The organism is Burkholderia sp. BKH01, assembly GCF_025685725.1.
Classification (GTDB): Bacteria; Pseudomonadota; Gammaproteobacteria; order Burkholderiales; family Burkholderiaceae; genus Burkholderia; species Burkholderia pyrrocinia_C.
In genome coordinates this window covers 1-56,645 of the sequence record NZ_JAOTQT010000013.1, presented here as the reverse complement: position 1 = coordinate 56,645, position 56,645 = coordinate 1, and the positions used below count along the sequence as shown (strand labels likewise).

Sequence of the window (56,645 nt, the reverse complement as noted above, 5' to 3'; positions counted from 1 at the left end):
GCGCTTCTCGGAGATGAACGGCGGCGCGAGCTGGATCGTGTCGCCGCCGTAGCGCACGTAGAAGCCCTTCGCCCAGCAGCGCATCGCGATCTCGTACGGGCGCCGTGCCGGTTCGCCCGGCAGCGCCGCGATCGTCAGGCCGGCCGCGAGGCCGTAGTTGCGGATGTCCGCGATGTGGCGCTGGCCCTTCAGACCATGCACGGCCGCCTCGAAATGCGGCGCGAGATCGCGCACGCGGGCCACCGCGTCTTCCTTCACGAGCAGGTCGAGCGCCGCGACGCCGGCCGCGCACGCGACCGGATGCGCCGAATACGTGTAGCCGTGCGGGAACTCGAGCATGTACTCGGGGCCGCCTGCCGCCATGAACGTGTCGTAGATTTCCTTCGTCGCGACCACGCCGCCGAGCGGTTGAACGCCGTTCGTCACCTGCTTCGCGAAGTTCAGGATGTCCGGCGTCACACCGAACGCGTCGGCGCCCGTCATCGCGCCGGCACGGCCGAAGCCCGTGATGACCTCGTCGAAAATCAGCAGGATGTCGTGCGCGGTACAGATGTCGCGCAGCCGCTTCAAATAGCCCTTCGGCGGCACGACCACGCCCGCCGAACCGGAGAACGGCTCGACGATCACGGCCGCGATGTTCGATGCGTCGTGCAGCGCGATCAGGTCGAGCAAGCGGTCGGCCAGCTCCGCGCCGTGTTCGGGCATCCCGCGCGAGAACTTGTTCTCGGCGAGTTGCGTGTGCGGCAGGAAATCGGCGTCGAGGCCCTGGCCGAACAGCTTGCGGTTCGGCCCGATCCCGCCGACCGAGATACCGCCGAAGTTCACGCCGTGGTAGCCCTTCTCGCGGCCGATCAGGCGCGTCTTCGTGCCCTTGCCCTTCGCCCGCCAGTACGCGCGGGCCAGCTTCAGCGACGTGTCGGCCGCTTCCGAGCCCGAACCCGTGAAGAACACGTAGTCGAGGCCGGCCGGCGTCAGGTCCTTGATCTTGTTCGCAAGCTCGAACGACTTCGGGTGGCCGAACTGGAACGCCGGCGCGTAGTCGAGCTGCGCGACCTGGCGGCTCACGGCCTCGACGATTTCCGTGCGGCCGTGACCGAGGCCCGTGCACCACAGACCCGACAGGCCGTCGAAGATCTTGCGGCCTTCGGCATCCGTGTAATACGCGCCCTGGCCCGACACGATCATGCGCGGATCGGCCTTGAACTGGCGGTTGGCGGTGAACGGCATCCAGTGCGCGTCGAGCCACGCGGCGTCGGTGCGGATGGTCGTTTCGTCCTGCTGCGCGGTGGTGATGTCGGTCATGTCGGTCGGCGCGGCGCGCCCCTCCTTCTTGTGATGATGTTGCGCATTGTCGGGAGGCCAATTAGTCTCTTCAATATCGCAATATCAATGTTCACTTGCGCAACTATGCAAGCAAAGAAACCGAAGAGCCGCGCGCTGCTCGGGCAGCTCAGCGACATGGATCTCCGCCTGCTGCGGGTCTTCAAGGGCGTCGTGCAGTGCGGCGGGATGGCGGCGGCCGAACTGGAACTGAATATCGGCATCTCGACGATCAGCCGGCACGTGAAGGATCTGGAAACGCGCGTCGGCCTCGTACTGTGTCGGCGCGGCCGCGCGGGCTTCACGCTGACGCCCGAGGGACAGACCGTGTACGAGGAGACGCTGCGGCTGCTCGCGTCGATGGAGGCCTTTCGCAGCAGGATAGACGGTATTCACGAGCGGATGGGCGGAGAACTGCACGTCGCCGTGTTCGACAAGACGGCCACCAACGCAAACGCGCGGCTCGGCGACGCGATCCGCCAGTTCACGGACGAGGCCCCCGACGTCGCGCTGAACCTGCATGTCGCGTCGATCAACGAGGTCGAGCGCGGGATCATCGACGGCAGCTACCAGGTCGGGATCATTCCCGCGCACCGCAATTCGGGCAGCCTCGTGTATTCGGAGCTGTTCGACGAACGGATGCTGCTCTATTGCGGCCGCCAGCATCCGCTTTACGATGCGCCGCACGGCAAGCTCACGTGGACGACGATCCGCAACCATGCATTCGCAGGGCTCGGCTTCCATTCGCCGAACATGGAACTGAGCCATCGCGCGAAGCTCACGCGCAGCGCGACCGCGTCGGACCAGGAATCGATCGCGACGCTGATCCTGTCCGGCCGTTATCTCGGCTTCCTGCCCGACCATTACGCGGAAAGCTTCGAAAACAAGGGGCTGATGCAGCCGATCGCGCCGCACCGGTTCAACTATCGGTGCCGGTTCGTGAGCCTGCTGCGGCGCTCGCCGCGGCCGTCGCGGGCCGCGCTGCTGTTCCAGTCGTGCCTGGAAGCCGCGCATGCGGCGGCCCGTCCGGCGGCGTAGGCGGCTCATTCGGGGAATCTGGTTCCCGGCGGCGCGCCGTGCAGCATCGCGCGAGCGAAATGCTCGACAGGATGATCGGCCGGCCTGCACGCGCGCCTGATATGCGACGGGCTGGCGCAGCCGCGCCTTCGTCTCCGCCCTGTCACGTCACGCGCCGTCGCCCTGATCGACCGCTCCGCCCGCGCGAAGCTTGTCCCGGTTGCGCCGCACGAAATGCGTCGCGACGAGCGCTGCCGCGAAACCGGACGCGGCACCGACGCCGAGCGCCCAGCGCGGGCCGAGATGGTTCGCGACCCAGCCCGCCACCGGCGCGCCGATCGGCGTGCCGCCGAGCGCGACCGCGAGGCGCAGCGCCATCACGCGGCCGCGCATCGCCGGCTCGGTGGACAGTTGCATCAGGCTGTTGGTCGAGTTCATAAAGGTGATCGCGGCGATCCCGGTCAGCACGAGCGCGGCCCCAAACAGCCAGTAACCCGGCGCCAGCGCGGCGAGCGTGCAGCCGAGCCCGAACAGCGCCGCGCCGAACCACAGATGCCGGAAGTGCGGCCGTTCGCGGCGTGCCGCAAGCAGCGCGCCGGAAACCGTGCCGACTGCCATCAACGACGACAGCACGCCGAAGCCGCGAGCGTCGACGTGGAACACGCTGGCCGCCATCGTCGAAATGAACAGCTGGAAATTGAGCCCGAACGTGCCGATCAGGAACAGCATCACGAGGATCGCCTTCAGGTCGTCGCGCTGCCACACGTAGCGGAACCCGTCGAGCAGGCCGCTGCGCGAGCGGCTCGCCCGCACATTCGTGCGCAATTCGCCTTCCCGGAGCAGCGACAGCGACGCCAGCACCGCGAAGAAGCTGAGCCCGTTGGCGAGAAACGCCCAGCCCGTGCCGATCGACGCGATCAGGAACCCGGCCGCTGCCGGGCCGATCATCCGCGCCGCATTGAACGACGTCGAATTGAGCGCAACCGCGTTCGCCAGCTCGCCGTCGCCGACCAGTTCCGCGACGAAGGTCTGCCGCACGGGCGCGTCGAACGCCGACGCGCAGCCGAACAGGAACGCGAACACGTACACATGCTCGAGCCGCGCGACGCCCGTGACGGTCAGCGCGCCGAGCGCCAGCGCCAGCACGCCCATCAGCCCCTGCGTCACCATCAGCAGCTTGCGCTGGTCGAAGCGATCGGCCGCGTAGCCGGTCCACGGCAACAGCAGGAGCTGCGGCCCGAACTGCAGCGCCATCACCGTGCCGACCGCCGACGCGTCGTGATGCGTGAGCTGCGTGAGGACGAGCCAGTCCTGCGCGGTGCGCTGGATCCACGTGCCGATGTTCGACACCAGCGCGCCGATCGCCCACACGCGATAGTTGAAACTGCGAAGCGAGCGGAACACCCCTGCCGCCGGCACGCTCATGGCCGCTCCCGGTCAGGCTCGTTGCCGCCGTGCAGCGCGCCGAAGTGCCGCGCGAGAAACAGGCCGAGCGCGAGGATGCCGAGGCCGAAAGCGGCCGCGTCGGCCGTGACCTTCAGGTCGAAAGCACCGACCCGGACGACCAGCGCATAGCCGATCGCGAGATTCACGACGCCCCACACGACATTCACGGTGGACGACGACAGCCCGCGGCCCGGCGGATTCGCGAACGGCGTCTGGAACGGCTCGCCGCGCAGCCCGCTGACGAGATGGGGCACGGCGTTCGCGAGAAACGCGCCGCCGAAGAAGTACGACACGAGATGAAGCATGTTCATGTTCGGGCTGTCCTTTCGGCGGGCGGGTCGATGCGGTTCACGGGCGCGCCGGGTCCTGGAATTCGGCGAGCCGCTGCAGCAGCTTCACGGCCGCGGCGAGTTCGGCCTGCTCCGGTTCCGACAACTTCGCGTGCAGCGCGCGAAACAGCCAATCGTCCTTGGCCGCGCGGTTGGCCTGCAGCACCTTGCGGAAACCGGGCGTGAGCGCGATCAGCGTCTGCCGGCCGTCGGTCGGATCGGGAGCGCCGCTGACGGCGCCCAACGCCTCGAGCGTCGCGACCGTCACGCGCATCGACTGCGGTCGCACGCTTTCGGCACGCGCGAGCGCCGACACGGTCGCGGGGCCGTCGCGGTCGAGCCGCAGCAATACCGATTTCTGGGATGACGTGAGGTCGTTCGGGTGGGTCTGCTCCCGCATGCGCCGCATCAGCTTGCCGACCGAGATGCGGAGTTCGCCGGCGAGACCGGCCAGTGGGAGCGCTTCGGCGGGTGACGGTGGCGTGTTCATGAAATCCACGATAGCACATATGCAGAAAAACTGTACAGTTTAACTGTATATATAGACGCACGACGGCTACACGCCTGCGGAGGCGCGCGAATCGGAAACGAACGCGAACCGCCGCCGTTCAGCCGCGCGATCCGGCTCTGCGATAATGCGGGCTGCCCATTTCCGCTCCGCCTCCCGCCATGACGCAGCCGTCCGCCCCGCTTTCCACCGACCTGCCGCCGATCTCATGCCTGCCCGGCGACGCGCTGCCGTGGCTGCCGATGAGCGCCGACCTGCCGGGGTTGGCGATCAAGTACCTGCACATCAATGCGGCCGAGGACACGCTGACCGCGCTGCTGAAGATGCCGGCCGGTGGCACGCTGCCGCGCCATCGCCACGACGGCGAGGTGTTCGTCCATACGCTGCAGGGCGCGTGGCGCTACCTGGAGTACGACTGGATCGCGCAGGCCGGCTCGACGGTGCTCGAACCGGCCGGCTCGGTGCACACGCCGGAAACGCTCGGCGCGCCGGGCGAGGATGTGATCACGCTCAACGTGATGCGCGGCGATCTCGTGCTGCTCGACGACGACGGCCGCGAGACCGCGCGCGAGAATTGCCGCGTCGCGCTGCTGCGCCAGCGCAAGCATGCACGGACGGCGCCAGACGACGCGGTGGCGTTCGTCACGCGCTGACGTCGGGCGAGGTCGGATTCGGCGATTGGGCCATGCACGCTCGGCTCGGCATCAAAATGTCGGGGCGGCGCCGCATCGCCGGACGGGCTCAGTCAGCGGACCGTCGGATCAACTGGCGCAGCGACAGTGCGTGCAGCAGGATCGAGGTCGGCACCACGAACGCCGGGGTCAACACATCCGGATAAACACCGGCACCGATGCTTGGCACATTCGGCACGATCAGCTGGAACCGGCCGGGCGACGTGATCATTCCCAACGTGATCGCGATAGCGAAATCCGCGAGGCCGAAGAGGTTCCACATGATCGCCGCCTTCCGCCCCTCGGCCGTGCCGGTCGCGACGGCAATTGCCGCCGGTACGGCGAACACGCCGGTCAGCACGTCGCCGATTCCCGCCGGCAACGCGAACACGCCGGGCAACCCTCCATGCAGCCACGCGGCAAGCGCCCAACCGCCGAATACGCGATAAAGCTGAATCGCGACGAGCCACGTCGCCGGCATTGCATCGAGCACCTGCCCGACCCGCCTCGACAACAGCAACAGTGGCGCCCCGATCAGCACCGGAAGAACAATCGCCAACGGCAGCAAAGGCGGCGAGTCTGGCGAGCCCGCGCGGAACGTGCCATCGATGGCCGCGCTCCACGCGACAGCGAACCAGAGCGTGTACGGAATCATGACTGCAAGCCAGGTCGTGCTGCGTTGGCCCGGCTTCAGGCCGGTGCGTTCGAGGCCGAGCCATAAACCGATCGCGACGACCGCATGGACCGCCAGTTGGTGAGCGGTGACTGCAACGCCGCTCGCCGGGATGGCCGGCTGCCAGTAGATCAGGCCGATCCACAAGGCCGTCAACGGTACGATCCAGAGCAGGCCGCGCCAGGCGGCACGCGACGGGACGATACCGGCAGGAAAAGGAGCGGCTGTCATCAGCGGGCCTCCATGCGGTTCCGGGTATTCGTCGCATCGGCCTCGAACACCGCAGTGAGAATGCCGACCCGGCCTTCGACGAGATTGCGTCCCAGGTTCGCGAACAGTTGCGCGAAGTCCGGCCCCAGCACGATGCCGAGATTCGGCGACGGCGGCGGCCCGGACGTGCGCCGTTCGGCGGTCCACGCTTTTGCCGCCTCCGTGTCGTCTTGCCAAGTCAGCGTGCGGAAACCTGCTGCCTCGATTGCCTCGCGTGTTGCATCGGCCGTCATCAGGAAGCTCGTGGCCGGGGTTCGCGCCCACGGCACAGGATAGTGCAGTTCGCTGCCGTTTGCGACGACGTCGTACGTCGCGAATTTGCCGTCCGGCTTCAGCACGCGCCGGATCTCCCGGTAAAGCCGTGCGCGATCGGCGATGTTCATCGCCACATGCTGCAGCAACACGACATCGAAACAGCCGTCGTCGAACGGAAGGTCCAGCGCGCTGGCGGTACGAAACGACACCTGCCCGCTCTGCCCGGTGCGCTGCGCGAGATAGCGCGCGGCATCCACGAACGGCTCGCTGAGGTCGATGCCCGTCACCCGGCAGCCGCGGGTTGCAGCCAGAACGCGAGCCGGCCCGCCGATGCCCGAACCGACGTCCAGCACCGCCATGTCGGCGGTGATCCCGGCCAATTCGGCAAGCTCGTCGGTGGCAGCCAGCCCGCGGGTGTGAAACTGGTCGAGGGCGTCCAGGTGCCGCGGCGCGAACGGTTGATCTTCCGGTCCAAGCGCCGCGAGTGCGGCTTTCAGCCGCTCGGTCAGGCCGGTCGCGCGATAGTGCTCGCGCACGCCATCAAGCGCATCGTTCATGGTGAGGTTTCTCCACGGTTTCGAGCAGACCGTTCCGGGCTTGCGTACCGAAATCGGCGCGACGCCTCGTCTGCATGCGTAGGTGTACCATGGCCGCTGGCGAGCGACTATTCATCACAATGTTGATGGGCCATGAAGCAAAACTTCACAGTCAGGCAAGGCGCACTCGACGGTGTGGAAGCGTTCCTCAGCGTTGCCCAGCATCGCAGTTTTCGCCGCGCCGCCGCCGAACTCGGCGTCACGCCGTCGGCCGTCAGCCAGGCAGTGCGAGTGCTTGAAGAACGCATTGGCGCCGCACTCTTCATCCGCACCACGCGCAGTGTCGGCCTGACGGAAGCCGGCGAACGGTTTCTGTCGCGTGCAAAGCCGGCGTTCGAAGAGCTCGTCGCCGCCAGCGAGGTAGCCCGCGATCTCGGCCAGCGGCCCGCCGGACTGTTGCGCCTTTCGGTGCCGCGCGCGGTGGTGCCGATCCTGCTGGAACCGCTGATTGCATCCTTCTGCCGCGCGTATCCCGAGATCGAAGTCGAAATTGCCGCGAACGAGGCGCTGGTCGATCTCGCGGCGGAAGGGTTCGACGCCGGCATCCGCCTGGGCCAGTTCGTCGATGCCGACATGGTTGCGGTGCCGCTCACGCCCCCGTTCCGTCTCGTCATCGTCGGCAGTCCGACCTACTTCGCAGGCCGCAGCCGTCCCGAACGCGTGGACGATCTGCGCGAACATGCGTGCTTGCGGTGGCGGAGATCCAACGGTGCGCTCGCGCCGTGGTCATTCAACGACAACGACCACGAGATCGAGGTCGCCGTATCGGGCCCGTTTATCGCGCATGATTTTCCCACCCTGCTGGGTGCGGCCGTCGAAGGTCTGGGCCTCGCGCAGCTACCTGAGCCCCTGGTCGCGGAAGCGCTGAAAGCGGGCACCCTGGTGCACGTGCTGGAGCCGTTCGCGCCGGTCAGGCCGGGCGTGTTTCTCTACTATCCAGGCCGCCGGCAGATCATGCCGAAGCTGCGCGCATTCATCGATCACGTGAAGAACCACCCGCCAGGTCCCGGCAAAGTTTCGGCGCATCATGCGTCGGGGCGTGCAGGACCGACGAAAAAAGGATGATGTTTTCTTTCGTGTCGCCGACTAGCGAATCGGATGGTCGGGATTGACCGTGTTGATGCGCGACGGTCATCGCGTCGTTCGCTCAAGCCCCTTCTTGCGCAACACCGCGGTCGCATCGGCGGATGTCAGAAAGCGGATTTCTCGGTCGCATCGGGCGATGCGATCGTGCTGCAGGTCCACTTCCCGCGCGAGCGACTCTGCGGGCTGGTGATTGCAAGGCCATTCGCTGCGGCTCCCGATCCGGACCAGGCGATCGGCGCGGCTCCGCCGACCGCCCGCGTGCTGACCGGATCGCTGAACCTGCGGCGCACGTTGCTTCGCACCGGGCGTTTCGTGACGGTCATGCCGCACTCGCTGCCGCGCTTCGGCCCCGATCAGGAATGGGTCAAGGTGCTGCCGATCGACCTGCCGACCTGGACTGTCCCGACGATGCTGATCACGCTGAGGAACCGGACACTGAGCCCCGTTGCCGAGCGGCTCGCCGAGCACACGCGCGTGCTGGCCAGATCGCTCGCTGCGGGTTGATCGATGTCATTGCCTCAGGCGGTGTCGATGCGCTGTATCGGCGATTGCGCGGCGTCGGATGGGTCGTTGTTTCGGGGCCTGATATTCGCGCAACGCTCGGGGAATTTCGTCCGGCGGATTGCGGCCCGGAGCTGCCATAGATAGTAGTGAGCCGGCGACGGCCGCTTTCAATGCACGACACGCCGTTCAATTGCTACTGCGAAACCAGTGGCCCGAACCAATAGGAAGCGGTAACGCCTCCATCCATCAGGAAGTCACTGCCGGTTATGAAACCGCCGTCCGGCCCCATGAGCATCGCCGCGACATTGCCGACTTCGTCGGGTGTGCCGGCGCGCTTTGCCGAGCAGCCGTCAATCATGCGGCGATACCCTTCTCCGCGCGGGCCGGACAATTCATCTTTCGCAAGCGGCGTAATGATGATCCCGGGGCTGATCGTGTTGACGCGCGCACCCCTCTTGCCCCAACGAACGGCCTCGTACATCACGCGCAGCGCGTTGCCGCGCTTCGACAGTTGGTAGGCGTGCAGCGAATCTTTGACCTGATCGAGCTGAAGCAAAGGCAGCTTTAGCAAGTCCTCGACGGGCGTTGTCGCCAGCGCCTTGTTATCGTCGGTCGATAGCGGCGGCAGCCGGTGTCCTGACTGTGATGCAATGACAACCCCGGAACCGCCCTCGGCGATCACCTTACCGAACTCTTCAAGAATGACCGCGGTGCCGTAGAGATCGACCTTCAGAATCGTTTCGACTGAGGCTTGCGACGGCGAGACGCCCGCCGCATGGATAAGGCCGTGAACTTCTCCGAGCGACGTTGCTTTTGAAACGAGGGTTTCGATGGACGCGCGCGATGAGATATCGACGGATGTCGTGGTTACCTCGAACCCGGCTTCGCTCAATGTCTTTGCCGCCGCTTCCGCGTTTTCCTGTCGCAGATCAGCGAGCAGAAGATGCTTGCCGGCACCGACCCGGCGCGCGATCGCTTGCCCAATTGATCCAGGCCCGATTACAACGATGACTTTCTGCATGATGTCCTTCTTTCTGTTTAGCGATCGCTGACGCCGATGCTGTTGCGAATGTAGAGGCAGGGCGTGGTCGCGATCTTTACGATCAACCCTGACAGGCTGTCGAGCGAAATAGCGTGACCCCGGAACGGCTCACCCTTGTGCGTGATGGTGTACGGCCCTTGCGGCTCTCGGGTGAACCAGCCTGGCCGAAAGATCGTATAGTCGAGATCGGATACCTCGATCAACGCAGCCGAATCCCGGTAAGGGTCGAGAATGCTGCGATATCGAAGAACGTCACGCCGCGTTCAAACGCGGTGCGGATCAGCTTGCTTGCTTCAGTCTTGGACGACGGGACCATAGCGATAGCTAAGACCCAAGCAGCTGGGACCGATAGCGGACGCTTCGAGCATGCTCTTTTCAACAGTGCGTGTCCTCATCATTCAAGCGCATCATTTGTCCAGCGTGGCCGGGCCAACCTGGTATTGCTTGTCGGTGACCTTCTCCATCCACGTGACGGGACCGCCGTTCTGCGATTCAGCGATGGCGATGTGCGTCATGGCCGTCGTCGCCGTCGCACCGTGCCAGTGCTTTTCACCTGGGGCGATCCAGACGATGTCACCCGGTCGGATCGTTTCGACGGGACCGCCGTCGCGCTGCACCCAGCCAAGGCCGGCAATTACGATCAGCGTCTGACCCAGCGGATGCGTATGCCATGCAGTCCGTGCGCCTGGCTCGAAGGTGACGGTCGCCCCGCCGATTCGGGCCGGCTCCTCGCCTGAAAACGGCGTATCGATCCTGACCGTTCCTGTGAAGTATTCAGCCGGCCCCTTCGCGGACGGCTGCGATCCGCATTTCCTGATCTGCACGAGCGTTCCTTTGCGGTAATTGCCTTGGCTTTCAATGTAGCAGCGCGGCTTCATGCTATTAAGAGCTAAAATCCGCATGAAGCTAGAAGGTAGGCTTATAAATGACGCGCTCTAATCTTTCCGATATCACCGCATTCCTGGCTGTCGCACGTGAGGGCAGCTTCACGAAAGCAGCCGCAAAGCTCTGCGTCTCGCAGTCGGCGCTCAGTCAGACTGTGCGCAATCTGGAGTCGCGGCTCGGCCTGCGGCTTTTAACCAGGACCACTCGCAAGATCTCGCCGACGCAAGCTGGCGAACGGCTGATACAGTCGGTCGGTCCCCACCTGGACGAGATCGAGGCCGAACTGAGCGCGCTCACCGCTTTGCGTGATACGCCTGCGGGCGTCGTCCGCATCGCCGCGGGAGAGCATGCAGCGGAACTGCTTTTGTGGCCGGTGATCTTGCGGCTGTTGCCTAACTACCCGGACATCACGATAGAAATCGTCATCGACAATGGACTCACCGACATCGTCGAGGAGAGGCTCGATGCAGGTGTACGCCTTGGTGAACAGGTTGCCAAAGATATGGTCGCCGTTCGCATCGGGCCCGATGTGCGAATGGCGGTGGTCGGTACGCCGGAGTATTTCGCAACGCACATGAAGCCCAAGACGCCGCAGGACTTGACCGCGCACAACTGCATCAACATCCGGCTACCGACGGCCGGTGGAATATATGCGTGGGAGTTCAGAAAAGGCGGACGCGAACTGAACGTGCGCGTCGAAGGGCAACTCGTGTTCAACACGGCAACGATGGCAGTGAAAGCCGCGCTCGCAGGCGTCGGTCTTGCCTTCGTTCCGGAGCAACGTGTGTTATCGCAACTCGAAAACGGACAGCTTCTACGGGTGCTGTCTGACTGGTGCCCATCATTTTCGGGCTTCCATCTGTACTATCCGAGCCGCCGACAACCCACTCCGGCTTTCGTCGTCGTTGCGAATGCGCTTCGTCAAGGCGCGACGGACCCCGGCATGAAATGAAACATATAGGCTGTCGTCGCTGACTGCTTGGCAGTCCGCTATCGGTGGTCGAGCTGCCTCTCGGATGTCTTGTCGTTGTTGTACGCTGACGGCGGCTAATGGCCGCAAGCGACCGCTCGTCGGCCTACGCACCATCGAACTTCGGGCTGCTCCGCCATCTCAGCGATAGCCTTCAATAAGTATCTTGATAAGGCGATGAGGCACATCGGCAAAACGTACTGAACAGGTACGCTTAACGGATTCCGCCTGCATCTCAATTGTGCAGCAGTGCGGGGCGTGAGGGTTGTCCACGTCCGGCACGGCATGGTGAGCACCTATGCAAACCGATCCTCGTTCTGTTTAGGCCACGGCTGAGTGTAATCGAAGGGGTGCGGCAAACCGCAGGGGGGTCCTGGCGACTGACAGCCATTGGCTGCGGATTCAACCGTCAACAGCCCTCGCCCCCACCCAAGCCAAGCCCATTCGCCCACCCACCCCTACCCGCGCCGACCACCGCCCTACCGACCTCCCCGATCATCCGCGCGCATCGCGCCGCATCGCCTGCGGCGGCACACCAAACCCGCGCACGAACGCCTCGCGCATGTGTCGGCGATCGCGAAACCCATTCTCCTTCGCGATCACGTCGAGCGGATGCCGGCTCTGTTCGATCATCAGCCGCGCGGCTTCGAGCCGCAGCCGCTCGATCGCCTTCGCGGGCGACTGCCCCGTTTCGAGCGTAAACACGCGGCTGAACTGCCGAGGGCTCAGGTGGACGGCATCGGCCAGATCCTCGACGGTCAGCGCGCGGCCGAGGTTCTGCCGCGCGTAGTTCAGCGCGTTCTGGATCCGGTCGGATTTCGGCGCGAGATCCAGCATTTCCGAATGCTGCGACTGCCCGCCGGCCCGGCGCTGGTGCATCACGAGCTTGTGCGCGACCGAGCGCGCGGCATCGGCGCCGAGATCCTTTTCCACCATCGCGAGCGCGAGGTCGAGGCCGGCCGTCATCCCGGCCGACGTCCAGATCGGACCGTCGACGATGTAGATCCGGTCTTCCTCGACACGAATCTCCGGGTAGTGCCGCTGCATGTCGCGGCCGAACGCCCAGTGCGTCGTCGCGCGGCGCTGCGCGAGCAGCCCGGCCTCCGCCAGCACGAACGCGCCCGTGCAGATGCCGGCGATCCGCCGTGCGCGCGCGTTCGTGCGGCGCAGGAACGCAACCACGCCGGCCGGCGCCGGCGCAGCGAGCGGATCGTTGACGCCCGCGACGATCCACGTATCGACGGCGATCCGCCCGCGCAGCGCGCGCGTGGCGACCGACAGCCCGAGCGACGAGCGCACGTCGCCGCCATCGACCGAATAGTTGTCCATCACGTAGAACGGCTCGCCCGCGCCCATGTTCGCGTACTCGAACACCGACTGCGCGGCGAGCGCCATGATCTGAAAACCGTCGCTGATCAGAAAGCCGATTCGGTGCATGCGTGCTCTCCAGTCCGGGCGGGCGTGTGGCCCGATGTCCTGAATCATACCCATCTACGTCATTTGTGTCGCAGCGATTCGAAGCCAGAATGCATTCACGCCATTCGGCCAACTTCATCGACACGGAGCGACATCATGACTCAAGCACATCGCGGTACCGCCCTCATTACCGGCGCGTCGTCGGGCATCGGCGCGATCTACGCGGACCGGCTCGCGCGCCGCGGCTACGACCTGATCCTGGTCGCGCGCAATCGCGACCGGCTGGCCGCCCTCGCCGAGCGCATCACGAATGACACGCGGCGCAGCGTCGAGATCGTCGACGCGGACCTCAACGACCGCGCGGCGCTCGCCGCCGTCGAAACGAAGCTGAAGCAGGACGCGAGCATCACGCTGCTCGTGAACAACGCGGGTGTCGGCACGCACGCCCCGCTGCTCGACAGCGACGCCGACGCGATGACGCGGATGATCGACCTGAACGTGACCGCGCTCACGCGCCTCACCTATGCAGCCGTGCCCGGCTTCGTCGCCCGTGGCCGCGGCGCGGTGATCAACATTTCGTCGATCGTCGCGATCTCGCCGGAAACACTGAACGGCGTGTACGGCGGCAGCAAGGCATTCGTGCTCGCGTTCAGCCAGTCGCTGCACCACGAGCTCGCCGGCAAGGGCGTGCAGGTGCAGGCCGTGCTGCCCGGCGCGACGGCCACCGATTTCTGGCAGACGGGCGGCCTGCCGCTCGAGCACCTGCCGAAGGAAATCGTGATGCCGGCGCCCGACATGGTCGACGCGGCGTTGGTCGGCTTCGATCGCGGCGAACTCGTGACGATTCCGTCGCTGCACGCGGCCGACGAATGGGATGCGTACGAGGCCGCGCGCCAGACGATGGCGCCGCACCTGTCGACCGATACGCCGGCGCCGCGCTACGCGGCGCGCTGATTCCTGTTTTCGCTTCTCCCCGATCCGATCAGACAAATGGAGCACCCATCATGAAACTCAGCGGCAATACCGTTTTCATCACCGGCGGCACCTCCGGCATCGGCCGCGCGCTCGCGATCGCGCTCGAGCGGCGCGGCAACCAGGTGATCGTCGCCGGCCGGCGCAAGGCGCTGCTCGACGAGATCGCGCGGCAGCACCCGAATATCGACACGGTCGAACTCGATGTCGGCGACGGCGCGCAGATTCGCGCGGTCGCCGCCCGGTTGATCGCCAGCTATCCGGCGCTGAACGTCGTGATCAACAACGCGGGCATCATGCCGTTCGACGATGCGAGCGGCCCGCTCGACGACGCACAAGCCGTTCGCCTCGTCGATACCAACCTGCTTGGCCCGGTGCGCGTCAGCGCGGCGTTCGTCGAGCACCTGAAGCGGCAACCCGATGCGACGATCATCAACAACAGCTCGGTGCTCGCGTATGTGCCGCTCGCGGCGACGGCGCTCTATTCGGCAACGAAGGCCGCGATTCACTCCTACACGCTGTCGCAGCGCTTCGCGCTGCGCGACACCAGCGTGCGCGTGCTCGAAATCGCGCCGCCGTGGGTCGACACCGATCTCGTGCACAAGAGCGGCGACCCGCGCGCGATGCCGGTCGACGCGTTCGTCGCCGAAACGCTGGTGCTGCTCGAAACCGCGACGACGGAAGTCGTCGTCGACGCGGCCAGGCCGTTGCGCGACAACGCCGGGCCGAACGAGCACGCATTCGTCGAACAATTCAACCAATTCATCGTGGACAACCCGATTCCGGTCGAATGACGTCGCCCGGGAAACCCGTCATCGGAGCACACATCATGACGACCGCACTGGAAGAGAAAAACACGGCCTTCGTCCTCGAAGCGCTGGATACGCTGTTCAACCGGAAAGACTACGAGCGCGCCGCGCAATTCTGGGCCAACGATTACGTGCAGCACAGCCGGCTCGTTCCGGCCGGCCGCGACGGGCTGTTCGGCCTCGTCGATTCGATGCCCGACCTGCGTTTCGAATTCGACAGGGTCGCCGCCAACGGCGACTTCGTGTGGGTGCACAGCCGGTACACGAACTCGGCAAGCCCCGTCGCGCTGATCGCAATCGATATCCTGCGGATCGAGGGCGGCAAGCTGGTCGAGCACTGGGACGTGCTGCAGAACGAGGCGACGCGCGCCGAATCGGCCGGCGGCCATCCGATGTTCGGCGACGCATTTCCGGACGCGGATTGATGCGATCGTTCGTCTGACGAAAAGCCCGGCGCCGGCGCGCCGGGATGCCGCCGGGGATTCTTTCCCCAGCGGCGTAAATAGGTGACATGGAACGCCGATTCCCGCCCGCTTGCCTTGGATTTTGCTCAACAGTAAGCTCTACCGCTGCAGTTTCCGAAGCAGCGCCATATCGGGCGCAATCCGTCCGATCATCCGGGCAATCGACCGTTGCGGAATTCGACCATGCGGTTTCGTATGTTCACCACCGAGACCGGCAGCATGCCCGTCTCCCCGCCTGTTTCCCCGCGCATATCGGCCGACCATCCGCCGGATCTTCCGCCGCTCCCCGAACTCGAAACCGTATGCCGCGTGGCGCGCGCGCATTTCGGCACGGCCGGCGCGTTCGTCGCACGCGCGCAAGCCGGCGCGCAATGCTTGCTGGCGTCCGATGGGACGCTCCCCGAAACGCTTCCGCCGGATACCTTCGCGCCAAGCGTCGAGCGAGATTCGCCTGCCGGTGGACGACTCGTCGTGCCCGACGTGGGCAACGGCCCGTTTCACACGCCGCAGGTCGTCGCAGCCTGCGAACTGGCCGCGCCCGACGGCACCGCGCCAGGCTCGCTGTGCCTCGCCGCCTACACCGGCCTGGCACTCGACGCCAACCAACGCGCATTCCTGCACGACCTCGCGTCGCTCGCGGAACGCGCGTTCGCCCGCGCCATCGCGGAAGCCGCGTTGCGCGAACGGCTCGGCATCGTCGAGGAACACAGCACGCTGACGACGCTCGCGCTGACCGAAAGCGGCACCGGCGTGTGGGATCGCAACGTGGAAACGGGCGAGATCCATTACTCGCCGACCTGGAAGGCGATGCTCGGCTACGCGCCGCATGAGCTGAGCTGCCGGATCGAGGATGCGTACGAACGGCTGCATCCGGACGATACCGACGACGTGAAGGCGGCCATGCTCGCGCACTTCGAGCGCCGGACCGACAGCTACGAGGTCGAGCACCGCATCCGCTGCAAGGACGGCACGTACAAATGGATCCGCAGCCGCGGCAAGGTGATCAGCCGCGACGGCAACGGCCGCGCGCTGCGCATGGTCGGCACGACCACCGACATCACGGCGCTGCGCGAACTCGCCGCGCGGCTGCGCGACTCGGCCGCGCTCGTCACGAATCTCACCGACCAGGTTCCCGGGCTCGTGTTCCAGCTACGGCAGGCGGCCGACGGGCGCCGCACCTTTACCTATGCGAGTGCGGGTATCCGCGACATCTACGAACTCACGCCCGAGCAGATCGCCCGCAACGCGGGGGCGGTCGAGATGCGGATCCATCCGGCCGACCTGATTGCGTATCGGCGATCGCTGCATGAATCGTCCGCGCGACTGACGCCGTGGCGCCTCGAATATCGCGTGCTGCTGCCCGGCCAGGGCCTGCGTTGGCGCGAAGGCGATGCGCGCCCGCAACGCATGGCCGACGGCGGCACCGTGTGGCACGGCTTCATCACCGATGCGACCGAGCGCAAGCGCATCGAGGCCGAACTGCAGCGGATGGCGACGACCGACCACCTGACGCAACTGTCGAACCGCCACGCGTTCATGCGGCAAAGCGAAGCCGCGCTGCGCGGCGTGCGCGCGACCGGCCGGGCCGCCGCGGTGCTGATGCTCGATCTCGATCACTTCAAGGCGCTGAACGACCGCTGGGGCCATCCGCTCGGCGACCGCGCGCTCCGGCATTTCGCGCGGCTGCTGCTCGCGGAAACCGGGCCGGACGGCATCGTCGGCCGGATCGGCGGCGAGGAATTCGCGATCGTGCTGCCGGGATCGGACCTCGATACGGCGATCGCGTTTGCGCGGCGCCTGCAGCAACGCGCGATGCTGGCGCGGCTCATGCATGAGAACCAACTGGTCGAATTGACCGTCAGCATCGGTATCGACGCGATGCGCGAGTCCGACTTCGGCGCGTACCAGTCGCTGTCGCGCGCCGACAAGGCGCTCTATCTCGCGAAGGATCGCGGCCGCAACCGGATCGAGGTGTATCGGGCGTAGCCGAAGCGGTGCTGACCACCCGCGCCGAACCGGACGGCGACAACACCAGCCACCCGATCGCCCGACCTCACGATCAATGTTGCGCTTCCGCTCGTACGAGCGCGTCGCCGCCCTTCACGCCGAGCATCAGCGCGATGCCGCTGGCGACCAGCAGCGCGGCCAGCAGGTACACGGCGAGATCCATGCTGCCCGTGCGCGTGCGAATGATCCCGATCACCCACGGGCTGACGATACCGCTCGTGATCCCGATGCTGCTGATCAGCGCAATGCCGGCCGCGGCCGCGTTGCCCGACAGGTAGCGGGTCGGCACGGCCCAGAAGATCGGCAGCGCGGCGAAGATCAGCGTCGCCGCGATCGACAGGCACGCGAGCATCGCCGCAAAGCTGTGCAGGTGCAGCGTCAGCGCCGCGAGCGCGAGCCCGCCGCCGATCGTGCAGCACGCGAAGTGCTTGCGGCGCTCGCCGGTGCGGTCCGAGCGGCGCGCGATCAGGATCAGCCCGACCGCACCGACCGCATTCGGCACGACCGTGTAGAGGCTCACGGCGACGACGTCGGTCACGCCGAAGTCGCGGATCATCAGCGGCATCCAGAAGTTGAGCGTCAGCGATGCGCAGGTCAGCGAGAAATAGATGAACGCGAACAGGTACACGCGCGGGTTCGCGAGCGCGGCCGCCAGGCTGCGCCCGTCGTGCGCGCCGCCGTGCCCGCGGCCGTCCGCGCACAGCGCGGCGACGCGCGCCTTTTCATCGGACGTGAGCCATGCGGCGTCCTGCGGCCGGTCGACGAGGAACGTGAATGCGGCGAACGCGAGCAGGATCGCCGGCGCGCCTTCGATCGCGAACATCCATTGCCAGCCGTGCAGCCCGAGCACGCCGCTCATGTCGCGCATGATCCAGCCCGACATCAGGCCGCCGAGCACGCCGGCCACCGCGACGCCCGCGAAGAACACCGAGATCGCCGCAGCGCGCCGGTTCGCGGGGAACCACCAGGTCAGGTACAGCACGATGCCGGGGAAGAAGCCGGCTTCGAACACGCCGAGCAGGAAGCGCAGCACGTAGAAATGCGACGGCTGCGACACGAACATCATCCCCGTCGACGCGATGCCCCACAGCAGCATGATCCGCGTGAACGTGCGGCGCGCGCCGAAACGCGCGAGCAGCAGGTTGCTCGGCACTTCGCAGAACACGTAGCCGACGTAGAACACCGCGGCGCCGAGGCCGTACATCGCATCGCTGAAGCCGAGATCGTGCTTCATCTGCAACTGCGCGAAGCCGATGTTGATGCGGTCGAGGAACGACACGACGTAGCAGAGGAACAGGAACGGGACGATCCGCCACGCGATCTTGCGGAACAGCAGCGCGTCGCCGGATTCGGACGTCGATGAGGATACCGAAGCGCTCGTGTGCGCGAGCGTCGCTTCGGCGGGAAGCGATTGGGGCATGTCTCTCTCCAAACGGGCCGCGCGATTCGAGCGCGCAGCGGTCTCCGAGGGCGTGCATGCGCCCTGCTTTCTTGTGTGACCGGATACGGCGGCGGAAACCGCCGCCCTCAGGGAAACGGCGACGCGTTCATCCGAACGCCCCGCCGCCGTGTGCCGCTCAGTCCTGCAGCGCGGCCCACATTTCCTTGTCGCGCTGCGCAGTCCAGATGCGCGGATGCTTGATGCCGCTCGCCTCGTCGAACGCGCGCGACACGTCGAACGGCAAACAGTGCTCGTAGATGAACACGTGGCCGAACTTCGGATCCATCGCTTCGCGCGTGAGCGCCATCGACGCCTTCAGGTCGAGATTGCGCTCCACGGCCTTGCGACCCTGCGCGAGCAGCGTCGTGACGAAATCCTTCGTGTAGTCGAGGCCCTTGTTTACATCGGCCGGATTCAGCAGCGCGGGGCCGCGGCCCGGCACGAGCTTCTCGGCGCCGAGCGCGCGCAGCGCCTCGAGCGTGGCCGGCCACTGTTCGAGCTGCGCGTCGCCGCAGTAGCACGCGGCGTCGTATTCGACGAGGTCGCCCGAGAACAGCACCTTCTGCGACGGCAGCCAGACGATCGTGTCGCCCTTCGTATGGCCCGAACCGACATGCATGATCTTCACTTCGAGCTTGCCGAGGAACAGCGTGATCTCGCGCTCGAACACGAGCGTCGGCCAGGTCAGGCCGGGCACCGTCTCGACGCCGGCGAACAGGCGCGGGAAACGCTCGATCTCCGACTTCATGTCGGCCTCGCCGCGCTCGACGATCATCTCGTACGTGCCGCGGCTCGCGATCACGTGCTGCGCGCCTTCGTCGAAATACGCGGACGCGCCGAGCACGCGCACCGCGTGGTAGTGCGACAGCACCACGTGCTTGATCGGCTTGTCGGTCACGCTGCGGATCTTCGCGATCAGATCCTGCGCCATCGCGGGCGTCGCGGTCGTGTCGACGATCAGCACGCTGTCGTCGCCGACGATCACGCCCGAGTTCGGGTCGCCCTCGGCGGTGTACGCGTAAGCGTTCTCGGACAGCTTCGTCCAGGTGACTTTCTTCTCTTCCAGATCGGCTTGGGAGGCGAATGCTTTGGCCATGTTGCGTTCCGTGGCTGCGAGCCATGTGTTGAGGAGGGTGTGAACGGATCATCTTCCCGCATCGATTATTTGTCAATGACAAAGTCGCTTGCTATTGTTTAATGCGGGTAAACCTGCGGGCTGGCGCGATAAATGGCGTCGGATACCATGCGGGGTTTCGTCAACGGAAGATTCATCGCGTGCAGAACCACGAAGTCAGCGCAGACGACGCGCCGCCCAAGGCGCAGCGCGGGATCCAGAGTGTCGAGGTCGGCGGCCGGCTGCTCGACGCGCTCGCGCGCCGGCGCAAGCCGCTCGGCCTGTCGGAGCTGGCCGCGGCAGCCGACCTGTCGACCGCGCAGGCGCATACCTATCTCGTCAGCCTGACGCGGCTCGCGCTCGTGAAGCGCGACGCGATCACCGGCAACTACGAGCCGGGCCCGTTGTCGTTGCGGCTGGGGCTGATGTCGATCGAGCGCCAGCCGGCCTACCGCGCGGCGCTGCCGCACGCGGCGCGGCTCGCGGAAACGGTGGGCTTGAGCGTCGCGCTGTCGGTGCCGGGCGTGCTCGGCCCGACGATCGTGCGCATCGAGCACGGCGGCTATCCGCTGCACGTGAACCTGCACGTCGGCTCGGTGATGTCGCTCGACACGACGGCGACGGGCCGCGTGTTCCGCGCGTTCGGCGATCCCGCGCAACTCGACGCGATGGCGGCCAGCCAGGCCGGCGCGGGCGACACGCTCGCGGGTGCCGAAGGCACGCAGCCCGCGCAGGATGCCGGAGCGCAACTGGCCGAACTCGACACGATCCGCGCGCGCGGCATCGAACGCAGCGTCGACCGGCCGAGCCCCGGCGTCAGCGCGATGTCCGTGCCGGTACTCGACGCGCACGGGCGCCTGCAGCTCGCGTTGACGGTGATCGGTTCGAGCGGGTCGATCGATGTCGGCTGGGACGGCCCGATCGCGACCGCCCTGCGCGATGCGGCACGGCAGGCCACCGCATCGCTCGGCGCGGCAGTTTCGGAACCGCCGCCCGTCCCCTCGGCGGGCGCACCGCGCGTGCCGCCCGCGCTGGCCGACGACGCGAAAGCGCAGCGCGGGATCAACGCGCTCGACAGCACCGGCGAGCTGCTGCTCGCGCTGGTATCGGCAGGCCGCGCGCTGCCGCTGCGCGATCTCGCGGCGGCGGCCGGCATGCCGGCGGCAAAAGCGTTTCCGCATCTCGTCAGCCTGCAGAAGGTCGGCCTGCTGAGCCGCGACGACGCCGGCTGCTTCGACGGCGGCCCGCTCGGGCAGGCGCTCGGCCTGATCGCGATGCAGCGCGTGTCGCCGACGCGCGACGCGGAAGCCGAGATCGTCGCGCTGGCCGCCGCGACCGACATGAGCGTGGCCGCCGCGACGCTCGGCCCGCTCGGCCCGACCGTGATCCGCCTCGAGGAATCGGCGCGGCCGCAGCACGTGAGCCTGCAGGTCGGCACCGTGATGTCGCTCGTCAATACGGCGATCGGCCGGATCTTCGCGGCCGGCATGTCCGACGACGTGCTGGCCGACCTGCTCGCCAACGAGCCCGTGCGCCTCGCCGGCAGCGGCCCCGCGCAGGCCGACGACGCATTCCGCGCGCGGCTCGCGGCGATCCGCTCGGACGCGCTCGATTTCGCGTTCGACGCGCCGGTGCCGGGCATCGGAACGGTCGCCGCGCCCGTGTTCGATCACACCGGCAGCATCCGGCTCGTGATTGCGATCATCGGCTCGTCGCGCGGCTTCCCGCGCGGGCCGGACAGCGACCTCGCGCAGACGCTGCTCGCCGCGACGCGGCGGCTGTCGTGGCGGTTCGGGTGGATCGGCCGGTAATCGACGCCGCCTTCCTCTCCGTCGCTCGATTCCCCTCTCTTTCTCGTTGAAGGCCGTGTGCTTGCCACGGCCTTCTCGCGTCTGTCCGCTACCTGACGGACCACCCCAATCCATGTTGCAAAGCAGCAACACAAATTGTCAGTAATTCTCATATAACGAAATCGCATTTCACAAAGCGGTGGTGCTTCGCTATGATTAGGGTTATCCCTAACTCGCCACCTATATGGGGCTTCGTCATGCAAACGTCTAATGTCTCCGATCGTTCCACCCAATCCGCTGGCTGGCTCGCACGTGTTGGCGAGCTGCTTGCAGAAGCCTGGCAACTTCACCTCGAGAACTGCGAAGTCATCGCCGAAGCACACGCGCGCCTCCCGCGCTGAGCGGAACGACCGGCGCTGCACAGGTTTGAAATGAATGACGGTCCGTCGAGCGGACCGTCATTCGTAATCCGGCATGCTGTCCGCCGCGGCCTGCGCCGGTCTCCCGGCCAGGTTCCCGCGACGGGCCGGCGTCAGCCCTTCACCGCATGCTTCGCGGTCGTCGACCGCGCGTCGTCATCGTCGTCGTGCCGCCGCGTCGCCTGCTGCGTGTCGCCCGGCCGCACCGGGTACGCCTTCGCACCCATCAGCCCCTTCCACAGCACCTTGTTGTACGCGACCGCATCGAGCCGGTCCTCGACCGAGAAGTCCATCCCGCGCGTGACCGCTGCCCAGTAGCGCATCCCGTGCGTCGGCTTCAACGCGGCCGTCTTGATGTCGCCCGCCGGGATCGGCAACTGCGTATTCGCGAGCAGGCCCGACGCGACCGCCTTGTACGTCCACTTCGACTGACTCATGTCGAACACGTCGGTCATCGGCCCTTGCGTCGCGTCGAACAGCCCGAGGTGATCGAGATTCAGCACCTCCGTGATCGTGCGGATCATGTTGACCGTCGTGTAATGCGTGCTGACGACCGCGTTCTGCTTCACGTACGGCCCGATCACGAATGCCGTGCTGCGATGTGCGTCGACGTGGTCCGGTCCGTCCTGCGCATCGTCCTCGACGATGAAGATCAGCGTGTCCGACGCATACGGGCTGTTCGCCAGCGCCTGCGCGACGCGGCCGACCGCATAGTCGTTGTCGGCCATGTCGAGCTCCGGCGTGTTGACGCCGTCCAGCGACGACGCAAAGCTGCCGGTATGGTCATGCGGCAGGCGCAACAGCGTCAGCGCGGGCATCTGGCCGTTGCCGACGAACTGGTTGAATTCGCGCTCCCACTCCAGCTCGCGGTACAGGTCCGGATACGCGTTGTCATAACCGCGGAAATACGGATCGGTGCGATCGACGAGCGCGGGCGTCACGCTGTACCCCTGCACCTTGTTGTCGGCGAACGGCGCGCGATCCATCGGAATCGCGTTCGGGCCGCCGTTGCGCGAGATATCCATGAAGAAGCCGTAGTTGCGCACCGTCAGGCCCGCGCGCAACGCGGCGTTCCAGATATAGCCCTGCTGTACGGCGTCGGACGGGCCGTCCGGCGCCGACACGTCGGCCGTGCCGGGCAGCAGGTCGGGGTCGGCCGGCGTGAGCGGGTTCGCCGTCGTGCGTTGCGCGCCGGTCAGGCCCACGTCGACGTTTCGATTCTGGCCTTCCCAGTCGTAAGAGCCGCCGCGCGAGCCGCTGCGCACCGGGCTGCCGGCATAGTTGACGGGCAGCATCTTCGCGCCGGCGTCGGATTCGCGCGCGCCGGTCGACCACGGCCAGCCGTTGCCGCTCACGTCGCCGGAATCGTGGAAGTTGTCGAGCGTGACGAACGTCTTGGCGAGCGCGTGCATGCTCGGCGTCGTCGCGTCCGGGAACTCGGCCAGCGACGGATCGCCGTTCCCGCGGCCCAGATCGCCGAGGATCTGGTCATACGTGCGGTTCTCCTTGACGATATAGATCACGTGCTTGATCTTCTGTCGCAGCGCGTTCATCGTCGCGACGTCGGCGGTGGAGAGCGCGGCATTGAAGCTGTTGTTGTCGGCAACCTGCTTCGTCAGCAGACCGAGCGTCGCGCTATCCGGCGCGGGCATCCACATGAAGCCGCCCTTGCTCAACTGCTCGATGTACTGGTTCTCCACCAGGTGCACGGGCGAGTTCTTGACCGGGCACGGCACGGTCCGGCCGCTGTCCTTGCAGTTGCCCGGATTCGGCCCCGGCATGTTCTTCGTGTAGACCATGTAGAGCGCGTTGTTCGCGCCGACCGCGACATCGGACGGATACCATCCGGTCGGAATCAGTCCGGTCACTTTCGCCGTATCGCCGGACAGCGATACGACCGCGACGTCGTTGGTGCCGCGATTGGTCACGTACAGTGCGGTTTCGTCCGGCGACAGCGCGAGCCCGTTCGGCGACGCGCCGCGATACTGCATTTCCGTGACGAGCCCCGCAGGCGCAACCGTCGACACGCTCGACACGACCTTGTTCGATGCCGTATCGATCACCGACACGATGTCGGCGTTGTCTGACGCGACGTAGAGGCGCGTCTGCGCCCGGTTCAGCACCATCTTGTTCGGGTTGCCCTTGACCGGAATACGCGTGACGACCTGCGGCGCATTGGTCGAGATATCGACGACGACAACCTCCCGATCGCGTTCGCTCGACACGTAGGCCGTCTTGTTGCCGACGATGCGCACCGCGTTCGGATATTCGCCGCCCGGCGTGCCCGACGCACCACCGCTCTTGCCCGGGCGGAGATCGCGTTCGGCGAGCACGGCGCCCGCGGCGAGATCGACCAGCGTGACGCTGTCGTGATAGCGGTTCGCGACGACCGCGCGCTTGCCGTCCGCCGTCAAGTCGACGCCGGTCGCGAGCGGCGAGCTGGCGAGGCCGTTGCCGCCCTTGTGATTCAGCGCGATCGGCGCGCCGGCTTCGCCCCATACGCCCTGCGACAACGCGAACACGTGCAGGTTGTCGTCGCCGCCGCCGGTCACGTAGAAATGCTGGCCGTCCGCCGCGAAAGCAATGCCGACGTAGGTGTCCGCCACCGGCAGCGCCTGCTTCTTCACCGGCGTGCCGCCCGACACGTCGAACACGAACACATACTCGTTCGAATCGGCATTGATCAGCTTGCCGCCCGCGTCCAGCCTGTTGTTGTAGCCGCTCGTCAGCACCAGCAGCGTCTTGCGGTCCGGACTCAGCGCCTCCGACACCGGCTGGCCGGCGATCAGGTCCGGCACATCCTGCAGCCCCGGATTCAGCGCGACGAGCGTCGTGCCGGGCGCGGCCGCCGGCGTGATGCGCTGTCCGGTCGACAGTAGCGTCGACGTCGTGTCGCCAAGCGTCGCGGTCGTGTTCACGGAATCGCTGTTGCACGCGGTCAATGCCGCGGCAACCGCTCCGGCTAGGACGAGAATCTTGTACACGGATGCTCCTGTTCGTCGGATGAGAACGTTTTCACCGGCCCGCCGTAACGGGCAGTAATAATTCGTAACGAACAGCAGGATAATGACCGTGAATGAACCACCGGTGACGCGAACCTTGCCGAAGGCATTTCAAGTGCTTTCGTCGTGCTTTCCATTCCGGCTCGGTGCGAGCGCGGGCCCGTGCGCATCGCGCGTCGACGACGGGCGGGCACACCGATCGCGGGCGACCGACAACACGCGCAATACCGCGCGCGCAGCGCCCCACACCCCGAACGTTCACACCTGGATCGAAGGCACGTCCTTCATGCAGCGCAGCGCGAACATCGAGCGGCTGTGACGGATGCTCGAGATCCTGTACAGCTTTTCGCGCAGGAAACGCTCGTAGCCGGCCGTGCCGTCCACGGCAACCTTGATCCAGTAGTCATATTCGCCCGACACCAGATACGCCTCGAGCACTTCCGGCAGCGCCGCCAGTTCGGCGCCGAAACGCGCGAGCGCATCGTCTTCGTGGCGATCGAGCGTGACTTCGAGGATCACGATGTCCGCGTAGCCGAGCATGCGCTGGTTGACCAGCGCGACGTAACCGTCGATGTAGCCGTCGGCTTCGAGCTGCCGCGTGCGGTTCCAGCATGCGGTCGTCGACATGCCGATCTGTTCGGCCAGTTCGGCGTTCGACAGCCGCGCATTTTTCTGCAATGCACCAAGGATCTTGCGGTCCTGATTGTCGAGCGTTTTAGGCGTGCGTTCGCGGATAGTCATGGCAAAAAGAATCTTCTACTGAAAATTGGCATTCTATCTGAACAGGATTCCGGTTTCAGGCCCGTTTTACTGGAAAACAGGAAGCCTTTTAACCGGCTCGCTTGATACATTTTCACCATGCCTGTTGCCCGGCACGATCCCCGCGACAACCCCTTCGCACCGGGACGCACGGCCGCAATCACGAGTTGCGGTGCCGGACAAGCAGGCATGCGATTCCTCCGCCGCCCGCACGCCTATCCGACCGCGTGCGGAGCCGGTGCCTGTATCCCCGTTCTCGCACTTCCCGTCATGTCGTTCAGGCTTTATCTGTCGTTCCTCGCTGCTTCCGTCGTTCTCATCTACGCGCCCGGCCCCGTCAACCTGCTCACGATGAACCAGGCGCTGCGCGCCGGCTGGCGCCGCGCGCTGCCGTGCGTGTGGGGCGGCACGCTCGCCGTACTGCTGCAACTCGCGCTGACCGCGCTGTGCCTGAATTCGCTGGTCCACCTCGACGAACACGCGCTGACCGTGCTGCGCTGGGCCGGCGCCGCGTATCTCGTGTGGCTCGGCGGCAAGCAATGGCTCAGCCGCGCGCCGGCCAATGCGCCCGCCGCTTCGGCGAAAGCCGGCGCCGCGATCGTTCCGCGGGACACCGACACCGGACGCGCGCTGTTCTGGCGCGGCGTCGCGACGTCGGGCCTGAATCCGAAGACGCTACTGTTCTTTCCGTCGTTCTTTCCGCAGTTCATCAGCCCGAACGCCGACTGGAGCCTGAATCTTCAATTCCTGCTGCTCGCCGCGACGTTCGCGCTGCTGTTCGCGGGCGGCGTCGCGTCGATGGCGCTGTTCTCGCACCGGCTGAGCCGCGCGTTGCAACGGCCGGCGCGGATGCGCGCGATGAATCGCGTGACGGGCGGGCTGCTCGTCGGGATGGGCGCGATCATGGTCGGCTGGAACTGAGCAAGCAGCGCAACCTCGAACGGCTGCGCCTGCCGAAGCCCGATACGGTGTTTTCGCCGCAGCAGCTCGCGGGCGAACTGCTCGCGTGCGCGCTCATCGACGAACCCGTCGGCAAGTCGGTGATCTCGCATCTGCTGTTCGGGACCGCCGATGCCGCCTGCCCTAGTGAACCGCTGAGCCAGTGACCCATTGAGTCGCTAAACCGCTGAATCGTTGAATCGTTGAGCCGTCGAGCCGTCGAGCCGTCGAGCCGTCGAGCCGTTGAGCCATTGAGCCGTCGAGCCGCCGACAATGTGCCCCACGGCGGCCGGTGCTCGGCCGGTACAATCGCGCGATGTCCGAATTGCTCACTTACGGCGGCCTGTTCGCCGTGTCGATGGTCGCCGCGACGCTGTTGCCGCTCCAGTCCGAAGCCGTGCTCGCCGGCCTGCTGCTCGCCGGGCGCGAACCCGTGTGGGCGCTGGTGCTCGTCGCGAGCATCGGCAACGTCGCCGGCTCCGCGATCAACTGGGCGCTCGGGCGCGGCATCGAGCACTTCCGCGACCGCCGCTGGTTTCCGGTCAAGCCGTCCGCGCTCGCGCGCGCCGAGCGCTGGTATGCACGCTACGGCCGCTGGTCGCTGCTGCTGAGCTGGGCGCCGGTGATCGGCGATCCGCTGACGATGATCGCCGGCGTGCTGCGCGAGCCGCTGCCGAGCTTTCTCGCAATCGTCACGCTCGCGAAGGTCGGCCGCTACCTGGCCGTCGCGTGGCTCGTGACGTACTGACGGTACTGACGCGACCTTTCCTCCTCCGACGGCGCTTGCCCGCGCCGCCACCGGCCTCGCACCGCTAAAGAATCCGCCGAAGCTGCCGTATTCCTTACGGTGTGCGGTGACGCGTGCGTTCCGCTCCTCTCCCTCCCCACTCAGGATGCCGTATGAGATTGACCCAATTGGGCCGGGTGAGCGTCGGCGCGCGCCTTGCCGCGCTGGCGTGCACGCTCGTCGCACTGCTGTTCACCGTTTTCGCGTGGGCGCTCGCCCATTTCGCCAGCCAGCAACTCGCGGACGAGGCGCACGCGCGAATCGCCGACAAGGAGCAGTCGATCCGTGCGATGGTCGAGATGTTCGACAAGGCGCTGTCGGCCGAAGCCAGTCGCTCGATGTCGCTGTTCGCGAGTTTCCTGCCGGCCGATTTCTCGCTCGACCCGGCGCGCACCGTCGACATCGGCGGTGTCGCCGCGCCCACGCTTTCCGCGGGCGGCCAACCGCTCGACCTCGATTACTCGATTCCCGACCAATTCCTGAAGAAAAGCGGCGCGATCGCGACGATCTTCGCGCGCGACAGCGACGATTTCGTACGCATCACGACGTCGCTGAAGAAACAGGACGGGGCACGCGCGGTCGGCACGCGCCTCGATCGCGCGAGCCCCGCGTACGCGCCGCTCGTCGCCGGGCGCAGCTACACGGGCCTCGCCAAACTGTTCGGTCGGCAGTACATCACGCAGTACAAGCCGGTCACCGATGCAACCGGCCGTGTGATCGGCGCGCTGTTCGTCGGTCTCGACGTCGGCGCCGAACTGCAAGTCGTCCAGGACGGTATCCGTGCGTTGAAGGTCGGCGAGAACGGCTACTACTTCGTGCTCGACGCCTCTCAGGGTGCATCGCGCGGCACCTTCGTCGTCCATCCCGATGCAGCCGGCCAACGCGCCGACGACACGCGCGCGCCGTACACGCAGATGCTCGCGGCCGGCCACGGCCGGCTCGCGTATACGTCGGCCGACCCGGCCGCGCACGACGGCCAGCCAACCGCTAAATTCGTGTCGTTTACAACGATTCCGCAATGGCAGTGGCTGGTCGGCGGCATCGCAATCGACGATGAACTGCTGGCCGGCATGCGCGCCCTCCGCGACCGCTTCCTGATGATCGCCGGCGTGCTCGTCGCGGCGTTCGCGGCGCTGTTCGTCGTGGTCGTGAAGCGCGTCGTGAGCCGGCCGCTCGACGCGGCGGCACGCGCGTCCGAACGCTACGCGGCGGGCGACCTCAGCGTGCGGATCCGCGACGGCGAGGCGGCACGCGGCGCCACGCGCAACGACGAGATCGGCCGGCTCGTGCAGGCAGTCGACGGGATCGGCGACGGTCTGGCGCGGATCGTCGCGCAGGTGCGCAGCGGCTCGGCCGGCATCGCGCGCGGCATGGTCGGCATCGCGGCCGGCAGCGGCGACATCGCCGCGCGGATCGCGACGCAGGCGAGCAGCGTCGAGCAGACGGCGGCCAGCATGGAGCAGATCACGGCCGCCGTGCAGCAGAACGCCGAGCACGCGGCGCAAGCGAACACGCTGGTCGAGAACGCATCGGCCGCCGCGACCGACGGCGACGCGGCAGTGCAGCGCGTGGTCTCGACGATGGACGAAATCGGCCGCGCAACGCGCCGGATCGCCGAAATCACGGGCGCGATCGAAGGCATCGCGTTCCAGACCAACATCCTGGCGCTGAACGCAGCCGTCGAGGCCGCGCGCGCGGGCGAGCACGGCAAGGGCTTCGCGGTGGTCGCGGCCGAAGTGCGCGCGCTCGCGCAGCGCAGCGCGGCCGCGGTCAAGGAAATCGACGCGCTGAGCGCCGAATCGTCGACGACCGTCGAACAGGGTTACCGAATCGCGGACGCGGCGCGCGGCACGATGCGCGACATCGTCGCCCGCGTCGATCAGGTCCGTACGCTGATCGGCGAGATCAGCTCCGCATCGCGAGAGCAATCGGCCGGTATCGAGCAAGTGAACCAGGCCGTCACGCAGATCGGGGAGGCCACGCAGCAGAACGCGACGCTGATCTCGGATGCCGAACGCGCGGCCGTCGCACTGCGCGACCAGGCCGCGCAACTGTCCGAAGCCGTCAGCGTGTTCCGGCTCGAGCGCGACGCATGAGCGTCGACCGGCGGCGAGCGGTGGCCGCTCGCCGCCTACTTCTTGTCGCCCGCCAGGTCGATCGCCTTGTCCGATCCGACCGCATTGCGCAGCTGGAACTTCTGGATCTTGCCGGTCGACGTCTTCGGCAGCTCGCCGAAGCGCACGACCTTCGGCACCTTGAAGCCCGCGAGCAGTTGCCGGCAGTGCGCGACGATCTCCTCCTCGGTCGCACGCGCGCCTTCGCGCAGCTCGACGAACGCGCACGGCACCTCGCCCCATTTCGGGTCGGGCATCGCGACAACCGCCGCAACGGCGACGGCCGGATGCCGGTACAGCGCGTCCTCGACCTCGATGCTCGAGATGTTCTCGCCGCCCGAGATGATGATGTCCTTGCGGCGATCCTTGATGCGGATATAGCCGTCCGGAGTCAGCACGCCGAGATCGCCGGTATGGAACCAGCCGCCGTGGAACGCCTCGTCGGTCGCGTGCGGGTTCTTCAGGTAACCCTTCATGCAGATGTTGCCGCGGAACATGATCTCGCCGAGCGTCTCGCCGTCGGCCGGCACCGGCGCCATCGTATCGGGATCGAGCACCGTCGCGCCCGCTTCGAGGTGGTAGCGCACGCCCTGGCGCGCATTGAGCCGCGCGCGCTCTTCATCGGGCAGCGCTTCCCAGTGCGACTGCTTCGCGCACACGGTCGCGGGGCCGTAGACCTCGGTCAGCCCGTACACGTGCAGCAGGTCGAAACCGATCTCCTTCATCTTCGCGATCACCGCCGGCGCGGGTGCCGCGCCCGCGACCATCGCGTGCACCGTGTGGTCGATCCCTTCGCGGAATTCGGCCGGCGCATTCGCGATCGCGCTCTGCACGATCGGCGCGCCGCAATAGTGCGTGATGCGTTCGCGGCGAATCAGGTCGAACACGGTCTTCGCGTCGAACTTGCGCAGGCACACGTTCACGCCCGCGCGCGCCGCGACGGCCCACGGGAAGCACCAGCCGTTGCAGTGGAACATCGGCAGCGTCCACAGATACACCGCGTGCTTCGGCATGTCCCATTCGAGGATGTTGCTGATCGCCGCCAGATACGCGCCGCGATGGTGGTAGACCACGCCCTTCGGGTCGCCGGTCGTGCCGGACGTGTAGTTCAGCGCGATCGCATCCCATTCGTCGCCGGGCTGTGTCCATGCGTAGTCGGCGTCGCCGCCGGCGACGAACGCCTCATAGTCGGTCGCCCCCGCGAAACGCTCGGGATCGGCCGGCATCGCATCGGCGACGCTGACGATCTTCAGGCCCGGCACCTCGAGCGCCGCGCGCTGCGCGAGCTCCGCGTATTCGGTGTCGACGATCAGCACCTTCGCCTCGCCGTGACGCAGCATGAAGATCACCGACGGCACGTCGAGCCGCGTGTTGATCGTGTTCAGCACCGCGCCGGCCATCGGCACGCCGAAGTGCGCCTCGACCATCGCCGGGATGTTCGGCAGCAGCGCCGCGACGGTGTCGCCGCGCTCGACACCGGCCCGCGCGAGCGCGCTGGCCAGCTGCTTCGCACGCGTATAGGTCTCGCCCCACGTTTGCCGCACGTCGCCGTGCACGATCGCAAGGCGCTCGCCATAGACTTCGGCCGTCCGGACCAGGAAGTCGATCGGGGTGAGCGGCACGTAGTTGGCATCGCGGCGGCCGAGCCCGGCCTCGAACATCTGCGTCATGATCCTGTCTCCCGTTTACTGTCGACCGCGGTGCATGCACCCCGGATCGTTTTGATGTGGTTCAATTGCCGACAGCCTAACGGGCGTTATTGTGAGCCGTCTGTCATCGAAACGACAGAGTGCCTTTCGAGCGTTGCGCGTTATCCCTATCCTCGCAAACCCGCACCCATGCACGACCACCACGTTGCGCCGCCAGACGCGGCCGCCCACCCGGCCGACGCGCTTCCCGAACCGGGCCCGCTGCCGGCGCTGTCGACGCTGTTCGGCCAGTGCGCGTGGTTCCGCACGCTCGCGCCCGAGCACCAGGCGCTGGTGCTCGCGCAGTCGCATGTCGAGCAGTGCGAGGCCGGCGCCGTGATCGCGCACCGGCTCGCGCCGTCCGAATACTGGATCGGCGTGCATCGCGGGCTGCTGAAGCTCGCGATCTTCAATGCGTCGGGGCGCGGCTGCACGTTTTCCGGCGTGCCGTCGGGCGGCTGGTTCGGCGAAGGCAGCGTGATCAAGCGCGAGCTGCGCAAGTACGAGGTCGTCGCGATCCAGCGCTCGACCGTGCTGTTCGTGCCGGTCGATACGTTCCATGCGTTGCTCGACACGAGCCTGCCGTTCACGCGCTTCGTGATCCACCAGCTGAACAACCGGATGGGCGAATTCATCGCGTCGATCCAGAACAGCCGGCTGCTCGACGTCGATGCGCGCGTCGCGCAGGCGCTCGCGCAACTCTTCAACCCGGACCTGTACCCGGATACCGGCCCGTCGCTGTCGATCTCGCAGGAGGAACTGGGGATGCTCGTCGGCGTGTCGCGGCAGCGGATCAACCAGGCGCTGCAGCAGCTCGAGAAGCTCGGCGCGTTGCGGCTCGCGTACAACCAGATCGAGGTCGTCGATCTGGGCGCGCTCGCGCGCTTCGGGATGGAGCAGATCTGAGCGCGGCGCGATGAGCGAAACCGTCGCCGGCACGACGCGCGCATCCTGTGCAACAGCCGGTTTGCCGGTCGCGGCGTGCGCACGCATTTCGTCAGCAGAATCGGCCGACAGCCACCACGCCCCATCCTGACAATTCCGCCAGTTTCGCGACAGTAACCCGTTCCACACCGACGCCTATCATTCGGGTTCCCTTCACCGACGCCTGATCACCGCCTGTCCCGCTGCCTCCATGTGGATCGTCAATCTCGCGCTCAGGCGCCCCTACACGTTCATCGTCATGGCCATCATGATCGTGCTGGCCACGCCGCTTGCGCTGATGCGCACGCCGGTCGACGTGCTGCCCGCGATCAACATCCCCGTGATCAGCGTGATCTGGAATTACGGCGGCTTCTCCGCGACGGAGATGACGAACCGCATCACGGCCGTGCATGAACGGATCCTGACGACGACCGTCAACAACATCCAGCATGTCGAATCGACGTCGCTGCCCGGCATCGCGGTCGTGAAGGTGTTCCTGCAGCCCGGCGCGAACGTGCAGACGGCAATCGCGCAGACGGTCTCGTCCGCGCAGGCGATCGTGCGGCAGATGCCGCAGGGCGCGACGCCGCCGCTCGTGATCACCTATTCCGCGTCGAGCATCCCGGTGATCCAGCTCGGGCTGTCGAGCACGACGCTCAGCGAACAGTCGCTCGCGGACATCGCGCTGAACTTCCTGCGCCCGCAACTGATCACGATTCCCGGCGCGCAGGTGCCGTTCCCGTATGGCGGCCGCACGCGCGTGGTCGCGATCGATCTCGATCCGCAGGCACTGCTCGCGAAAGGCCTCACGCCGGCCGACATCGTCAACGCGGTCAATGCGCAGAACCTCGTGCTGCCGACCGGCACCGCGAAGATGGGCCAGACCGAATACCGGATCGACACGAACGCGTCGGCCGACACGGTCGCCGACATCAGCCGCCTGCCGATCCAGACCGTCAACGGCGCGACGACCTACCTGCGCGAGGTCGCGTCCGTGCGCGACGGCTTCGCGCCGCAGACCAACGTCGTGCGCCAGAACGGCCAGCGCGGCGTGCTCGTGTCGATCCTGAAAAGCGGCGACGCGTCGACGCTCAAGGTCGTGTCGGACCTGAAGGCGCTGCTGCCGAAGGTGATCCCGACGCTTCCCGAAGGGCTCACGATCACGCCGCTGTTCGACCAGTCGGTGTTCGTCAACGCGGCCGTGCAGGGCGTGATCCACGAGGCGCTGATCGCAGCCGTGCTGACCGCGATGATGATCCTGCTGTTCCTCGGCAACTGGCGCAGCACGCTGATCATCGCGATCTCGATTCCGCTGTCGATCTTCACGTCGCTGATCGCGCTATCCGCGCTCGGCGAGACCATCAACATCATGACGCTCGGCGGGCTCGCGCTCGCGGTCGGGATCCTGGTCGACGACGCGACCGTCACGATCGAGAACATCGAGCGGCACCTGCATCTCGGTACGAACCTGCACGAGGCGATCCTCGAAGGCGCCGGCGAGATCGCGGTGCCCGCGTTCGTGTCGACGCTGTGCATCTGCATCGTGTTCGTGCCGATGTTCTTCCTGACGGGCGTCGCACGCTTCCTGTTCGTGCCGCTCGCGGAAGCCGTCGTGTTCGCGATGCTCGCGTCGTACGTGCTGTCGCGCACGCTCGTGCCGACGCTCGCGATGCTGCTGTTCCGCCCGCAGCAGGCGAGCACCGGCCCCGATCATGCGACGTCGCGTTTCGCGCGCCTCCATCATGCGTTCAACAACGCGTTCGAGCGGCTGCGCGCATGGTACATCGTGCTGCTGAGCATGCTGCTCGTGCGCCGCCGCTTCTACGCGATGTGCTTCCTCGGCTTCTGCGTGCTGTCGACGGGCCTCGTGTTCGCGCTCGGCCGCGACTTCTTCCCGAACGCCGATTCCGGCAACATCCGGCTGCACATGCGCGCGCCGACCGGCTACCGGATCGAGGAAACCGCGCGCCTCGCCGACCGGGTCGAGCGCGTGATCCGCGAAGTCGTGCCGCCCGACGAACTCGGCGCGATCGTCGACAACCTCGGCCTGCCCGTCAGCGGCATCAACCTGTCGTACAGCAATGCCGGCACCATCGGCACGCTCGACGGCGAGCTGCTGATCGCGCTGAAGCCCGGCCACCGCGCGACCACGCACTACGTGCAGACGCTGCGCAAGCTGCTGCCCGAACGCTTCCCGGGCGTCGAATTCTTCTTCCAGCCGTCGGACATCATCACGCAGATCCTCAACTTCGGTCAGCCAGCCGCGATCGACGTGCAGGTGCTCGGCAACGATCTCGCGAGTAACATGACTATCGCGAGCAACCTGATGAAAAAGGTCAGGCAAATCCCCGGCGCCGTCGACGTGCACGTGCTGCAACGCAACGACGAGCCGACCCTGCTGGCCGACATGGATCGTACGCGCATGCAGCAGCTCAATCTCTCCGCGCAGAACGTCGCGCAGAACATGCTGATCTCGCTGTCCGGCAGTTCGCAGACGACGCCGTCGTTCTGGATCAACCCGCGAACCGGCGTCCAGTACCCGCTGCAGATCCAGACCCCGCAATACAGCATCTCGTCGGTCGACGACCTGCTCGGCACGCCGATTTCGGCCAGCGGCCGCACGGGCATGCCGCTGCAACTGCTCGGCAACCTCGTGCAGGTGCGCACCACCGCGAACCCGGCCGTGATCACGCACTACAACATTCGCCCGGCGATCGACCTGTACGTGAGCGTCGAGGGCCGCGACCTCGGCTCGGTCGCGGGCGAGATCGACCGCATCGTGTCCGACATGCGCGCGAGCCTGCCGCGCGGCACCGACCTTACGATGCGCGGCCAGATCGAGACGATGCGCACGTCGTATATCGGCCTCGGCGCGGGTGTCGCGATGGCGATCGTGCTCGTCTACCTGCTGATCGTCGTCAATTTCCAGTCGTGGCTCGACCCGCTGATCATCATCAGTGCGATGCCCGCCGCACTCGCCGGCATCGCGTGGATGCTGTTCATCACGGGCACGCACCTGAGCGTGCCCGCGCTGACGGGCGCGATCATGACGGTGGGCGTCGCGACCGCGAACAGCATTCTCGTGGTGTCGTTCGCGCGCCAGCGGCTCGCCGCCGGCGCGCCGCCGCTCACGGCCGCGCTGGAGGCCGGCGCGACGCGGATCCGGCCGGTGCTGATGACGGCGCTCGCGATGATTATCGGCATGGTGCCGATGGCGCTCGGCCTCGGCGAAGGCGCCGAGCAAAACGCGCCACTCGGCCGCGCGGTGATCGGCGGGCTGCTGTTCGCGACCGTTTCGACCTTGCTGTTCGTGCCGCTCGTGTTCGGCGGCGTGCATTCGCGGCTGGCCCGCCGGCGCGCGCGCCAGGCCGGACACTGACTTTCGCCTATAGACCCGGTCAATTCATGGAAGAGAAACATCACAGCTCCGTCGGCATCCAGGTGGATGAACACGGCATGCACCTGCCGACGCGCACGTCGGTGTCGCGGCGCGGGCGAATCGTACTGGTCGTGGTCGGCGTGCTGCTGGCCGCCGGCGCCGCGCGCACGATCGTCGTCAACGTGCTGAACCGCAACCGGCTCGACGCGATCGCCGAGCAGAACACGCGCCAGTACGTGAACGTCGTGCGCCCGGCCGACGCGGCCGCCGGCGGCAAGCTGACACTGCCCGGCACGCTGCGCGGCTTCGTCGAGGCGCCGATCTACGCGCGCGCGAGCGGCTATGTGCTGCGCTGGCAGGCCGACATCGGCGCGCACGTGAAGCAGGGGCAAGTGCTCGCCGAACTCGACACGCCCGAGCTGAACCAGGAGCTCGCGCAGGCCACCGCGCAGCGCCAGCAGGCGCAGGCGGCGCTCGCGCTCGCGAAGACGTCGTTCGACCGCGCGCAGCAGTTGCGCCAGCGCGATGCGGTGTCGCAGCAGGAACTCGACGATCGCCAGGGCGCGTTCAATCAGGGCACCGCGAACCTGGCCGCGGCCGACGCGAACATGCGCCGGCTCACCGAACTGAAGGGCTTCCAGCGGATCGTCGCGCCGATCGACGGGATCGTCACGCAGCGCAACGTCGACGTCGGCGATCTCGTCAGCTCCGGCAACGCGGGCCGCTCGCTGTTCACGGTCGTGCAGGCCGACCGGTTGCGCCTCTACGTACAGGTGCCGCAGGCCTACGCACAGCAGGTGAAGGTCGGCCAGCACGTGAGCGTCGCGCAGGCCGAGCTGCCGGGCCGGACCTTCGACGGCACGATCACGCGCACGTCCGAGTCGATCGATGTCGCGACGCGCTCGCTGCAGATCGAGATCACGCTGCCGAACCCGGATGCACGGCTGCGGCCCGGCGCGTACGTGCAGGCGACGCTGCCGATGACGCCGCTCGGCCGCCTGCAGATTCCGGCCAATACGCTGCTGTTCCGCGCCGAAGGCCCGACGGTCGCGACCGTCGACGCGAACGGCCAGGTGCGCCTGAAACCGGTGACGGTCGTGCGCACGATCGGGCAGACGCTCGAAGTCGACGGGCCGATCACGCCGAACGACCGCCTCGTCGCGAACCCGAGCGACGCGCTCGCGAACGGCGATCCGGTCGTCGTGTCGACGCCGGCCGCACAACCCGCATCGGCGGTCGCGGGAGCGAAGTCGTGATCGCGATGCACGCCCGCGTGCGGCCCGCGGCGCTCGCCGCCGTCATGGCAGCGGCCGCCCTCGCCGGCTGCACGGTCGGCCCCGACTACCGGCGCCCGGCCGTCGATACGCCGGCCGCGTGGCGGCTCGACCCGGCCGACGCGTACTGGCACCCGGCCGCGCCGGCCCGCGCGCCGCTCGATCCCGCGTGGTGGACCGCATTCGGCGATCCGCAACTCGACGCGCTCGAAACCGACGCGCTGCGCAACAACCAGAACCTGAAGGCCGTCGCCGCGCGCTACGACCAGGCGAAGGCAACGCTCGCATCGGTCGCGTCCGCGCAATATCCGGCCGTCGGCCTGAACGCGAGCGGCCAGCGCTTCAAGATCTCCGCCGACCGACCGCAGACCAACTATGCGACGCGCAGCATGTCGACCGTGCAGAACGAGATCCAGGTCGGCGCGAGCGTTAGCTACGAACTCGACCTGTTCGGCCGCGTGCGGCGCAGCGTCGAATCCGCGCAGGCGAGCACCGAGCAGGCGCACGACGATTTCGCGAACGCGCGCCTGGTGCTGACCGCCGATCTCGCGTCGAGCTATTTCGCACTGCGCGAGTTCGACAGCGAGATCGACGTCGTCAAGCGCTCGATCGACCTGCAGCAAAAGGCGCTCGACTACGTGAGCGCGCGCCACGAACTCGGCGCCGTGTCGGGCCTCGACCTGCTGCAGCAGCGCTCGCAGCTCGACGCGACGCGCACGCAGGCGCAGTTGCTGATCCAGCAGCGCGCGCAGGTCGAAACCGCGATCGCAACACTGGTCGGCACGCCGGCCCCCGAATTCTCGCTGCCGCCGCGCGTGGTGCCGATCAACGCGCCCGCGCTGCCGACCGGCATGCCGAGCGACCTGCTGCAGCGGCGCCCCGACGTCGCGTCGGCCGAACGCGCGATGGCGGCCGCGAACGCGCAGATCGGCGTCGCGCGCGCCGCGTATTTCCCGCGCATCACGCTGTCGCCGGACATCGGCTGGGATGCGACGCGCTTCGCAGGCCTGTTCACCGTGCCGGCGCTGCTGTGGTCGGTCGGCGCATCGGTCAGCCAGCCGCTGTTCGAAGGCGGCAAGCTGAAGGCCGGCGTCGATTTCGCGCAGGCCGGTTATGCCGCCGCGCAGGCAAGCTACCGGCAGACCGTGCTCACCGCGTTCCAGGAGGTGCAAAATGCGGTGACGGGCCTGTCGGTGCTGGCCGACGCCGCGCAGCAGGCGTCGGCGGCCGTCGACGACGCGCGCAAGCTCGTGTCGCTCGCGCAGGACCGCTACGCGGGCGGCCTGACGCCGTTCATCGACGTGCTGACGGCCCAGCAGCAACTGCTGACGAGCGAGCGCCAGGCCGTGCAGATCCAGGGCCAGCGTGCGGCGCTCGTCGTCTTTCTCGCGAAGGCGCTCGGCGGCGGCTGGGGCGGCGGCACGACGAGCGGCCCCGCGCCGTCCGACGTCGCGGCGGCCGGCCCGCAGCCCGCCGCAAGCGTCGGCCCCTAACCCGGTTACGCGGAACAACAACATGAAAGTGCTGATCGTCGAAGACGAACCGAAAGTCGTCGAATACCTGAAGAGCGGCCTGACCGAGGAAGGCTGGGTCGTCGACACCGCGCTCGACGGCGAGGACGGCGCGTGGAAGGCCGTCGAATTCGACTACGACGTGGTCGTGCTCGACGTGATGCTGCCGAAGCTCGACGGCTTCGGCGTGCTGCGCGCGTTGCGCGCGCAGAAGCAGACGCCCGTCATCATGCTGACCGCGCGCGATCGCGTGGACGATCGCGTGCGCGGGCTGCGCGGCGGCGCCGACGACTACCTGACCAAGCCCTTCTCGTTCCTCGAGCTGATCGAACGGCTGCGCGCGCTGACGCGCCGCGCGCGCGTGCAGGAATCGACGCTGATCTCGATCGGCGACCTGCGCGTGGACCTGATCGGCCGCCGCGCGACCCGCGACGGCACGCGGCTCGACCTGACCGCACAGGAATTCCAGCTGCTCGGCGTGCTCGCGCGGCGCAGCGGCGAGGTGCTGTCGAAGACGACGATCGCCGAACTCGTGTGGGACGTGAACTTCGACAGCAACGCGAACGTCGTCGAGACGGCGATCAAGCGCCTGCGCGCGAAACTCGACGGCCCGTTCGCGGACAAGCTGCTGCACACGATCCGCGGCATGGGCTACGTGCTCGAGGCGCGCGAGGACGGCGACACCGAGAGGCAGGCATGAAGCGCTCGATCGTCCTGCGGCTGTCGGCGATGTTCGGCATCGTGTCGCTGCTCGTGTTCACGCTGGTCGGCTGCGGGCTGTTCGTGTTGATGGAGCGCCAGCTCTTCGCGGAGCTGCGCGCGACGCTCGACACGCGCTCGAAGGTCGCCGAGATGATCGTGTCGCATGCAACGACGGCCGCGCGCGGGCGGCTCATGCAGGAAAAGCTCGCCGATCTCGTCCCGCCCGACGGCTCGACGCACTATCAGGTCGACAGCACGAACCCGGCATTCCGCTTCGGCACGCCGGTGAACGGCGTGCCCGTCGATCCGCCGGACGGCGCGTTCCAGCGCTATGCGCTGAACGACAGCAGCTACGACGTGATGACGAAGACCGTCACGGTGGCCGGCAGCGGCGAGCGCCCGACGCTGAAGCTGATCGTCGCCAGCTCGTGCGAGCGCACGCAGCGGATGCTGCGCCGCTTCGGCCTGACGCTCGCCGCGCTGATCGCCACCGCCACCGTCATCACGCTGCTGCTGAGCCGCGCGGTCGCGCGCTTCGGGCTCGCGCCGCTCGCCCGGCTGTCGCAGGATGCCGCGACCGTGAGCGCCACGAACCGCCGCCAGCGGCTGCAGACCGACGCGCTGCCGGCCGAGCTGCGCGACCTCGCCGCGTCGTTCAACGGCGCGCTCGAGCGCATCCAGCAGACCTACGCGCGGCTCGAGGCCTTCAACGCGGATGTCGCGCACGAGCTGCGCACGCCGGTCAGCATCCTGATCGGCCAGACCCAGGTGGCGCTGACGAGCCGCGACCGCTCGGTCGACCGGATGCGCCAGACGCTGCAGTCGAACCTCGAGGAATTCGAGCGGCTGCGCGTGATCATCAACGACATGCTGTTCCTGTCGCGCAGCGACCGCGGCGAACGCGCGACCGACCTGAAGGACGTGTCGCTCGCCGACGAGGTGCGGCGCATGCTCGATTTCCTCGAAATCCCGCTCGACGAAGCGCAACTGCGCGCCGAACTGCACGGCGATGCGCGCGCGACCGTCGATCCGTCGCTGTTCCGACGCGCGATGACGAACCTGCTGATCAACGCGATCCAGCATTCGGCGCCCGGCGCGACGCTGAACGTGACGATCGCGCGCCGCGACACGCTCGTCGAGATGGCCGTCGCGAATCCCGGCGAGCCGATCGACCCCGCCCAGCGTTCGCACGTGTTCGAACGTTTCTACCGGCTCGAGGAAGCACGCGCGAACAGCAAGGAAAACCACGGGCTCGGGCTGTCGATCGTCAAGGCCGTGGCCGAGATGCACGGCGGCAGCGTGTTCGTCGCATGCTCGGGCGGCGTCAATACGTTCGGCTTCTCGGTGTCGACGCAACCCTGCGCGGGCGGCCCACTGCGCCCGGCCGATGCAGGCGATGCCGCCGGCTCGGCCGATCCGCGCGACACGCGGCCGGCGCACGCGCCGCGCGCATTGCACTGACGGCGGCCACGCGCCGCCGAGGGTTGTTTTCTTCAATACGTACGGGTGCGGCTCCCGTAGTCTCGATGCGACTTTGAACATTTCGCATGGAGACATCCAATGAGCATGCTGGTTTCGATGGCCGCGTTCGCGCTCGCCTCGTCGATCACCCCCGGTCCCGTCAACATCGTCGCGCTCAGTGCCGGCGCGCGCCACGGCCTCGGCGCGAGCCTGCGTTATGCGGCCGGCGCGACGCTCGGCTTCGTCGCGCTGTTCCTGCTGATCGGCCTCGGCCTGCACGCGGCGCTCGCGCGCTGGCCCGTGCTGACGACCGCCACGCAGTGGTCGGGGATCGCGTTCCTGCTCTATATGGCGCTGCGGCTCGCGCTCGATGACGGCCGGCTGTCGACCGACCCGAACGTGGCCGGCCCGTCGGCGGCGGCCGGCGCGGCGATGCAGTGGCTGAATCCGAAGGCATGGCTCGCGTGCGTGGCCGCGATGGGTGCGTATGCGGCCGATGGCGACCGCACGCAGGTTTGGTTATTCGCCGCGCTGTATCTGGTGATCTGTTTCGCGTCGATCGCGTGCTGGGCTTATGCGGGCGCGTCGCTGCGGCACCGGCTCGCGAACGCGCGGCGCATGCGTTTGTTCAACCGGTTGATGGCGCTGTTGCTCGCGGGCAGCGCGCTCTTTCTGCTGGACGTATAGCCGGCCGGCTCGACGTCCAGCCAGCTTGCTCGCGGGTCGGGGGCTTCGGTGCATCGACGGCGGACGCGCATTTCGCCGCCCTGCCGCTCAGCTCATCGCGCTACGGTACTGCCCGGGCGTCGCGGCCGCGATCCGCCGGAACGCGCGCTGGAAATGCGCCTGGTCCGCGAAGCCGGCATCGAGCGCGACGTCGGCGATCGGCCGGCCGCGGCGCAGCTCCGTGCGGCCGTACTGCACGCGGCGATCGATCAGGAATGCATGCGGCGTAATGCCGTAGCGCGCGTTGAATGCACGGATCAGGTACGACGGCGACAGGTCGGCCGCCGCGCAGATCGCATCGAGCGTGACGCCCTCGCGGCAATGCGCGGCGATGTAGTCGGCCGCGCGCGCGAGCTTGGCGTTGTCGTCCGCGGGACGTATGCCGGGCAGCTCGCGATCGAGCGCTCCGTGCAGTTGCGTGAAGAATTCGACCGCCGCGCTCTCCTTGCCGAGCGGATCGATGCCGGGCGACACGAGCGTGCGGTAGAAGCCGCCAAATTGCGCGAACAGGTCGCGCCGCTCCGTCAATTTCGGCGAAAAGCCGTGAAAATCGCGGTTCGGATCGCGGCCCAGCGAATGCTGCAGCCGCGCGAGCCATGGAACGTCGACGTAGACCATCCGGTACGCCCATGCGTCGGGGCCGTACGGATTGCACGCGTGCACCTGTTCCGGATCGATGATCACGAGCACACCGCGCCCGACATGCGCGTTCGTCGCGCCGTTCACGTAGGTACTCGTGCCGCCGACGATCGCGCCCAGCGAAAACGTGTCGTGCGTGTGCTTCACGTAGCAGATCGCGCGCCCGTCGTCGACGGTGCGCGCCTCGATGAACGGCAGCGCGGCATCGCGCCAGAACGGCGACGGTACGGCGGATCGGTTGGCGGTACGGCTCACGCTGCGGGCTCCTGGTTCGGGCGGCGAACGCTCACCGTACAAGACTGTGCGGGCCGATGCAACCGGCGCTTTGCAGCTTCGCTGCCGGATCGCGCCGTTTCGCCTAAGCTTTGAATTCCGTCCGTCGCGGCACGCGCGGCGGTTCCCGTTCACCCCTCTCCCGTCACGCTCATGCACATCGATCTGAAAGGCAAGACCGCGGTCGTCACCGCCTCCACCGCCGGCATCGGGCTCGCGATCGCCGAAGGGCTCGCGCGCGCCGGTGCGCGCGTCGTCGTCAACGGCCGCAGCGACGCATCGGTGCAGTCCGCGCTAGCGCAACTGCGCGCCGCCGTGCCCGAAGCGAGCTTCGATGGCGTCGCCGCCGACCTGTCCGACGCGGCCGGCGTCGCGCGCATCACGCAGCACACGCCCGATGCGGACATCCTCGTCAACAACGCGGGCATCTACGGCCTGAAGGCGTTCTTCGACATCGACGACGCCGAATGGGAACATTACTTCCAGATGAACGTGATGTCCGGCGTGCGGCTCGCGCGGCATTACTTGAAGGGGATGATCGAACGCAATGCCGGGCGCGTCGTGTTCATCTCGTCGGAATCGGGCCTGAACATCCCGGTCGACATGATTCACTACGGGTTCACGAAAACCGCGCAACTGTCGATCGCGCGCGGCCTCGCGAAGCTCGCGGCCGGCACGAACGTGACCGTCAACTCGGTGCTGCCGGGGCCGACGCTGTCGGAAGGCGTACGCGCGCTGCTGAAGGAAACGGCGGACAAAACGGGCCGCAGTATCGAAGACGTGGCCGTGGATTTCGTGCGCGATCATCGCTCGAGCTCGATCATCCGGCGACCCGCAACGCCCGAGGAAGTCGCGAACCTGGTCGTGTACGTATGCTCGCCGCAGGCTTCGGCGACCACGGGTGCGGCGTTGCGCGTCGATGGCGGCGTGGTCGACACGCTCGCCTGACAGTTCGCGCGCGGCGCACGCCGCCGCGCTAGCGCGAAGCGGCCTTGTCCGGCTGGAGCGTGCCCTTTCGATCGGCGTCCATGCAGGTATCGAAGCCGTATTGCGTGACGACGCCGGCCTTGTCGAATACGACGAAGTAAGGCCGGTGATCGTTGCCGTGCTCGATGAAGTAGTTGTAGCAGACGCCGCTGCCGTTGCGGACCATCCATACGCTGCGAGGGTTGCCGCCGGCGCGGACGACATCGGCGCGCGTCGCGCCATGCCGCGACGCGGCCCGCGCGAGCGGCGTGCGCGAATACGAGAACGGTAGCCACGAGTCGAACCAAGCGCAGCCGTGCAACATCAGGCAGCCGGCCGCCAGGGACAGCGTCGCCGCGGGACGGGACATCGAAATCAATCGCATGCTTGGGGAATTCTGCTGCGCCATGCCGGCGTGATCGAAAGCCCCATGCTACTAGACCTTTGGGTCCGGATCGAAAAGAAATGTAGAGATCTGTATACGAACCCGTGCCCAACATGCCGCGCGCGCAAGCCGGATCGTTGCCGACCGTTGCGGCCGGCACATGCTTGCACGCGCATCCATCCCGTCGCGCCGATGCATCGAATCGGCGCGACGGCGGAGATCGTCACGCGATCCACTCGGACCACAGCATCGTCAGCACCGTCATCAGCGCGGGGCCGACGAACAGCCCGATCAGGCCGAACGTCTCGGCGCCGCCGAGGATGCCGAACAGCACGAGCAGGAACGGCAGCCGCGCCGAACTGCCGATCAGCACCGGCCGCACGAAATGCTCGGCGACGAACACGACGACGAAACCGAGCACCGCCACCACGACGGCCCACATGGTCGCGCCCTGCACGAACAGCCACAGCGCCGCACCGCAGAACACGATCGGCGCGCAGAACGGCAGCATCGCGGCAATCGCCGTGACGAGGCCGAGCAGCGCCGCATGCGGGACGCCCGCGAGCGCATAGGCGACGCCGAGCAGCGCACCCTCGCCGAGCCCGACGACCACGAGCCCCGTCACCGTGCCGTACACAGCCTTGACCATGCGCTCGATCAATTCCGCGCCGTTGCGCCCGAACGCGCGCTGCCCGCCCTGCAGCAATGCGCCCGACAGCTTGTGGCCCGCGCGCAGGATCACGAACAGCGTGACGAGCATGAAGCCGAATTCAAGCAGCGCATGCGCGAGCTTCGTGCCGAACTGCCGGCCGAACGCGAGGAATTTCTCGCTGTTGACGCCGTGCATCGCGCTGGCCGCATGCAGCGGATGACCGAGATTGGCCTGCCACCACTCGATGATCTGCGCCGAGCCGTAAGGCAGCCGGCCGACGACGTCCGGCAGCGGGATACCGTTGTCCTCGATCGTACGCAGCCACTCGCGCAGGTCGTGCGCCTGCCCGATCGCCTGGGTTGCCGCGACGGCTATCGGCAGCACGACGAGCAGCGAGATCGCCGCCGTGATGACGAGCGCGTTGACCGTTGGCCGGTTGCGGAACAACCGGTGCGATTCGAAGCGTTTCAGCAGCGGCCACATCGCGATGGCGATCACGCAGGCCCACGCGATGGCGGGAATGAAGTCGCGGATCACCCACAGCGCGAGCACCAGCAGCGCCGCATACAGCGCGACGCGGGAGATCTGCTGCGCGCGCGGCTGTGCGGCGGACTCGTGAGACGACGGCACATGTGCGTCCATGGCACCTCTGTCGAAATGAAAAAATGGCGATTCGCGCAGGCAACCGGCCTGCACGAACCGCCATTCTATCCATCGGCACCGGATCGACGCCGCGCATCATGCGCGGGCCGCTCCGGCGCTACGCTGCCGCGCCCGCTCAGGCCACCTTGTCGGCGATCCGGTAACGCTCGAGCCAGTGTGCGTACGGTGCGGGCAGCGTCCACGACGGGCGCTCGACGCCGAGCTGCTTCGCCGCGTAGTACGGCCAGTGCGGATCGGCCAGGTGCGCGCGGCCGACCATCACGAGATCGAGCTGTTCTTCGGCAACCACGCGGTTCGCCAGTTGCGGCGTGTCGATCCCCCACGCGGACGACACCGGCAGCCCGGCCTCGCGGCGCACGCGCTCGGCGATCGGCGCGAGGAACGCCGGGCCCCATGGAATCCGTGCGTCGGGCGTCGAGAAGCCGACCGATACGCTCAGCATGTCGAGCCCTTCCCGCTTCATCCGCTGCGTGAGCGCGATCGACTCGGCGAGCGTCTCTTCGTCGCGGCCGTCGTATTCGATCACGCCAAGGCGCACGGTCAGCGGCAGGTGGTCGGGCCATACCTTGCGGACGGCCGCAAGCGTGTCGACGAGGAAGCGGCCGCGATTCTCGGCCGAGCCGCCGTATTCGTCGTCACGCCGGTTCGCATGCACCGAGAAGAAGCTCTGGCCGAGATAACCGTGCGCGAAGTGCAGTTCGAGCCATTCGAAGCCCAGGTCGCGCGCACGCTTCGCCGCTGCGACGAAGTCGGCCTGCACGCGGGCGATGTCGTCGCGCGTCATTTCACGCGGCACCTTCGGCAGATGCGCGCCGAACGGCACGGCCGACGGCGCGATGGTCTGCCAGCCGCGCGGATCGCCGTCGGCGATATGGTCGTCGCCTTCCCACGGCCGGTTCGCGCTCGCCTTGCGGCCCGCGTGCGCGATCTGGATGCCGGGCACCGCGCCGGCCGCCTTGATCGCCGCGACCGACGGCGCGAACGCTTCGGCCTGCGCATCGTTCCACAGCCCCGCGCAGCCCGGCGTGATGCGCCCTTCCGGCGACACGGCGGTCGCCTCCGCGATCACGAGGCCCGCGCCGCCGCGCGCGATGCCGGCCAGATGCACGTGATGCCAGTCGTTGACGACGCCGTCTTCGGCGACGTACTGGCACATCGGCGGCACCGCGATCCGGTTGCGCAGCCTGACATCCTTGAGTTTGAACGGTTCGAACAGGGCAGACATCCACGGCTCCTTTGCTTGGTTCTGCGAAACGACTGGGGATTCGCCGCGCGACGCGCACGGCGGAACGATGCGGGCCGTCGTCGGCGCGGCCGCGCCCGACGACGGATACGGAACGGCGCCGGCCCGGCCGGCGCCAGGTGCTTACCGGTGGCCGAGCTTTGCGAGCAGCGCCTCGGCGGCAGGCTCCGACGACGCGGGGTTCTGCCCCGTGATCAGCAGCCCGTCGGTGACGACATGCGGCGCCCAGTCGGCGCTGCGCTCGAATTCCGCGCCGTTGGTCTTCAGCATGTCCTCGACGAGGAACGGCACGACTTCCGTCAGCTCGACGGCCGCTTCCTCGCTGTTGGTGAAGCCCGTCACGCGCTTGCCGCGCACGACCGATTCGCCGGTTGCCGGGTTCTTCACGTGACGCAGCACGCCCGGCGCGTGGCAGACGGCCGCGACCGGCTTGCCGGCCGCGAGCGTGCGCTCGATCAGGCCGATCGAATGCAGATCCTCGGCGAGATCCCACAGCGGGCCGTGGCCGCCCGGGTAGAACACCGCGTCGTAGTCGTCGGCCGACACGTCGGTCAGCTTGCGCGTCGATGCGAGTTCGGCCTTGGCCGCCGGATCGGCGTCGAAACGGCGCGTTGCGTCGGTCTGCGCGGACGGATCGCTGCTTTTCGGGTCGAGCGGCGGCTGGCCGCCCTTCGGCGAAACCAGCGTCAGCTCGACGCCCGCATCCTTGAGCGCGTAGTACGGCGCGGCCAGTTCCTCGAGCCAGAAGCCGGTCTTCTTGCCGGTGTCGCCGAGCGTGTCGTGCGAGGTCAGGACAACCAGAATCTTCATGATCGACACTCCTTCGAAAATGGGGGAACGGGGCCGTGCGGCCCGGCATCGGCCGGCACGGCACGCCTGTCGGTTAGTCAGATACCGCGCGCCAACGTGCCGCTCGCGGATCCGAAATACCGCACGATCCTATTAGACCAGTCGTCTAGAAAAAATCCGAAAAAAACGACGGCATCTCGCGGCACGTTCAGCATCGCAGTGCGATATGGCATTTTCGCGTCCGCGTTGCCCGAGCCGGGAGGCGTCGTCGCATTCGTCAGGACGGATGATATCCGCCGATTAGACCGGTCGTCTAGAAAACAGGTATTCATCCCTGCACGCGTCATGGCCTTTCCGACCGGGCGCGATCCGGCAACGTCCGCCCCCGATCGCACCCCGCCCGGGCCGTCGTGCCGGCTAGCCGCGCACCGGGCCGTCGGTATCGCCGGCCTCGATTACCGGTGTCTCGAGTCGATGCTCGCGTGCGCCATCGTCCAGCCGCTTCAGCATCAACTCCGCCAGCGCGCGCCCCGACGCGTGCCCGGTCGGCTGCATGACCGCCGTCACGCGATGCGGATGCGCGAGGTCCGCCGGCACGCCGTCATAGACGATCAGCGAGATGTCCTGCCCAAGCCGCAGTCCGCTGTCCACGAGCGCCCGAAACGCGCCGCCGCCCGCGATGTTGTTGTCGACCAGCAGCGCCGTCGGCCGCGCGGCGCGCGCGAGCAGCGCCCGCGCGGCCTGCAGCCCGCCATCGTGCGTAAACGTGCACTCGACGAGCAGCGCCGGATCCGGCTCGATACCGGCCTCGTGCAATGCCGACAGATAGCCGGCGCGACGCTGCGCGGCGAAATTCAGCGCCAGCGGCGCGCTGATCATCGCAATGCGCCGATGCCCGAAACCGGTCAGCCGCCGGACGGCATCGCGCGCGCCCGCCTCGTTGTCGAAATCGAACCACGCATACGGCTCGGCAGCTTGCGTGCGGCCGTAGGCGACGTACGGAAACGCGTTCGATTGCAGGTACGCAATACGCGGATCGTCGACGAGCGTGCGCGCGACGATCAGCCCGTCGACGAGTTTGCCGTCGACGATCCGCCGATAGGTGTCCAGTTCCGCATTCGGTCGCGCAGACGCGATGATGAAATCGAGATTGCGCTCGGCCAGCCGCTCGGTGATGCCCGCGACGACCTCGCCGAAACGCGGATCGCCGAGATCGCCCGCACCGAACGGATAGACGATCCCGATCACGTCCGCCCGCCCGGTCGCGAGCCGGCGCGCGGTCGGGTCCGCCACATAGCCCATTTCCCGTGCAGCCTTCGCCACGCGTTCGCGGGTCACCTCGCTGACGTCGTCGTAACCGTTCAATGCGCGACTGACCGTCGTCCGCGACAGCCCGAGCGCATCCGATAGCGCCTTCAGATTCACCTTCACCGTCGCTCCTCGTTTTCGCTGGTCCGCCCGGCCGCGCGGATACCCGGCCGCCCCAATCGGGTAATTATTTCCATTTGGTAAGCATTACCGTCAAATAAATATCTTTTGCGTTCCAAACCGGTTTGAAATAGTATCCAAACCGGTTTTGACATCGATGCCACCTTCAGCCGTTCCCTTTCACCGTCAACTGAAATAACGTCGAGATGACACACTTTCCTTTTTGCCGCGCGACTGCGGCCAAACGTTTGCTGTTCACTGGCGCGGCACTGGCCGCCTTCGCGTCCGCTTCGTCCGTTGCGCATGCGCAGAGCGCCGGCGCCCCCGCGCCCACGCCGCATACGCAGCAGGCCTACGATCCCGAAGGCAACTTCACGATGCGCTGGACCCGCGCGGACATCCGCCAGATCGTCGCACAATCGCACACGGCCGGCGCCGACAAGAACTCGCTGCCGCAAGCGCTGACGATGCCGGACATCCCGCAGGATTTCCCGCTGATCAACTCGAACGTGTGGGTCTGGGATACCTGGCCGCTGGCCGACCTGCGCGCGAACCAGCTCAGCTACAAGGGCTGGGAGGTGATCTTCTCGCTCACCGCCGATCCGCATGCGGGCTACACGTTCGATGACCGCCACGTCCACGCGCGCATCGGCTTCTTCTACCGCCGCGCGGGCATCCCCGCGTCGCAGCGCCCCGCGAACGGCGGCTGGACCTGGGGCGGCCACCTGTTCCCGGACGGCGCGAGCGCCAAGGTGTTCGGTACCTCGCCGATGACCAACAACGCCGAATGGTCGGGTTCGGCGCGCCTCATGCACGGCGACAACGTCAGCCTCTACTACACCGCGACGTCGTTCAACCGCTCGGCGCCCGGCGGTGCCGACATCACGCCGCCGCAGGCGATCATCACGCGCGCCGACGGCCACATCCACGCCGACGACAAGCACGTGTGGTTCAGCGGCTTCGACGATCACAAGGCGCTGCTGCAGCCAGACGGCAACTACTACCAGACCGGCCAGCAGAACACCTACTTCTCGTTCCGCGATCCGTTCGTGTTCACCGATCCCGCGCACCCGGGCAAGACTTACATGGTGTTCGAAGGCAATACGGGCGGCCAGCGCGGCGCACGCACCTGCACCGAGGCCGATCTCGGCTACGCGCCGAACGATCCGTACAAGGAAGACCTCAACGCGGTGATGAATTCGGGCGCAGTGTATCAAAAGGCCAATGTCGGCCTCGCGGTCGCGACGAACCCGCAATTGACCGAATGGAAGTTCCTGCCGCCGATCCTGTCGGCGAACTGCGTCGACGACCAGACCGAGCGCCCGCAGATCTACCTGAAGGACGGCAAGTACTACCTGTTCACGATCAGCCACCGTACGACGATGGCCGCAGGCGTCGACGGGCCGGACGGCGTGTACGGCTTCGTCGGCAACGGCATCCGCAGCGACTTCCAGCCGCTGAACGGCGGCAGCGGCCTCGTGCTCGGCAACCCGACCGATTTCTCCGCACCGGCCGGCGCACCCTATTCGCAGGATCCGAACCAGAACCCGCGCGAATTCCAGTCGTATTCGCACTACGTGATGCCGGGCGGGCTCGTCGAGTCGTTCATCGACGCGATCGGCCCGCGGCGCGGCGGCACGCTCGCGCCGACGGTGAAGGTCAACGTCAACGGCACGTCGACGGCGGTCGACCGCGCGTACGGACGCGGCGGGCTCGGCGGTTACGGCGACATCCCGGCGAACTTGCCCGCAACGGGCGCCGGCCACAACGACGGCCCGGGCACCCGCCCGTAACGGCCGCAGCGGGCACCGCCCGCAAGCGTTGAGGCGGCGCACATCGCGCGTGTCGCGTGTGCGCCGCCTTGTTCCTCCGCAGATCGCGCGTGCCGCCTTTGCAAGCGGCATGCGCCCTCCTTTCCCGCTTCGCGCGCCGGAGCACGGAACCCCGCATGAGATCGACGTTTTTCCGCTTTTCCTTCCGGATCGCCCGGCTGCTGCTCGCCTGTGCGGCGGGCGCCGCCTGCACGCAGGCCGCCGCCGCGCCCTGCGGGACATCACCCGAAAACGGCACGCCGCAATGGCGCCCCGCGCTTCACTACACGCCGCAGCGCAACTGGATGAACGATCCGAACGGGCTCGTCTACGACAACGGCCGCTACCACCTGTTTTATCAGTACAACCCGCTCGGCAACGACTGGGGCAACATGTCGTGGGGCCACGCGACCAGCACCGATCTCGTGCACTGGCGCGAGCAACCGGTCGCGATGCGCGCGAACGCCACCGAGGAAATCTTCTCCGGCTCGATCGTGGCCGACACGCACAACACGTCCGGCCTCGGGGCGCCCGGCGAGACACCGCTGGTTGCGCTCTACACGAGCGTCTACAAGGACGGCTCCGGCCACGCGCCCGGCACGCAGGCGCAGTCGCTCGCCTACAGCGTCGACCATGGCGCGACGTGGCAGCCCTACGCGCACAACCCCGTGCTCACGCTCGATCCCGAATCGAAGCAGTTCCGCGACCCCAAGGTGTCGTGGTACGCGCCGGGACGCTACTGGCTGATGACGACGGTCGTCGCCGACGCGCAGGTCGTCAAGCTCTATCGCTCCGACGACCTGATCCACTGGTCGTTCCTGAGCGACTTCACGTTACCGGACGTGCCGCATGCAGGCGCACTGTGGGAGATGCCCGACCTCGTGCCGCTGCCGCTCGACGGCGATCCTCGGCACATCAAGTGGGTGATGATCGTCAATGTGAATCCGTGGTCGATCGCGGGCGGCTCGGGCGCGATGTATTTCGTCGGCGACTTCGACGGCCGCACGTTCACGCCCGATCGCGTCGCGCCGGCCGGTTCCGATCCCGCCCGATTCCGCTGGGTCGATCACGGCGCCGACTTTTATGCCGCAGGCACCTTCTCGGGCGCGCCAGGCACTCGGCCGGTGGCGATTGCATGGATGAGCAACTGGGATTACGCGGCAAAAGTGCCGACCACGCCGTGGCGCGGCGCGACGACCCTGCCGCGCGAGCTGGCGCTGAAGACGATCGACGGCGAACCCCGGCTCGTCGCCGCGCCGGCCGCCGCGTTCGCCACGTGGGCGGACTCCCGGCCCGCCGTGCACGAGGGCGAGCTCGCCGTCGAGTCCGCCACGCGCGAGCTGTCGGCCGCGACGCGCGGCGTCGTGCAACGCATCACGGTGACGATTGCGCCGCAGCGCGCGACGCGCGCGGGCCTGATCGTCCGGCGCTCGGCGGACGGCACGACCGGCACCCGGATCGTGTACGACACGGCGAAACGCACGCTGACGCTCGACCGCTCGCAGTCCGGCGAAGCGAATTTCGCCGGCACGTTCAGCCGCGAGCACATCGTCGACCTGCCGCTCGAACACGGGCAACTGCGGCTCGAAATCGTCGTCGATCGCGGGTCGGTCGAAGTGTTTGCGAACGGCGGTCGCGTCACGCTCACCGACCTGGTCTTCCCGCCGCTCGACGCGGACCGCGTCGCCGTGTTTGCCGAGCACGGCCGCGCAACGTTCTCGGGGCTCACGGTGACGCAGCTCGAAGCCGGCGGCGATACGCGTCGTGCCTGTGCGGTGCGATAGGTGCGGTAGGTGCGGCTCGAGAACGTCGCCCTTCCGGCATGTGACGGGGACCGTCCGCCCGGCGATGCGTCGGCCGGTGCGGTCCCCGCCGGCGTTACGGCTCAGAGCAATCCCATCCCGCCCGACGCGATGATCTCCGCGCCGACGATGAACGCAGATTCCGGCGCGCTGAGGTGCAGCACCGTCGACGCGATTTCGTCCGGCGTGCCGAACCGGCCGATCGGGACGAGGCCCTTGATCTTCTCGGCCGTCTCGTCGAGCGTCGCCGCATCGAGCCCGAGCTTGCCGTACAGCGGCGTCTGAACCGGCCCCGGGCTCACGACATTCACGCGCACGCCGTGCGGCAGCAGTTCCGTCGACAGCGTCTTCGCGAACGAATTGACGGCCGCCTTGCTCGCCGCGTACACCGACGAGCCGGGCATCCCGATGTGCGCGTTGATCGAGCCGTTGATCACGATCGAGGCGCCGCGATTCAGCAGCGGCACCAGCGACTGGATCTGGAAATACGCACCCTTCACATTGGTGTTGAACACGAGGTCCCACATGGCCTCGTCGCTGTCGGCGAACGGCGCGAGTTTCGCGACGCCCGCGTTGATGAACACTGCGTCGAGCCGCGCGCCCGCGGCGGCGATCGCGTCCGCCAGTGCGCGCGCCGACGCGACGCTGCCGGCCTCGTTGCGGATCGCGAGCGCGCCATCGCCGAGCGTCTGCCGTGCGGCTTCCAGCGTCTGCGCGTCGCGCCCGGTGATGATGACCCGCGCGCCTTCGGCCGCGAATGCGTTGGCGGCCGCCAGGCCGATGCCGCTGTTGCCGCCCGTGACGAGGACCGTTTTTCCTTCGAAGCGTTGCATGATGTTCTCCTGTGAACCGGTGAGTTGACCGTGAACACAGGATGCGCGCGACGACCTGTCTTGCCGTACGACGGGCATGGCGAACATGTTCGAAATCGTCGAACGTGTTTGAGTGGATGATCCGCCGCCCTTTTCCACGCTCAGCCGGTCACGTCGATCCCGTCGAGCAGGCGCTGCGCGAGTCTGGGCTCGCGCAATTGCTCCAGCCACCATTGCAGCGCGCGGCCGTCGCGATCGCCGTGCCACGCGACATACAGCACGTTCGGTTCGCGCGGGTTGGCCGTCTGTTTCTCGACGAGATCACCGCGCGCGAGCAGCGACGCCACGCGCCGGCGCGGCACCCAGCCGACGCCGAGCGCGTCGCGCTGCGCGAGGATCTTCGCGCGCATCGACGGCACCGCGAGCACGGCTTGCCCGCCGAGCAGGCCATAGGCGCGGCCGGCCGCGCGATGCGACGAATCGGCGACGACGACCGCGCGATGCGCGCCGATCGCGTCGCGCGTCAGTGCGTCGCTCGCGGCGGCAAGCGGATGGCGCGGCGACACCGCGAATACCCACTCCATCGCCCCCAGCTCGAACCATTTGAAGCCCGGGATCGCCGGCGGCTCGTTGGTCGCGCCGACCACCAGATCCGCGCGACCGTCGCGCAGCGCTTCCCAGGTGCCGCCGAGCACCTCGTGCGTGAAGCGCAGCGACACGCCCGAATCGAGCGCGTCGAACGCGCGAACGACCGGCAGCAGCGTGTCGAACTCCAGCACCTCGTCGCTGACGATCCACAGCCGGTCCTCCCAGCCGCTCGCGACCTGCCGCACGCGCTGCGTCAGCCGCGCGACGTCCAGCGCCAGCCGCGCCGCCTCGTCGGCCAGCAGTTGTCCGGCCGGCGTGAGCTGCAGCCGGTAGCCGCGCCGGTCGAACAGCAGCGCGTCGAAACGCGTTTCGAGCTGGCGCGCGGCGTGCGACACGGTCGACGGCGCCTTGCCGAGCCGTGCGGCGGCGCGCGACAGGCTGCCGGTCGCGCGGATCGCATCGAGCAGCGCAAGTTCGTCTTCGGACAGCATGGGGTCGCTCCGGTTCGGGGTGGGTCTGGGGTTGTCGTGGCTCCCGTGGATCGTAAGGCAGCGGCGGCCGGCGGTCCAATCGGATGGCGTTCGATGCGGCGGACGGACGGATGGGTGTCGTACGCAACATCCCGCCAACCCGAATCCGCGCGCCAGCGGCATACTGGCGGCACACCGATTCCGGCAAAACAGCACCAATCGAGGTAACCACTGCGATGGACATCGCGATCCGCATCGAAGGCCGCCACGACCTGACGGGGCAAATCTTCCGGCAACTGCGCACCGCGATCGTCGACGGGCGCCTGGCAGGCGGCGCACGGCTGCCGTCGACGCGCGATCTCGCGAAGCAGCTCGGCGTATCGCGCAAGACGACGCTCGACGCATTCGAGCGTCTCGTCGCCGAGGGCTACCTGAATACGCGTGCCGGCGACGGCACGTTCGTCGCCGACGGCCTCGCGCGGGTGCCGCACGCCGCGACCATGCCGGCGCCGTCGATCGTCGAGGACACGCCGCGCATCGACGCGGTCGACGCACGCGCGCTGTGGAACGACCTGCCCGACGCGCTCGCGATGCCCGCGCCGCAGGATTCGCCCGGCTTCGACTTCCGCGGCGGCGTGACCGACAAGACGCTGTTCCCGTTCGATGCGTGGCGGCGCTGCCTGCATCATGCGCTGCGCCAGCAGGCACGCGGCCCCGGCCAGTACCACGCCCCGGCCGGCGATCCGCAGTTGCGCGGCGCGATCGCGCGCTACGTCGCGTTCAGCCGCGCGGTCGCGTGCAGCTGGGACGACGTGCTCGTCACGCAAGGCGCACAACAAGCGCTCGACCTGCTCGCGCGCGTCGTCGTGCGGCCCGGCGACGTGGTCGCGGTCGAGGACCCCGGCTATCCGCCCGCGCGCGCCGCATTCGCGTCGCTCGGCGCGACGGTGATCGGCGTGCCGGTCGACGCGCACGGCCTCGTTACGGAACGGCTGCCCGACGAAGCGCGCCTCGTCTACGTGACGCCGTCGCACCAGTTCCCGCTCGGGATGCCGATGACGCTGGAGCGGCGCATCGCGCTGCTCGAATGGGCGCAGCGCCGCCGCGCGGTGATCATCGAGGACGACTACGACGGCGAGTTCCGCTTCGAGGGCCGGCCGGTGGAATCGCTGAAGAGCCTCGACCGCACGGGCCTCGTCGCGTACGTCGGCACCTTCTCGAAGACGATCTTTCCCGAACTGCGGATCGGCTACGCGATTCCGCCGCGCGCGCTGCGTGGCGCGCTCGCCAAGGCGAAGCAGATCGTCGACTGGCACACCTGCACGCTGACGCAGGCGGCGCTCGCGCGCTTCATGCTCGAAGGCGATTTCGCGCGGCACCTGAAGCGCGTGCAGAAGCATTACGATGCGCGCCGCAAGATGCTGATCGCGCATCTGCGCGGCGAACTCGCGCCGTGGTTCGACGCGATCGTGCCGACCGCCGGCATCCACCTCGCCGCGCACCTGAAACCGGGGCTCGACGAAGCGGCGCTGGTCCGCGCGGCGCGCGAGCAGGACATCGGCCTGTACGGGATCTCGCCGTTCCATGTCGGCGTGCCGGTCCGTGCGGGGCTGCTGTTCGGCTATGGCGGGATCGACGCGCTGCGCATCGACACCGCGCTCGCGCAACTGGCCGGGCTGCTGGGTTCGGGCCGTGTCGGCCGCCCCGAACTGGTTACCTGAATTTCCACAAAATTGGCTATTCAAGCAGGCCAATCCGGGTCTTAAAGTGGGTCCTGTCGCGCCGCCGTGCGCACCAACCGAGAAAGGACCTGCCATGCAACCGCGCCTGAACTTCTATACCGCCAGCCCGAATGCGATCAAGGTGATGCGCAACGCCGAGGAATTCCTGGCGAAGAGCTCGATCGAGAAGCCGCTCGCCGAACTCGTCCGCCTGCGCGCGTCGCAGATCAACGGCTGCGCGTTCTGCGTCGACATGCACACGAGCGACGCGCGCAAGGGCGGCGAAACCGACCGCCGTCTCGCGACCGTCGTCACGTGGCGCGAAACGCCGTTCTTCACCGAGCGCGAACGCGCGGCGCTGGAATGGACCGAGGCGCTGACGCTGGTTGCCGGCAACCATGTGCCCGACGCCGTCTGGGAGGCCGTGAAGCCGCACTTCAGCGACGAGGAGCTGTTCGACCTGTCGATGCTGATCGCCACGATCAACTCGTGGAACCGCTTTGCGATCGCGTTCCGCAAGATGCCCGAGTAAGGAGACGACGATGATCCGCTCCACGCTCCAGCGAGCCGCCCTGTGCGCGGGGCTCGCGCTCGGCGCCGCGTTGCCGGCCGCCGCCCATGCGCACGACGCCGGCGACAACGTGCACGCGATCATGCAGCAGGCCGTGCCCGAAGCGCCGGGCAAGCTCGTCGTCGTCGCGACCGTCGACTATGCGCCCGGCCAAGCTTCCGAAGCGCACCGGCACCTCGGCTCGGTGTTCGCGGTCGTGTCGAAGGGCGAAGTGCTGTCGCAGGTGAACGGCGGCCCGCTGCATCGCTATCGCGCCGGCGAAGGCTGGTACGAGGCGCCCGGCTCGCGCCACCAGGTGTCGCGCAACGCGAGTGTGACCGAACCCGCGCAACTCGTCGTGTTCGGGCTGACCGGCGAACACGAGCCGCTGAAGTCGCCGATCGATCAGTGACAACGTTTCGGGGGCGTGTGCCGTGTGCGGCCCGTGCCTCCGTTTCGCGACTGGTTTTCCCGCCGGTTCCGTGCAGTTTCTCGGCCTTCTCCGCCGCCTGTCGCTGTTTCCCCTCTGCCGTTTCCCCTCGCCGTTTCCCCTCGCCGTTTCCCCTCGCCGTTTCCCCTCGCC

49 protein-coding genes and 1 pseudogene (1 of these 50 running past the window's edge) are annotated in these 56,645 nt (G+C 67.5%); 27 read left to right on the top strand and 23 right to left on the bottom strand.

All coding sequences use genetic code 11. From position 1 onward, the window contains the following. On the bottom strand, positions 1–1,302 hold the 5' portion of the coding sequence (locus tag OEJ37_RS19775; RefSeq protein WP_263345178.1) for an aspartate aminotransferase family protein. It extends 54 nt beyond the left edge of the window; only the first 1,302 of its 1,356 coding nucleotides appear in the window; its start codon is at positions 1,300–1,302; its stop codon lies beyond the left edge, outside the window. A 105-nt stretch (positions 1,303–1,407) separates the two neighbouring features. On the opposite strand from OEJ37_RS19775, the gene OEJ37_RS19770 reads away from it, so the two are divergent. After that, on the top strand, positions 1,408–2,358 hold the full coding sequence (locus OEJ37_RS19770) for a LysR family transcriptional regulator (protein ID WP_174418027.1): 951 nt from the start codon (positions 1,408–1,410) through the stop codon (positions 2,356–2,358). Positions 2,359–2,505: 147 nt separating this feature from the next. Here OEJ37_RS19770 and OEJ37_RS19765 read toward each other — a convergent pair whose 3' ends face one another. Genes OEJ37_RS19765 through OEJ37_RS19755 form a run of 3 tightly spaced genes read right to left on the bottom strand, consistent with a single transcriptional unit; the run spans position 2,506 to position 4,602 of the window. Beyond that, positions 2,506–3,762, bottom strand: coding sequence for an MFS transporter (locus OEJ37_RS19765; RefSeq protein WP_174418026.1), 1,257 nt, complete (start codon positions 3,760–3,762; stop codon positions 2,506–2,508). Continuing rightward, positions 3,759–4,094 carry a hypothetical protein gene (locus OEJ37_RS19760; protein WP_175917940.1) on the bottom strand — a complete coding sequence of 112 codons (336 nt, stop codon included), beginning with the start codon at positions 4,092–4,094 and terminating at the stop codon, positions 3,759–3,761. The genes OEJ37_RS19765 and OEJ37_RS19760 overlap by 4 nt, the downstream gene beginning before the upstream one ends. A 37-nt stretch (positions 4,095–4,131) precedes the next feature. Beyond that, a complete protein-coding gene (locus OEJ37_RS19755; RefSeq protein WP_263345177.1) occupies positions 4,132–4,602 on the bottom strand; it encodes a MarR family winged helix-turn-helix transcriptional regulator in 471 nt (156 codons plus the stop codon). A gap of 179 nt (positions 4,603–4,781) precedes the next feature. Here OEJ37_RS19755 and OEJ37_RS19750 point away from each other — a divergent pair, with 179 nt between their 5' ends. Then, positions 4,782–5,273, top strand: a complete 492-nt coding sequence (locus tag OEJ37_RS19750) for a 2,4'-dihydroxyacetophenone dioxygenase family protein (protein WP_174418023.1) — start codon at positions 4,782–4,784, stop codon at positions 5,271–5,273. An 88-nt stretch (positions 5,274–5,361) separates the two neighbouring features. Here the strand turns inward: OEJ37_RS19750 and OEJ37_RS19745 are convergent, their stop codons facing one another. Both OEJ37_RS19745 and OEJ37_RS19740 read right to left on the bottom strand, forming a co-directional pair. Then, complete coding sequence (locus tag OEJ37_RS19745) at positions 5,362–6,195, bottom strand: MFS transporter (protein ID WP_263345176.1); 834 nt, start codon at positions 6,193–6,195, stop codon at positions 5,362–5,364. Beyond that, positions 6,195–7,046 carry a class I SAM-dependent methyltransferase gene (locus OEJ37_RS19740; RefSeq protein WP_263345175.1) on the bottom strand — a complete coding sequence of 284 codons (852 nt, stop codon included), beginning with the start codon at positions 7,044–7,046 and terminating at the stop codon, positions 6,195–6,197. Before OEJ37_RS19740 ends, OEJ37_RS19745 begins: the two co-directional genes overlap by 1 nt. 132 nt (positions 7,047–7,178) lie before the next feature. On the opposite strand from OEJ37_RS19740, the gene OEJ37_RS19735 reads away from it, so the two are divergent. Continuing rightward, positions 7,179–8,150, top strand: coding sequence for a LysR family transcriptional regulator (locus OEJ37_RS19735; RefSeq protein WP_263345174.1), 972 nt, complete (start codon positions 7,179–7,181; stop codon positions 8,148–8,150). A gap of 165 nt (positions 8,151–8,315) precedes the next feature. Then, entirely contained in the window at positions 8,316–8,675 is a 360-nt protein-coding gene (locus OEJ37_RS19730; RefSeq protein ID WP_174418019.1) for a hypothetical protein, read from the top strand. A 193-nt stretch (positions 8,676–8,868) separates the two neighbouring features. Here OEJ37_RS19730 and OEJ37_RS19725 read toward each other — a convergent pair whose 3' ends face one another. The 3 genes from OEJ37_RS19725 to OEJ37_RS19715 all read right to left on the bottom strand — a co-directional run bounded on the left by OEJ37_RS19725 (position 8,869) and on the right by OEJ37_RS19715 (position 10,595). Then, positions 8,869–9,696, bottom strand: coding sequence for an SDR family oxidoreductase (locus tag OEJ37_RS19725; protein ID WP_263345173.1), 828 nt, complete (start codon positions 9,694–9,696; stop codon positions 8,869–8,871). A 17-nt stretch (positions 9,697–9,713) separates the two neighbouring features. After that, entirely contained in the window at positions 9,714–9,920 is a 207-nt protein-coding gene (locus OEJ37_RS19720) for an NAD(P)H-binding protein (RefSeq protein WP_263345172.1), read from the bottom strand. A gap of 204 nt (positions 9,921–10,124) precedes the next feature. After that, entirely contained in the window at positions 10,125–10,595 is a 471-nt protein-coding gene (locus tag OEJ37_RS19715) for a cupin domain-containing protein (RefSeq protein WP_263345171.1), read from the bottom strand. Between the two features lie 47 nt (positions 10,596–10,642). On the opposite strand from OEJ37_RS19715, the gene OEJ37_RS19710 reads away from it, so the two are divergent. Beyond that, the gene (locus tag OEJ37_RS19710; protein ID WP_263345170.1) at positions 10,643–11,554 is read left to right on the top strand and encodes a LysR family transcriptional regulator; all 912 of its coding nucleotides are present in this window, start codon (positions 10,643–10,645) and stop codon (positions 11,552–11,554) included. A 513-nt stretch (positions 11,555–12,067) separates the two neighbouring features. Here OEJ37_RS19710 and OEJ37_RS19705 read toward each other — a convergent pair. Further along, entirely contained in the window at positions 12,068–13,009 is a 942-nt protein-coding gene (locus tag OEJ37_RS19705; RefSeq protein ID WP_263345169.1) for a GlxA family transcriptional regulator, read from the bottom strand. 135 nt (positions 13,010–13,144) lie between these two features. Here OEJ37_RS19705 and OEJ37_RS19700 point away from each other — a divergent pair, with 135 nt between their 5' ends. The 4 genes from OEJ37_RS19700 (at position 13,145) to OEJ37_RS19685 (ending at position 17,219) form a co-directional block, all read left to right on the top strand. Then, the gene (locus tag OEJ37_RS19700; RefSeq protein WP_263345168.1) at positions 13,145–13,942 is read left to right on the top strand and encodes an SDR family NAD(P)-dependent oxidoreductase; all 798 of its coding nucleotides are present in this window, start codon (positions 13,145–13,147) and stop codon (positions 13,940–13,942) included. A gap of 50 nt (positions 13,943–13,992) precedes the next feature. Further along, on the top strand, positions 13,993–14,754 hold the full coding sequence (locus tag OEJ37_RS19695; RefSeq protein WP_263345167.1) for an SDR family oxidoreductase: 762 nt from the start codon (positions 13,993–13,995) through the stop codon (positions 14,752–14,754). A 35-nt stretch (positions 14,755–14,789) separates the two neighbouring features. After that, a complete protein-coding gene (locus OEJ37_RS19690) occupies positions 14,790–15,194 on the top strand; it encodes a nuclear transport factor 2 family protein (RefSeq protein ID WP_174418013.1) in 405 nt (134 codons plus the stop codon). A gap of 258 nt (positions 15,195–15,452) precedes the next feature. After that, the gene (locus tag OEJ37_RS19685; protein ID WP_263345166.1) at positions 15,453–17,219 is read left to right on the top strand and encodes a sensor domain-containing diguanylate cyclase; all 1,767 of its coding nucleotides are present in this window, start codon (positions 15,453–15,455) and stop codon (positions 17,217–17,219) included. A gap of 73 nt (positions 17,220–17,292) precedes the next feature. Here the strand turns inward: OEJ37_RS19685 and OEJ37_RS19680 are convergent, their stop codons facing one another. Beyond that, a complete protein-coding gene (locus OEJ37_RS19680; RefSeq protein WP_263345165.1) occupies positions 17,293–18,660 on the bottom strand; it encodes an MFS transporter in 1,368 nt (455 codons plus the stop codon). Between the two features lie 157 nt (positions 18,661–18,817). Beyond that, entirely contained in the window at positions 18,818–19,777 is a 960-nt protein-coding gene (locus tag OEJ37_RS19675; protein ID WP_263345164.1) for an MBL fold metallo-hydrolase, read from the bottom strand. A gap of 179 nt (positions 19,778–19,956) precedes the next feature. Between OEJ37_RS19675 and OEJ37_RS19670 the strand changes: the two genes are divergently transcribed. After that, positions 19,957–21,606 carry an IclR family transcriptional regulator gene (locus OEJ37_RS19670; protein WP_263345163.1) on the top strand — a complete coding sequence of 550 codons (1,650 nt, stop codon included), beginning with the start codon at positions 19,957–19,959 and terminating at the stop codon, positions 21,604–21,606. 511 nt (positions 21,607–22,117) lie between these two features. On the opposite strand, the gene OEJ37_RS19665 is transcribed toward OEJ37_RS19670, so the two are convergent. Both OEJ37_RS19665 and OEJ37_RS19660 read right to left on the bottom strand, forming a co-directional pair. Next, the gene (locus tag OEJ37_RS19665; RefSeq protein WP_263345162.1) at positions 22,118–24,988 is read right to left on the bottom strand and encodes an alkaline phosphatase family protein; all 2,871 of its coding nucleotides are present in this window, start codon (positions 24,986–24,988) and stop codon (positions 22,118–22,120) included. A 276-nt stretch (positions 24,989–25,264) separates the two neighbouring features. Next, a complete protein-coding gene (locus tag OEJ37_RS19660) occupies positions 25,265–25,747 on the bottom strand; it encodes an Lrp/AsnC family transcriptional regulator (RefSeq protein ID WP_174418009.1) in 483 nt (160 codons plus the stop codon). Between the two features lie 288 nt (positions 25,748–26,035). Here OEJ37_RS19660 and OEJ37_RS19655 point away from each other — a divergent pair, with 288 nt between their 5' ends. From OEJ37_RS19655 to OEJ37_RS19640, 4 genes and pseudogenes are all read left to right on the top strand, one after another. Then, the gene (locus OEJ37_RS19655) at positions 26,036–26,686 is read left to right on the top strand and encodes a LysE family translocator (protein ID WP_263345161.1); all 651 of its coding nucleotides are present in this window, start codon (positions 26,036–26,038) and stop codon (positions 26,684–26,686) included. Then, positions 26,683–26,871, top strand: a pseudogene (locus OEJ37_RS19650) (hypothetical protein); the annotation flags it as partial. The gene OEJ37_RS19655 and the pseudogene OEJ37_RS19650, both read left to right, overlap by 4 nt. A 149-nt stretch (positions 26,872–27,020) precedes the next feature. After that, entirely contained in the window at positions 27,021–27,452 is a 432-nt protein-coding gene (locus OEJ37_RS19645) for a YqaA family protein (protein WP_263345159.1), read from the top strand. Between the two features lie 152 nt (positions 27,453–27,604). Beyond that, positions 27,605–29,587: a methyl-accepting chemotaxis protein gene (locus OEJ37_RS19640; protein WP_263345158.1), complete on the top strand. Its 1,983-nt coding sequence runs from the start codon at positions 27,605–27,607 to the stop codon at positions 29,585–29,587. Between the two features lie 35 nt (positions 29,588–29,622). Here OEJ37_RS19640 and OEJ37_RS19635 read toward each other — a convergent pair whose 3' ends face one another. Next, complete coding sequence (locus OEJ37_RS19635; RefSeq protein WP_174418005.1) at positions 29,623–31,275, bottom strand: acyl-CoA synthetase; 1,653 nt, start codon at positions 31,273–31,275, stop codon at positions 29,623–29,625. A gap of 168 nt (positions 31,276–31,443) precedes the next feature. On the opposite strand from OEJ37_RS19635, the gene OEJ37_RS19630 reads away from it, so the two are divergent. The 7 genes from OEJ37_RS19630 to OEJ37_RS19600 all read left to right on the top strand — a co-directional run bounded on the left by OEJ37_RS19630 (position 31,444) and on the right by OEJ37_RS19600 (position 41,231). Continuing rightward, on the top strand, positions 31,444–32,199 hold the full coding sequence (locus tag OEJ37_RS19630; RefSeq protein ID WP_174418004.1) for a Crp/Fnr family transcriptional regulator: 756 nt from the start codon (positions 31,444–31,446) through the stop codon (positions 32,197–32,199). Positions 32,200–32,428: 229 nt separating this feature from the next. Continuing rightward, entirely contained in the window at positions 32,429–35,596 is a 3,168-nt protein-coding gene (locus OEJ37_RS19625; RefSeq protein ID WP_263345157.1) for an efflux RND transporter permease subunit, read from the top strand. A gap of 26 nt (positions 35,597–35,622) precedes the next feature. Beyond that, positions 35,623–36,852, top strand: coding sequence for an efflux RND transporter periplasmic adaptor subunit (locus tag OEJ37_RS19620; protein WP_263345156.1), 1,230 nt, complete (start codon positions 35,623–35,625; stop codon positions 36,850–36,852). Positions 36,853–36,857: 5 nt separating this feature from the next. Then, positions 36,858–38,363, top strand: a complete 1,506-nt coding sequence (locus OEJ37_RS19615; RefSeq protein WP_263345242.1) for an efflux transporter outer membrane subunit — start codon at positions 36,858–36,860, stop codon at positions 38,361–38,363. A gap of 22 nt (positions 38,364–38,385) precedes the next feature. Beyond that, positions 38,386–39,081 (top strand): heavy metal response regulator transcription factor, encoded by a 696-nt coding sequence (locus OEJ37_RS19610; RefSeq protein ID WP_034179625.1) that lies wholly within the window; start codon positions 38,386–38,388, stop codon positions 39,079–39,081. Beyond that, positions 39,078–40,544, top strand: a complete 1,467-nt coding sequence (locus OEJ37_RS19605) for a heavy metal sensor histidine kinase (RefSeq protein WP_175917923.1) — start codon at positions 39,078–39,080, stop codon at positions 40,542–40,544. Before OEJ37_RS19610 ends, OEJ37_RS19605 begins: the two co-directional genes overlap by 4 nt. A gap of 99 nt (positions 40,545–40,643) precedes the next feature. Continuing rightward, positions 40,644–41,231, top strand: coding sequence for a LysE family translocator (locus OEJ37_RS19600; protein ID WP_263345155.1), 588 nt, complete (start codon positions 40,644–40,646; stop codon positions 41,229–41,231). 87 nt (positions 41,232–41,318) lie between these two features. Here the strand turns inward: OEJ37_RS19600 and OEJ37_RS19595 are convergent, their stop codons facing one another. Then, on the bottom strand, positions 41,319–42,164 hold the full coding sequence (locus OEJ37_RS19595; RefSeq protein WP_263345154.1) for an AraC family transcriptional regulator: 846 nt from the start codon (positions 42,162–42,164) through the stop codon (positions 41,319–41,321). 171 nt (positions 42,165–42,335) lie between these two features. Here OEJ37_RS19595 and OEJ37_RS19590 point away from each other — a divergent pair, with 171 nt between their 5' ends. Next, the gene (locus tag OEJ37_RS19590; RefSeq protein ID WP_174417993.1) at positions 42,336–43,130 is read left to right on the top strand and encodes an SDR family NAD(P)-dependent oxidoreductase; all 795 of its coding nucleotides are present in this window, start codon (positions 42,336–42,338) and stop codon (positions 43,128–43,130) included. 28 nt (positions 43,131–43,158) lie between these two features. On the opposite strand, the gene OEJ37_RS19585 is transcribed toward OEJ37_RS19590, so the two are convergent. From OEJ37_RS19585 to OEJ37_RS19565, 5 genes are all read right to left on the bottom strand, one after another. After that, on the bottom strand, positions 43,159–43,533 hold the full coding sequence (locus OEJ37_RS19585) for a hypothetical protein (protein WP_096474477.1): 375 nt from the start codon (positions 43,531–43,533) through the stop codon (positions 43,159–43,161). Between the two features lie 223 nt (positions 43,534–43,756). Then, a complete protein-coding gene (locus OEJ37_RS19580) occupies positions 43,757–44,827 on the bottom strand; it encodes an AI-2E family transporter (protein WP_263345153.1) in 1,071 nt (356 codons plus the stop codon). 136 nt (positions 44,828–44,963) lie between these two features. After that, a complete protein-coding gene (locus OEJ37_RS19575) occupies positions 44,964–46,073 on the bottom strand; it encodes an NADH:flavin oxidoreductase/NADH oxidase (protein ID WP_263345152.1) in 1,110 nt (369 codons plus the stop codon). Between the two features lie 141 nt (positions 46,074–46,214). Beyond that, complete coding sequence (locus tag OEJ37_RS19570; RefSeq protein WP_263345151.1) at positions 46,215–46,901, bottom strand: type 1 glutamine amidotransferase domain-containing protein; 687 nt, start codon at positions 46,899–46,901, stop codon at positions 46,215–46,217. 396 nt (positions 46,902–47,297) lie between these two features. Further along, complete coding sequence (locus OEJ37_RS19565) at positions 47,298–48,311, bottom strand: substrate-binding domain-containing protein (RefSeq protein ID WP_263345150.1); 1,014 nt, start codon at positions 48,309–48,311, stop codon at positions 47,298–47,300. A 203-nt stretch (positions 48,312–48,514) separates the two neighbouring features. On the opposite strand from OEJ37_RS19565, the gene OEJ37_RS19560 reads away from it, so the two are divergent. Both OEJ37_RS19560 and OEJ37_RS19555 read left to right on the top strand, forming a co-directional pair. After that, entirely contained in the window at positions 48,515–50,101 is a 1,587-nt protein-coding gene (locus OEJ37_RS19560) for a glycoside hydrolase family 68 protein (RefSeq protein ID WP_263345149.1), read from the top strand. 155 nt (positions 50,102–50,256) lie between these two features. After that, positions 50,257–51,903, top strand: a complete 1,647-nt coding sequence (locus OEJ37_RS19555) for a glycoside hydrolase family 32 protein (RefSeq protein WP_263345148.1) — start codon at positions 50,257–50,259, stop codon at positions 51,901–51,903. Positions 51,904–52,004: 101 nt separating this feature from the next. On the opposite strand, the gene OEJ37_RS19550 is transcribed toward OEJ37_RS19555, so the two are convergent. Both OEJ37_RS19550 and OEJ37_RS19545 read right to left on the bottom strand, forming a co-directional pair. Beyond that, positions 52,005–52,754, bottom strand: a complete 750-nt coding sequence (locus OEJ37_RS19550) for an SDR family oxidoreductase (RefSeq protein WP_263345147.1) — start codon at positions 52,752–52,754, stop codon at positions 52,005–52,007. Between the two features lie 140 nt (positions 52,755–52,894). Next, positions 52,895–53,812 carry a LysR family transcriptional regulator gene (locus OEJ37_RS19545; protein WP_263345146.1) on the bottom strand — a complete coding sequence of 306 codons (918 nt, stop codon included), beginning with the start codon at positions 53,810–53,812 and terminating at the stop codon, positions 52,895–52,897. 215 nt (positions 53,813–54,027) lie between these two features. Between OEJ37_RS19545 and OEJ37_RS19540 the strand changes: the two genes are divergently transcribed. The 3 genes from OEJ37_RS19540 (at position 54,028) to OEJ37_RS19530 (ending at position 56,474) form a co-directional block, all read left to right on the top strand. After that, complete coding sequence (locus tag OEJ37_RS19540; protein WP_175917913.1) at positions 54,028–55,512, top strand: PLP-dependent aminotransferase family protein; 1,485 nt, start codon at positions 54,028–54,030, stop codon at positions 55,510–55,512. A 94-nt stretch (positions 55,513–55,606) separates the two neighbouring features. Beyond that, complete coding sequence (locus OEJ37_RS19535) at positions 55,607–56,044, top strand: carboxymuconolactone decarboxylase family protein (RefSeq protein ID WP_174417984.1); 438 nt, start codon at positions 55,607–55,609, stop codon at positions 56,042–56,044. A 10-nt stretch (positions 56,045–56,054) separates the two neighbouring features. After that, a complete protein-coding gene (locus OEJ37_RS19530; RefSeq protein WP_263345145.1) occupies positions 56,055–56,474 on the top strand; it encodes a cupin domain-containing protein in 420 nt (139 codons plus the stop codon). Positions 56,475–56,645: the final 171 nt, after the last annotated feature.

Excerpts from the sequence above, each read along its gene's own strand:
- OEJ37_RS19690 (WP_174418013.1), top strand. The coding sequence starts at position 14,790 with ATGACGACCGCACTGGAAGAGAAAAACACGGCCTTCGTCCTCGAAGCG.
- OEJ37_RS19630 (WP_174418004.1), top strand. The coding sequence starts at position 31,444 with ATGCACGACCACCACGTTGCGCCGCCAGACGCGGCCGCCCACCCGGCC.
- OEJ37_RS19605 (WP_175917923.1), top strand. The coding sequence starts at position 39,078 with ATGAAGCGCTCGATCGTCCTGCGGCTGTCGGCGATGTTCGGCATCGTG.
- OEJ37_RS19765 (WP_174418026.1), bottom strand. The coding sequence starts at position 3,762 with ATGAGCGTGCCGGCGGCAGGGGTGTTCCGCTCGCTTCGCAGTTTCAAC.
- OEJ37_RS19540 (WP_175917913.1), top strand. The coding sequence starts at position 54,028 with ATGGACATCGCGATCCGCATCGAAGGCCGCCACGACCTGACGGGGCAA.
- OEJ37_RS19700 (WP_263345168.1), top strand. The coding sequence starts at position 13,145 with ATGACTCAAGCACATCGCGGTACCGCCCTCATTACCGGCGCGTCGTCG.
- OEJ37_RS19715 (WP_263345171.1), bottom strand. The coding sequence starts at position 10,595 with ATGAAGCCGCGCTGCTACATTGAAAGCCAAGGCAATTACCGCAAAGGA.
- OEJ37_RS19600 (WP_263345155.1), top strand. The coding sequence starts at position 40,644 with ATGAGCATGCTGGTTTCGATGGCCGCGTTCGCGCTCGCCTCGTCGATC.
- OEJ37_RS19575 (WP_263345152.1), bottom strand. The coding sequence starts at position 46,073 with ATGTCTGCCCTGTTCGAACCGTTCAAACTCAAGGATGTCAGGCTGCGC.
- OEJ37_RS19740 (WP_263345175.1), bottom strand. The coding sequence starts at position 7,046 with ATGAACGATGCGCTTGATGGCGTGCGCGAGCACTATCGCGCGACCGGC.
- OEJ37_RS19660 (WP_174418009.1), bottom strand. The coding sequence starts at position 25,747 with ATGACTATCCGCGAACGCACGCCTAAAACGCTCGACAATCAGGACCGC.
- OEJ37_RS19645 (WP_263345159.1), top strand. The coding sequence starts at position 27,021 with ATGTCCGAATTGCTCACTTACGGCGGCCTGTTCGCCGTGTCGATGGTC.
- OEJ37_RS19675 (WP_263345164.1), bottom strand. The coding sequence starts at position 19,777 with ATGGCCAAAGCATTCGCCTCCCAAGCCGATCTGGAAGAGAAGAAAGTC.
- OEJ37_RS19560 (WP_263345149.1), top strand. The coding sequence starts at position 48,515 with ATGACACACTTTCCTTTTTGCCGCGCGACTGCGGCCAAACGTTTGCTG.
- OEJ37_RS19755 (WP_263345177.1), bottom strand. The coding sequence starts at position 4,602 with ATGAACACGCCACCGTCACCCGCCGAAGCGCTCCCACTGGCCGGTCTC.
- OEJ37_RS19685 (WP_263345166.1), top strand. The coding sequence starts at position 15,453 with ATGCCCGTCTCCCCGCCTGTTTCCCCGCGCATATCGGCCGACCATCCG.
- OEJ37_RS19535 (WP_174417984.1), top strand. The coding sequence starts at position 55,607 with ATGCAACCGCGCCTGAACTTCTATACCGCCAGCCCGAATGCGATCAAG.
- OEJ37_RS19725 (WP_263345173.1), bottom strand. The coding sequence starts at position 9,696 with ATGCAGAAAGTCATCGTTGTAATCGGGCCTGGATCAATTGGGCAAGCG.
- OEJ37_RS19760 (WP_175917940.1), bottom strand. The coding sequence starts at position 4,094 with ATGAACATGCTTCATCTCGTGTCGTACTTCTTCGGCGGCGCGTTTCTC.
- OEJ37_RS19635 (WP_174418005.1), bottom strand. The coding sequence starts at position 31,275 with ATGACGCAGATGTTCGAGGCCGGGCTCGGCCGCCGCGATGCCAACTAC.
- OEJ37_RS19620 (WP_263345156.1), top strand. The coding sequence starts at position 35,623 with ATGGAAGAGAAACATCACAGCTCCGTCGGCATCCAGGTGGATGAACAC.
- OEJ37_RS19590 (WP_174417993.1), top strand. The coding sequence starts at position 42,336 with ATGCACATCGATCTGAAAGGCAAGACCGCGGTCGTCACCGCCTCCACC.
- OEJ37_RS19545 (WP_263345146.1), bottom strand. The coding sequence starts at position 53,812 with ATGCTGTCCGAAGACGAACTTGCGCTGCTCGATGCGATCCGCGCGACC.
- OEJ37_RS19610 (WP_034179625.1), top strand. The coding sequence starts at position 38,386 with ATGAAAGTGCTGATCGTCGAAGACGAACCGAAAGTCGTCGAATACCTG.
- OEJ37_RS19735 (WP_263345174.1), top strand. The coding sequence starts at position 7,179 with ATGAAGCAAAACTTCACAGTCAGGCAAGGCGCACTCGACGGTGTGGAA.
- OEJ37_RS19580 (WP_263345153.1), bottom strand. The coding sequence starts at position 44,827 with ATGGACGCACATGTGCCGTCGTCTCACGAGTCCGCCGCACAGCCGCGC.
- OEJ37_RS19615 (WP_263345242.1), top strand. The coding sequence starts at position 36,858 with ATGCACGCCCGCGTGCGGCCCGCGGCGCTCGCCGCCGTCATGGCAGCG.
- OEJ37_RS19705 (WP_263345169.1), bottom strand. The coding sequence starts at position 13,009 with ATGCACCGAATCGGCTTTCTGATCAGCGACGGTTTTCAGATCATGGCG.
- OEJ37_RS19770 (WP_174418027.1), top strand. The coding sequence starts at position 1,408 with ATGCAAGCAAAGAAACCGAAGAGCCGCGCGCTGCTCGGGCAGCTCAGC.
- OEJ37_RS19750 (WP_174418023.1), top strand. The coding sequence starts at position 4,782 with ATGACGCAGCCGTCCGCCCCGCTTTCCACCGACCTGCCGCCGATCTCA.
- OEJ37_RS19625 (WP_263345157.1), top strand. The coding sequence starts at position 32,429 with ATGTGGATCGTCAATCTCGCGCTCAGGCGCCCCTACACGTTCATCGTC.
- OEJ37_RS19655 (WP_263345161.1), top strand. The coding sequence starts at position 26,036 with ATGTCGTTCAGGCTTTATCTGTCGTTCCTCGCTGCTTCCGTCGTTCTC.
- OEJ37_RS19570 (WP_263345151.1), bottom strand. The coding sequence starts at position 46,901 with ATGAAGATTCTGGTTGTCCTGACCTCGCACGACACGCTCGGCGACACC.
- OEJ37_RS19550 (WP_263345147.1), bottom strand. The coding sequence starts at position 52,754 with ATGCAACGCTTCGAAGGAAAAACGGTCCTCGTCACGGGCGGCAACAGC.
- OEJ37_RS19640 (WP_263345158.1), top strand. The coding sequence starts at position 27,605 with ATGAGATTGACCCAATTGGGCCGGGTGAGCGTCGGCGCGCGCCTTGCC.
- OEJ37_RS19555 (WP_263345148.1), top strand. The coding sequence starts at position 50,257 with ATGAGATCGACGTTTTTCCGCTTTTCCTTCCGGATCGCCCGGCTGCTG.
- OEJ37_RS19680 (WP_263345165.1), bottom strand. The coding sequence starts at position 18,660 with ATGCCCCAATCGCTTCCCGCCGAAGCGACGCTCGCGCACACGAGCGCT.
- OEJ37_RS19710 (WP_263345170.1), top strand. The coding sequence starts at position 10,643 with ATGACGCGCTCTAATCTTTCCGATATCACCGCATTCCTGGCTGTCGCA.
- OEJ37_RS19530 (WP_263345145.1), top strand. The coding sequence starts at position 56,055 with ATGATCCGCTCCACGCTCCAGCGAGCCGCCCTGTGCGCGGGGCTCGCG.
- OEJ37_RS19695 (WP_263345167.1), top strand. The coding sequence starts at position 13,993 with ATGAAACTCAGCGGCAATACCGTTTTCATCACCGGCGGCACCTCCGGC.
- OEJ37_RS19745 (WP_263345176.1), bottom strand. The coding sequence starts at position 6,195 with ATGACAGCCGCTCCTTTTCCTGCCGGTATCGTCCCGTCGCGTGCCGCC.
- OEJ37_RS19585 (WP_096474477.1), bottom strand. The coding sequence starts at position 43,533 with ATGCGATTGATTTCGATGTCCCGTCCCGCGGCGACGCTGTCCCTGGCG.